This is a genomic window from Acinetobacter amyesii, assembly GCF_023499985.1.
Lineage (GTDB): Bacteria > Pseudomonadota > Gammaproteobacteria > Pseudomonadales > Moraxellaceae > Acinetobacter > Acinetobacter amyesii.
On record NZ_JAMCOU010000006.1, the window covers coordinates 173,015 to 230,685 of the forward strand.

The 57,671-nt window shown below is 40.4% G+C and carries 46 protein-coding genes (2 of these 46 running past the window's edge); 23 read left to right on the forward strand and 23 right to left on the reverse strand.

Annotation, left to right across the window (positions count from 1 at the left end; translation table 11 throughout):
• From M5F03_RS00845 to M5F03_RS00860, 4 genes are all read right to left on the reverse strand, one after another.
• Window positions 1–25, reverse strand: the beginning of a protein-coding gene (locus M5F03_RS00845) for a poly alpha-glucosyltransferase (RefSeq protein ID WP_249705941.1). The gene continues 1,640 nt to the left of window position 1, outside the view; 25 of the gene's 1,665 nt are visible here — the first part of the coding sequence; it begins with the start codon at window positions 23–25; its stop codon lies off the left edge, out of view.
• A gap of 141 nt (window positions 26–166) precedes the next feature.
• The gene (locus M5F03_RS00850; RefSeq protein WP_249705942.1) at window positions 167–4,033 is read right to left on the reverse strand and encodes a BapA/Bap/LapF family large adhesin; all 3,867 of its coding nucleotides are present in this window, start codon (window positions 4,031–4,033) and stop codon (window positions 167–169) included.
• Window positions 4,008–4,208 carry a BapA/Bap/LapF family prefix-like domain-containing protein gene (locus tag M5F03_RS00855; protein ID WP_249705944.1) on the reverse strand — a complete coding sequence of 67 codons (201 nt, stop codon included), beginning with the start codon at window positions 4,206–4,208 and terminating at the stop codon, window positions 4,008–4,010. The genes M5F03_RS00850 and M5F03_RS00855 overlap by 26 nt, the downstream gene beginning before the upstream one ends.
• A gap of 373 nt (window positions 4,209–4,581) precedes the next feature.
• A complete protein-coding gene (locus tag M5F03_RS00860) occupies window positions 4,582–6,081 on the reverse strand; it encodes a cation:proton antiporter (RefSeq protein WP_249705946.1) in 1,500 nt (499 codons plus the stop codon).
• A 219-nt stretch (window positions 6,082–6,300) separates the two neighbouring features.
• On the opposite strand from M5F03_RS00860, the gene M5F03_RS00865 reads away from it, so the two are divergent.
• Window positions 6,301–6,858, forward strand: coding sequence for a hypothetical protein (locus M5F03_RS00865; protein WP_249705948.1), 558 nt, complete (start codon window positions 6,301–6,303; stop codon window positions 6,856–6,858).
• Between the two features lie 57 nt (window positions 6,859–6,915).
• Here the strand turns inward: M5F03_RS00865 and ypfJ are convergent, their stop codons facing one another.
• Both ypfJ and M5F03_RS00875 read right to left on the reverse strand, forming a co-directional pair.
• Window positions 6,916–7,821, reverse strand: coding sequence for a KPN_02809 family neutral zinc metallopeptidase (gene ypfJ, locus M5F03_RS00870; protein ID WP_249705951.1), 906 nt, complete (start codon window positions 7,819–7,821; stop codon window positions 6,916–6,918).
• A 46-nt stretch (window positions 7,822–7,867) separates the two neighbouring features.
• Window positions 7,868–8,794, reverse strand: coding sequence for a DUF808 domain-containing protein (locus M5F03_RS00875; protein WP_180035351.1), 927 nt, complete (start codon window positions 8,792–8,794; stop codon window positions 7,868–7,870).
• Window positions 8,795–8,996: 202 nt separating this feature from the next.
• On the opposite strand from M5F03_RS00875, the gene trpS reads away from it, so the two are divergent.
• On the forward strand, window positions 8,997–10,010 hold the full coding sequence (trpS, locus tag M5F03_RS00880; protein ID WP_180003897.1) for a tryptophan--tRNA ligase: 1,014 nt from the start codon (window positions 8,997–8,999) through the stop codon (window positions 10,008–10,010).
• Between the two features lie 353 nt (window positions 10,011–10,363).
• Here the strand turns inward: trpS and M5F03_RS00885 are convergent, their stop codons facing one another.
• Both M5F03_RS00885 and lysS read right to left on the reverse strand, forming a co-directional pair.
• Window positions 10,364–11,815 (reverse strand): capsule assembly Wzi family protein, encoded by a 1,452-nt coding sequence (locus M5F03_RS00885; RefSeq protein ID WP_249705953.1) that lies wholly within the window; start codon window positions 11,813–11,815, stop codon window positions 10,364–10,366.
• Between the two features lie 169 nt (window positions 11,816–11,984).
• On the reverse strand, window positions 11,985–13,511 hold the full coding sequence (lysS, locus tag M5F03_RS00890) for a lysine--tRNA ligase (RefSeq protein WP_078193012.1): 1,527 nt from the start codon (window positions 13,509–13,511) through the stop codon (window positions 11,985–11,987).
• A 461-nt stretch (window positions 13,512–13,972) separates the two neighbouring features.
• Between lysS and M5F03_RS00895 the strand changes: the two genes are divergently transcribed.
• Window positions 13,973–14,479 carry a YqiA/YcfP family alpha/beta fold hydrolase gene (locus tag M5F03_RS00895; protein WP_111884430.1) on the forward strand — a complete coding sequence of 169 codons (507 nt, stop codon included), beginning with the start codon at window positions 13,973–13,975 and terminating at the stop codon, window positions 14,477–14,479.
• Window positions 14,480–14,560: 81 nt separating this feature from the next.
• On the opposite strand, the gene M5F03_RS00900 is transcribed toward M5F03_RS00895, so the two are convergent.
• Complete coding sequence (locus tag M5F03_RS00900) at window positions 14,561–15,106, reverse strand: adenine phosphoribosyltransferase (protein WP_078189930.1); 546 nt, start codon at window positions 15,104–15,106, stop codon at window positions 14,561–14,563.
• 528 nt (window positions 15,107–15,634) lie between these two features.
• On the opposite strand from M5F03_RS00900, the gene rubA reads away from it, so the two are divergent.
• The 5 genes from rubA (at window position 15,635) to M5F03_RS00925 (ending at window position 20,340) form a co-directional block, all read left to right on the forward strand.
• A complete protein-coding gene (rubA, locus tag M5F03_RS00905) occupies window positions 15,635–15,799 on the forward strand; it encodes a rubredoxin RubA (protein WP_005179369.1) in 165 nt (54 codons plus the stop codon).
• A gap of 78 nt (window positions 15,800–15,877) precedes the next feature.
• Window positions 15,878–17,056, forward strand: a complete 1,179-nt coding sequence (locus M5F03_RS00910; protein WP_249705955.1) for an NAD(P)/FAD-dependent oxidoreductase — start codon at window positions 15,878–15,880, stop codon at window positions 17,054–17,056.
• A gap of 58 nt (window positions 17,057–17,114) precedes the next feature.
• Entirely contained in the window at window positions 17,115–18,053 is a 939-nt protein-coding gene (estB, locus tag M5F03_RS00915) for an esterase EstB (protein WP_078189932.1), read from the forward strand.
• An 11-nt stretch (window positions 18,054–18,064) separates the two neighbouring features.
• Window positions 18,065–18,970: a LysR family transcriptional regulator OxyR gene (oxyR, locus tag M5F03_RS00920; RefSeq protein WP_180007453.1), complete on the forward strand. Its 906-nt coding sequence runs from the start codon at window positions 18,065–18,067 to the stop codon at window positions 18,968–18,970.
• Window positions 18,971–19,728: 758 nt separating this feature from the next.
• Window positions 19,729–20,340 carry a transcriptional regulator gene (locus tag M5F03_RS00925; RefSeq protein ID WP_249705958.1) on the forward strand — a complete coding sequence of 204 codons (612 nt, stop codon included), beginning with the start codon at window positions 19,729–19,731 and terminating at the stop codon, window positions 20,338–20,340.
• A gap of 84 nt (window positions 20,341–20,424) precedes the next feature.
• Here the strand turns inward: M5F03_RS00925 and ppk1 are convergent, their stop codons facing one another.
• Window positions 20,425–22,506 (reverse strand): polyphosphate kinase 1, encoded by a 2,082-nt coding sequence (ppk1, locus tag M5F03_RS00930; protein ID WP_180024094.1) that lies wholly within the window; start codon window positions 22,504–22,506, stop codon window positions 20,425–20,427.
• Between the two features lie 146 nt (window positions 22,507–22,652).
• Window positions 22,653–23,330, reverse strand: a complete 678-nt coding sequence (gene mtgA / locus M5F03_RS00935; RefSeq protein ID WP_078193019.1) for a monofunctional biosynthetic peptidoglycan transglycosylase — start codon at window positions 23,328–23,330, stop codon at window positions 22,653–22,655.
• Window positions 23,331–23,408: 78 nt separating this feature from the next.
• Between mtgA and M5F03_RS00940 the strand changes: the two genes are divergently transcribed.
• Window positions 23,409–24,233 (forward strand): rhomboid family intramembrane serine protease, encoded by an 825-nt coding sequence (locus tag M5F03_RS00940; protein WP_249705959.1) that lies wholly within the window; start codon window positions 23,409–23,411, stop codon window positions 24,231–24,233.
• Window positions 24,234–24,361: 128 nt separating this feature from the next.
• Here the strand turns inward: M5F03_RS00940 and M5F03_RS00945 are convergent, their stop codons facing one another.
• Window positions 24,362–26,863 (reverse strand): ABC transporter permease, encoded by a 2,502-nt coding sequence (locus tag M5F03_RS00945; protein WP_249705961.1) that lies wholly within the window; start codon window positions 26,861–26,863, stop codon window positions 24,362–24,364.
• Window positions 26,860–27,591: an ABC transporter ATP-binding protein gene (locus M5F03_RS00950; protein ID WP_111884437.1), complete on the reverse strand. Its 732-nt coding sequence runs from the start codon at window positions 27,589–27,591 to the stop codon at window positions 26,860–26,862. Before M5F03_RS00950 ends, M5F03_RS00945 begins: the two co-directional genes overlap by 4 nt.
• 11 nt (window positions 27,592–27,602) lie before the next feature.
• Here M5F03_RS00950 and M5F03_RS00955 point away from each other — a divergent pair, with 11 nt between their 5' ends.
• Window positions 27,603–28,232: an arylesterase gene (locus M5F03_RS00955; protein ID WP_180055371.1), complete on the forward strand. Its 630-nt coding sequence runs from the start codon at window positions 27,603–27,605 to the stop codon at window positions 28,230–28,232.
• Between the two features lie 84 nt (window positions 28,233–28,316).
• Here M5F03_RS00955 and M5F03_RS00960 read toward each other — a convergent pair whose 3' ends face one another.
• Window positions 28,317–28,931 carry a carbonic anhydrase gene (locus tag M5F03_RS00960; RefSeq protein WP_111884438.1) on the reverse strand — a complete coding sequence of 205 codons (615 nt, stop codon included), beginning with the start codon at window positions 28,929–28,931 and terminating at the stop codon, window positions 28,317–28,319.
• A 334-nt stretch (window positions 28,932–29,265) separates the two neighbouring features.
• Here M5F03_RS00960 and M5F03_RS00965 point away from each other — a divergent pair, with 334 nt between their 5' ends.
• Together M5F03_RS00965 and M5F03_RS00970 are read left to right on the forward strand one after the other, a co-directional pair.
• Window positions 29,266–30,306 carry an alpha/beta fold hydrolase gene (locus M5F03_RS00965; RefSeq protein WP_372491093.1) on the forward strand — a complete coding sequence of 347 codons (1,041 nt, stop codon included), beginning with the start codon at window positions 29,266–29,268 and terminating at the stop codon, window positions 30,304–30,306.
• Window positions 30,307–30,352: 46 nt separating this feature from the next.
• On the forward strand, window positions 30,353–31,360 hold the full coding sequence (locus M5F03_RS00970) for a hypothetical protein (protein WP_249705964.1): 1,008 nt from the start codon (window positions 30,353–30,355) through the stop codon (window positions 31,358–31,360).
• Window positions 31,361–31,397: 37 nt separating this feature from the next.
• Here M5F03_RS00970 and M5F03_RS00975 read toward each other — a convergent pair whose 3' ends face one another.
• Window positions 31,398–33,593 carry a FepA family TonB-dependent siderophore receptor gene (locus M5F03_RS00975; RefSeq protein ID WP_249705966.1) on the reverse strand — a complete coding sequence of 732 codons (2,196 nt, stop codon included), beginning with the start codon at window positions 33,591–33,593 and terminating at the stop codon, window positions 31,398–31,400.
• A 229-nt stretch (window positions 33,594–33,822) separates the two neighbouring features.
• Window positions 33,823–34,461: a Fe-S biogenesis protein NfuA gene (nfuA, locus tag M5F03_RS00980; protein ID WP_078189947.1), complete on the reverse strand. Its 639-nt coding sequence runs from the start codon at window positions 34,459–34,461 to the stop codon at window positions 33,823–33,825.
• 158 nt (window positions 34,462–34,619) lie between these two features.
• Between nfuA and M5F03_RS00985 the strand changes: the two genes are divergently transcribed.
• The 3 genes from M5F03_RS00985 (at window position 34,620) to M5F03_RS00995 (ending at window position 37,431) form a co-directional block, all read left to right on the forward strand.
• Window positions 34,620–35,237, forward strand: a complete 618-nt coding sequence (locus M5F03_RS00985; protein WP_111884441.1) for a rhomboid family intramembrane serine protease — start codon at window positions 34,620–34,622, stop codon at window positions 35,235–35,237.
• A 244-nt stretch (window positions 35,238–35,481) separates the two neighbouring features.
• Window positions 35,482–35,661: a hypothetical protein gene (locus M5F03_RS00990; protein WP_180005268.1), complete on the forward strand. Its 180-nt coding sequence runs from the start codon at window positions 35,482–35,484 to the stop codon at window positions 35,659–35,661.
• A gap of 219 nt (window positions 35,662–35,880) precedes the next feature.
• Window positions 35,881–37,431 (forward strand): hypothetical protein, encoded by a 1,551-nt coding sequence (locus tag M5F03_RS00995; protein WP_111884443.1) that lies wholly within the window; start codon window positions 35,881–35,883, stop codon window positions 37,429–37,431.
• A gap of 163 nt (window positions 37,432–37,594) precedes the next feature.
• Here M5F03_RS00995 and M5F03_RS01000 read toward each other — a convergent pair whose 3' ends face one another.
• The gene (locus M5F03_RS01000) at window positions 37,595–39,214 is read right to left on the reverse strand and encodes an inorganic phosphate transporter (RefSeq protein ID WP_180035527.1); all 1,620 of its coding nucleotides are present in this window, start codon (window positions 39,212–39,214) and stop codon (window positions 37,595–37,597) included.
• A 479-nt stretch (window positions 39,215–39,693) separates the two neighbouring features.
• On the opposite strand from M5F03_RS01000, the gene metH reads away from it, so the two are divergent.
• From metH to M5F03_RS01030, 6 genes are all read left to right on the forward strand, one after another.
• Window positions 39,694–43,383, forward strand: a complete 3,690-nt coding sequence (gene metH, locus M5F03_RS01005) for a methionine synthase (protein ID WP_249705976.1) — start codon at window positions 39,694–39,696, stop codon at window positions 43,381–43,383.
• An 85-nt stretch (window positions 43,384–43,468) separates the two neighbouring features.
• Window positions 43,469–43,738 (forward strand): lysozyme inhibitor LprI family protein, encoded by a 270-nt coding sequence (locus tag M5F03_RS01010; RefSeq protein WP_249705978.1) that lies wholly within the window; start codon window positions 43,469–43,471, stop codon window positions 43,736–43,738.
• Between the two features lie 155 nt (window positions 43,739–43,893).
• Window positions 43,894–44,349 (forward strand): hypothetical protein, encoded by a 456-nt coding sequence (locus M5F03_RS01015; protein ID WP_180007440.1) that lies wholly within the window; start codon window positions 43,894–43,896, stop codon window positions 44,347–44,349.
• 421 nt (window positions 44,350–44,770) lie between these two features.
• A complete protein-coding gene (dhaK, locus tag M5F03_RS01020; RefSeq protein ID WP_249705980.1) occupies window positions 44,771–46,501 on the forward strand; it encodes a dihydroxyacetone kinase subunit DhaK in 1,731 nt (576 codons plus the stop codon).
• 225 nt (window positions 46,502–46,726) lie between these two features.
• Entirely contained in the window at window positions 46,727–47,404 is a 678-nt protein-coding gene (locus tag M5F03_RS01025; protein WP_249705982.1) for a DUF421 domain-containing protein, read from the forward strand.
• A 602-nt stretch (window positions 47,405–48,006) separates the two neighbouring features.
• Window positions 48,007–49,194, forward strand: a complete 1,188-nt coding sequence (locus M5F03_RS01030; RefSeq protein WP_078193036.1) for an ammonium transporter — start codon at window positions 48,007–48,009, stop codon at window positions 49,192–49,194.
• Window positions 49,195–49,271: 77 nt separating this feature from the next.
• Here M5F03_RS01030 and M5F03_RS01035 read toward each other — a convergent pair whose 3' ends face one another.
• Window positions 49,272–49,970, reverse strand: coding sequence for an HAD family hydrolase (locus tag M5F03_RS01035; protein WP_180108919.1), 699 nt, complete (start codon window positions 49,968–49,970; stop codon window positions 49,272–49,274).
• 172 nt (window positions 49,971–50,142) lie between these two features.
• Here M5F03_RS01035 and M5F03_RS01040 point away from each other — a divergent pair, with 172 nt between their 5' ends.
• The gene (locus tag M5F03_RS01040) at window positions 50,143–50,850 is read left to right on the forward strand and encodes a phosphatase PAP2 family protein (RefSeq protein ID WP_249705984.1); all 708 of its coding nucleotides are present in this window, start codon (window positions 50,143–50,145) and stop codon (window positions 50,848–50,850) included.
• Window positions 50,851–50,880: 30 nt separating this feature from the next.
• Here the strand turns inward: M5F03_RS01040 and M5F03_RS01045 are convergent, their stop codons facing one another.
• The 5 genes from M5F03_RS01045 to M5F03_RS01065 form a co-directional block, all read right to left on the reverse strand.
• A complete protein-coding gene (locus M5F03_RS01045; RefSeq protein WP_249705993.1) occupies window positions 50,881–52,206 on the reverse strand; it encodes an ATP-binding protein in 1,326 nt (441 codons plus the stop codon).
• Window positions 52,207–52,225: 19 nt separating this feature from the next.
• Window positions 52,226–52,894, reverse strand: coding sequence for a response regulator transcription factor (locus tag M5F03_RS01050; protein WP_078189962.1), 669 nt, complete (start codon window positions 52,892–52,894; stop codon window positions 52,226–52,228).
• A 3-nt stretch (window positions 52,895–52,897) separates the two neighbouring features.
• The gene (locus M5F03_RS01055; protein ID WP_249705995.1) at window positions 52,898–54,568 is read right to left on the reverse strand and encodes a phosphoethanolamine transferase; all 1,671 of its coding nucleotides are present in this window, start codon (window positions 54,566–54,568) and stop codon (window positions 52,898–52,900) included.
• A gap of 140 nt (window positions 54,569–54,708) precedes the next feature.
• Window positions 54,709–55,815, reverse strand: coding sequence for a porin (locus M5F03_RS01060; RefSeq protein WP_249705997.1), 1,107 nt, complete (start codon window positions 55,813–55,815; stop codon window positions 54,709–54,711).
• A 127-nt stretch (window positions 55,816–55,942) separates the two neighbouring features.
• A complete protein-coding gene (locus M5F03_RS01065; protein WP_249705999.1) occupies window positions 55,943–57,229 on the reverse strand; it encodes an MFS transporter in 1,287 nt (428 codons plus the stop codon).
• A 169-nt stretch (window positions 57,230–57,398) separates the two neighbouring features.
• Here M5F03_RS01065 and M5F03_RS01070 point away from each other — a divergent pair, with 169 nt between their 5' ends.
• Window positions 57,399–57,671, forward strand: the 5' end (the start) of a protein-coding gene (locus M5F03_RS01070; protein WP_249706001.1) for a 1-acyl-sn-glycerol-3-phosphate acyltransferase. Its footprint extends 363 nt past the window's final position; only the first 273 of its 636 coding nucleotides appear in the window; the start codon lies at window positions 57,399–57,401; its stop codon lies off the right edge, out of view.

Genomic DNA, 57,671 nt, shown 5'->3' on the forward strand with positions numbered 1-57,671 from the left:
CATCTTTGAAAGTTGATAATTGCATCGTTTTCGTCACGTGTTTTTAAGTTTTTTCTAAAACTGAATATAGCATAAAACATTTTTTTCGCTATTACTTTGGCCTAAATTTTCACTTTTATAAAATAAAAAAGAGAGCCTGAAGGCTCTCTTTTTCTATCTTAGATTATTAGTACAATAAGTGATTATTATCTAGAAGATCCTGTAAAGTCACATCTGTATTTTTTAAAGTAATTAAATCTACTTTAGAACTATATGCTGCACCCTTACCATCACGATCAATGCTAATCACGACATCCGATCCTTTTTGAGTCACTGACACATAATCCGCAATATTTGCTTCAGTTACAGTTTGTCCCTCTAATAATTTCGAGATATCAACACTATCTTTTTCAGCTTTATTGAAATCTGTCCAAGTATCTTGACCATTTCCACCAAGTGCATCGTTTGCAAGGACATTAAAGATCACCTTATCTGCAGCTGTACCCAATGCGAATTGATTATTAGAGCCTGTAGAAACAAATGCTTGGCCAAAATCAATGGTTAATTTCGCTGTTTCTTCCACACCATTTGCAGCAACAAGCTTATAGTCAAACGTTACACTACCACTTCCTGATGTTGCATTTGGAGTGAATTCATACTCACCGCGTTGTTGTAACACCAACTTACCAGCAGAAACTGTGATGACATCACCTTTAGCAATTTCATATGCACCTGTCGTAGGGTTTTTAATCCACAACTTCGCATTTTCATTCGCCAAGTGATCTACACCAAAACCTGTATCATCAGTAATAATGTTACCTATAGCTTTCGTTACGCCACCTGTAGCACTAACATTCAAGTTTGTTACGGTTGCTTGCACAGATGTATTTACATTTGTGCTAGTTGTACCAAACCACGGTGTTGAAGCAGACTCTGTACTTGTAAACTGAACTCTCCACTCCGTGCTTACAGATGATTGCGCTGTATAAGACGTATTAATCAATGTTGCACCTGAGCTTTGATAACTCGTAGGCCCAGTTACCGTACCTGAAGCGTTGCTACCTGTTGCATTTACCCAATTACCTGAAGCATCTTTATACTGTACTTGATACTTAAACGTATCATTAGCAGTATCTGTACCAGATGAAGGTAATGTCACTTTGATTGCTAACTTCGCTACAGTATCTGCAGCTAATTTAGTAACAGCTAAAGTACTTGTTCCTCCGATGCGCGTACCATTTGTAGTCACGCTTGATGTCATTGCTCCTGTTACGGCAGTTTGAGTTGTTGAAGCTTGTTGAACATTGATTTGAGCTGTATTTACATCATCATTCGCTACCAAATTGGTTGTTGCATTTTGATATGGATCTGCTGCATTCCAACTCAAATCTAGACCAGACTTAGTTCCAATTTGGATAATTAAATCTGCTGTATCAGTTTTACCTGTTACTGGGTCCACAACTGTGTACGTGAACACTTCTGTTTTACCAATTACGGATAGAACTTTATTCGGTGTATGGGTATATGAACCGTCCGCCTTGATGACCAATGAACCATAATCACCAGTAATAGTTGTTGAACCACTTACAGTGACACCATCAACTGATTTCACCACCGCGCCTGCAACAATATTATCTTTACCGTATGTTGTATCAGTATCAGTTAATACATTACCTGTTGCAGGAGTAAGCGTTGTTGCCACTGGTTGTGTCGATGGATCATATTCTTTGATCACGATATCGGTTTCTACAAATCCTGGTAAAGCAACCGCGTTCCAACTCACCATATAAACTTTGTATTGACCAGGTTGTAAATCTTTGACCTGTACCTTAGCCACTTCACCGAAGATACCAATAAAATCAAGGAAACCAGTAGAGCTATTGTTTGCAATCACGTCCCATTGTTTGGTCACATCATTATATTTCGATAATGTGATCCCCACTTGATCTAGGAATGACCCCCAAGATCCAGATTTAATTTGTAGCTCAATATCTGCTGTTTTGCCATTTGCAATGGCAAATTGAGTCGAACCACTATCCTGACCAATAACAACACCAAAGGCACCAAGTAACCAACTATAGCTAATTGCATTATCAAGGACTTTCGTCGTCACTGGATATTCAAACTCTACTTCAGCTTGATCAACATTATTTTCTGCAAATACTGGAATATTTGGTGCTGTCAGATCTTTTGCTGCTGATTCACCACCCGCATCACTTGCAGTCACTTGTACATTTTGCCCATCATTTAAAGCTGGGTTCAATGTAACTTTATAGTTACCTGAAGCATCCGCAACAGCTGTACCAATTTCATTACCACTACTGTCTTTGACTTTAACAGTTGAACCTGGTTGAGCAGTACCCGACACTTCTGAACCAGTTGCGTTAAATGCCGCAGTTGGTGCATCTGGTGGCGTAATATCAGGTGCATTGGCCTTAGTCGCTAGTGATTCACCACCAGGATCTTTAGCCGTTACTTTAACTTCTTCACCGTTTACTAAAGCCGGATTAAGACTAACAACATAGTTACCATTTGAATCAGCGACAGCTGAACCTAATGGTGTAGTACCTTGGCTTCCACCATAAACAGTCACAATTGCATTCGGTTCAGTTTGACCTGTAACTTCAGCACCTGTTGTTTGATTTACAACTGCTGTTGGTTCTGCTGGTGCATATAAATCAGGAGCTTGAGCTGTAATAGCTGCCGACTCACCACCTGCATCTTTCGCAGTAACTTTTACAGTTTCACCATCTACCAATGGCTCAGTAAGGTTCACTGTATAGTCACCATTAGCATCCGCTTTAGCACTACCTAGTACAGACAGACCATCTGCTGCATATACCGTTACATCAGAATCAGGTTGTGCCTTACCTGTAACAATTGCTCCAGTTGTTTGATCAACTTCAGCAGTTGGTGCATCTGGTGGTGTTGTATCTGAATCCGCATCTGCATCAGCATCAGCATCCGCGTCGGCATCCGCATCTGCGTCCGCATCAGCATCGGCGTCGGCATCCGCATCAGCATCAGCATCAGCATCGGCATCGGCATCAGCGTCGGCATCGGCGTCGGCATCCGCATCAGCATCCGCATCGGCATCCGCGTCGGCATCTGCATCGGCATCTGCATCGGCATCCGCATCGGCATCGGCATCGGCATCCGCATCTGCATCCGCATCTGCATCCGCATCCGCATCGGCATCAGCATCTGAATCAGCATCGGCATCAGCATCCGCGTCAGCATCGGCATCTGCGTCGGCTTCTATTAAATCTGGAGCAACAACATTACTTGATGGCGATGTGTTATTTGAACTATCTGTAAGTGTTACAGAAACTGTTTCTCCATCAACCAATGGCTCTTCAAGTTCAACAACAAAATGACCCGTAGAATCTACAGTACCAGTACCAGTACCAATCACATTACCATCTGCATCTTTTACTTCTACAATTGTTCCAGCTTCACCTTTATCCGTAATTTGACTACCTGTATCGTTGAATGCTAGATCGGTTGGTGCTTGTGGTCCTGTTGTATCTGGCGCAGTTGCTTCAGTTGGTTCAGATTCATTGCCAGCTTTATCTGTTAGTGTGAAATCTACTTTTTCACCATTAGTTAATGGATCTTTCAATTCAACTTCAAAATTTCCTGCAGAATCAACAGTACCAGTACCAATCACGGTACCATCTTTATCTTTTATTTTAACTGTTGATCCAGGTTCACCCTTACCTGTAACCGTTGTACCGTCTTCCGATATCACTACATCGGTTGGTGCTGATGGTGCAGTTGTATCTTTATTATTAGAATTTGAATCATTATTATCTACTACAGCACCAATTACTCCAGCCCCACCGGCTGCAGCAATCCAAGGTAAAATGACTCCAGTAATAGAATCATTATACAATAGCGGTTCGATCTGTTCTAATGGTTGATATTGAATTACATCTGCAATTGCACCATTTGCATCCGTAAATTTTGCCCAAAATAAAGTACCATCGTCATCTTCAAACACTAGACTACTATCTGAATTTGAATCGCTAAAATAGTTTTGTACAGTAATCACTTCCCCATTTTTTTAAGGTGATTATTGCGTCAGCACCATTCTTTGTAATTGAAGCAACATCCTCTTTCCGGATTTTGAGTACGATGACAGAATTTTCGATAAGCCCAATTTGATTGGATTCAACTTGATCTAAGACTTTATGACTTTCTTTAGAAATGACAGAAATTTGCGGCATAGATAAAACCTCATTTATTTGTATTAGGGCCGTTTTTATGTTTTTTGGTTTTGTAATGAATTGTTGGTGATTAATAATTTCTTTAATTACAACTCATTAAAAACAATTTTTTAATTGTGTGCGTTATATCACGCTTTATTTCTTTTTTGCATAATTGCTTGAATATTGTAATATTTTTATTCGTTCGTACAGATTTTAGATACATCTTTATGCAAGTAATAACAAACACCTATTTATGTGATGTAAGTCACAATAATACCGATGAATGACCAGTCATAATTTCCCACATTTTGATGTGCCATGATGAAACATAACTAGAAATAAAAAATGGAAATGCCCAAGCATTTCCTTTTTTAAGTCAAACAAATCAGTTTTAGAAGTTTTCAGGGTTCTCCAAACGACGAACTTCTTGCACTTTTTCTGGGTTATGTACAGCAGCAACACCATCATCCGCTTTGGTATCTATTAACGCTTCTGGGTTATAAACCGTAATGGTTTCATTACCATGGATATCTTCACCCACAATATATTGGAAGCCCTTTTTATTCATTTTATGGCACATTCTTTGGTACCAACCTTTAAAGCCTTTGGTTTCTTCATTCGGATTGTAATAAAAAGCATTCATCACAGCAGGTAAACCTAGACCACACACGAGCCCCGACATTAATACCGCAATAAATGTATATCCAATCAAAATACTACTGTATTCACTAAGTTCAGGAATATTGGCAACAGCGAGGATCAAAGCCAATGAAATGCCTCCACGAACCCCTCCCCAGGATAAAATCGCAAGACTACCGTTATAGCTTTTTTTACGGAAACTCGGGAAAAATGCGAAAGATAAATAGTTTGCTGCAAAGCGCGATGCATGCAAAATAATAAACGCCACCATGCCGCCTAAAATCAAGCTAAGACTTAAATCTAAGATAAATAACTCAAGACCGATCAGGGTAAATAAAAAGGAATTGATGATTCCTTCCACGGTATGCCAGAAATGATTCACTTCCCTGATTTCTCGCTCTTGAAGAATTTCTTTCCATTTATTCCCAACGATCAAACCACCAATAACACATGCGATTGGTGCAGATGCATGTGCGAATAAAGCGACTAGATAAGAACCACTTGCCAACAACGCTGTGGTTAAAATCAAGGATTCCATTTCATGTTTACCACGGAGTAAACGTAATATTCCTAAACCAAATGCCCAACCAATAATGATTGCGACAACAATTTCATATAACAGTGTTTCAAGCGTACCAATGACGGTAAAATGTTCACCTTGCAAAACATTGAGTAAGGTCATAAACACGGCAATACACATGGCATCATTAAAGAGCGATTCGCCTTCTAATTTCACCATCAAATGATGTGGCGCACGTACAGAACTTAATACACCTTTAACCCCAATTGGGTCAGTTGCACCTAAAGCAGCGCCTAATAATAACAACACCAATAAATCAACATGATGACCAATTAAGAACTGATAACCATATAAAGCAACACCAAAAAACACCGCACAAAGCACTAAGGCAATACTGGCCAAAATACTGATCGGCTTCCAATGCAAACGTAAATCGGAAACTTTAAATTTCAAGGCAGATGAGGTCAAAATAAAACAAATCACGCCATTAATTAAAAAGTCATAAAAGTCGATATGACGAACGGCTTCTTCGATATTGTGCAAATTAATCGTCACAAATTGATTGCCATTGAGCAGGCTTGCGCCCCATTGCAAAATAAAGACAAAAATTGCAGAAACAATGGGAACACCTATGGCTTGTGGAAAGCCCAAGATACGTTTATTAAAAATGGTGGTTGCAATCGAAAGTGCAAAAATAACGGTAAAAACCTGTAGAAAAAAATAATTTCCCATTTTGTTCCCAATTTTGGTGCTGTGTCGCCTACAGAGTGAGATATAGGTATTTTAAAAATAAATACTAAATTATTTGGTATTTAAAAATAAAATATTTTAACGAATTTTATCTAAATACCGTGTATAAATTCAGTTTTTTTCACATCTTTTATCAAGATCATTTAACATAGCAAGCCTGCATAGATTTTATGCATTTTCATCATCTACATGATTTCTCCTATGCATCAGACTATTAAAACTGTTTTTCGACTCTTTTTTGCTGCGGTGATCTTTATCATTACGGCGGCCCTGCTCCTCACTTGCTATAGCAAGTCACAGGAAATTTTACGTGCTGAGCACTATTTTAGTCAGGCAAAAACCATCTCACTGGATTCAACACCCAAAGAACAATTGGTTTTGGTCTCCAATAATGAATCACCCGATCGTGCGATTTTTATCATGTTGGCGAATAATGGTTATCTTGCCAAACTGAATTGTGAAAACTATGCACAAGATATTTGTCTCGATGAATTTAATCAGCAACACACCCGACAAATTCAACACCTCGATTTATTAAAAATCGGACAATTTCAATATATCCAAAATGTGAGTTTCACCAATAGCCGCACTGGACAAAAACAACAATTACGCTATAGCGATGCCCAATTAAAACAGTTCTATCAAAACGATATTTCAGGCCTTAAATATACTGTTTTTGGCGTGGCTTTATTTGCATTTGCCGCCTTGTATGTCAGCTTTCGTATTGTTCGAAACTTTAAATCATTTCTTAATAAATAAAGCTTCGATCTATTTTTCAATGAAAAAAAGAGGATGTTTGCATCCTCTTTTTTTGTTTTAAATGGCTTGATTAAAGGTATCGCAGCTATTGATATTGCCGGATTTCAACCCTGTCTGGAACCATTTCATACGTTGTTCACTGGTGCCATGCGTGAAGCTGTCTGGTACCACTTGCCCAGTTGCACTTTTCTGTAAATAGTCATCACCAATCTTATGTGCAGCGTCCATCGCTTCTTCTACATCACCCTGCTCTAAAAATTGGGTACGCTGTTGATTATGATGCGCCCAAATACCCGCAAAGCAGTCTGCTTGTAGTTCTTGCATGACCGAATAACGATTACCTTCAGCTTTTGTTGCTTGCGCCCGAGCCTGCTGAACTTGCTCAGAAATGCCTAAAATCGTTTGGATATGATGTCCAACTTCATGGGCAACGACATAGGCTTGCGCAAAATCTCCCGCCTGATCTTGGCGACTCAATTCTGTTTGATTTTGTTCACCCGTGATGCCCATTTGCGTACGCATATCTTTAAAGAATGCAGTATCAATATAGACCTTCTGATCTGCTGGGCAATAAAACGGCCCCATTGCCGCTTGTGCTGTACCACAACCTGAATTGACCACACCATTAAACATAACCAATTTAGGCGCTTTATACTGAGCATTTAACTGTTCTTGGAAGACTTTAGTCCATGTATCTTCCGTATCGGCCAAAACCGTTCCAACAAAATCCATCGCTTCTTGTTGTTCAGGCGTTGGATTATCCAGACCTTTGACTTCAGCCGTTTGCCCCTGTGAAGTCACTTGTTTGGTCGCCTGATAAGCTTGCTGCGGATCTACACCAAAAAATTTCCACGCAACAAATGCCACAACCAAACCAAGAATACTGATCCCACCCGCTTTTGCACCGCCACCACCGCGACGGTCTTCTACGTTTGAACTAACTCTTCGACCTTTCCAGCGCATAGTGATCTTCCTTATATAAAATAGTTGATATCCGTGCGTTTACAGATTAATCCTTTTGCGACTTTGGCCATACTTTTTGAACTAAAAATACGACGCACAGCACGATTAAACCTGCAATAAAACCTGTCACTAAATTAATTAAAGTCGGTGTTAATGCACCTACAATACTGCCAACTGTAGGAATATGTTCTGCATAATCTACAGAGCCTTCAATAAAATGGTGTAGCAAAGGCACACCATGGGTAATGATGCCACCACCCACTAAAAACATGGCAATCGTACCGACAATGGTCAATGTCTTCATCAACTTAGGTGCAAATGCTAACAAACCTTGTCCAACGGTCTTTTTAAATTGTGATGCTTGTTGAGTGAGATAAAGTCCTAAGTCATCAATTTTGACAATCATCGCGACAAAACCATAAACACCAACAGTCATTAAAATTGCAATCACTGAAAGCACCATGACCTTGGTCCCAAATGCCGCAGTCGCAACCGTACCTAATGAAATCACCACAATTTCAGCAGATAAAATAAAATCGGTACGGATGGCTCCTTTAACTTTTTCTTTCTCAAAAGTCACCAAATCCGTTTCAATATGGGTCATCTCTTCACGAGCAACTTCTTCTGTTTTGGCTTTTTTATGATGCAAACTATGCAGGACTTTTTCCACACCCTCATAGCATAAGAACAAACCACCAATCATCAAAAGCGGTGTAATCAACCAAGGTGCAACAACACTAATCAATAAGGCAGCCGGAACTAAAATTAATTTGTTAACAAAAGAACCTTTGGCCACAGACCAAACAACTGGAAGTTCACGATCCGAACGGACACCACTGACTTGTTGTGCATTCAGTGCTAAATCATCTCCAAGGACACCCGCTGTTTTTTTGGCTGCCATCTTACTCATGACAGCAACGTCATCCAGCACAGTTGCAATATCATCAAGTAAGATTAATAAGCTACTCGCCATTATTTTTATCCTTTAGGCATTTTTTATTATTCTAATTCTATTTAACACTAAAATTGTATTTAGTTTTTTAATAATTAACAAAATATTCACCCATTTTTCAGTCAATTGTGCTGTGTCAGTAACAATCAAAAATAGAATGCCGTACAATGGGGACATTCTTTGAAAATCAGCCGTAGCTTTGACTACCACTTTGGAACAGATAATGAGTACTCAAGATAATCGTCCAGTGATTTTGACTGGCGACCGTCCGACTGGACAATTACATTTAGGTCATTTTGTAGGTTCTTTACGTTCACGTGTAGGTTTACAAGATTCGCATCATCAACATCTTCTTTTAGCTGATGCTCAAGCCTTAACTGATAATGCCGATAACTTCGAAAAAGTTCGTCGCAATATTATTGAAGTCGCAACCGATTATCTTGCTGTAGGAATTGATCCGACCAAAACCACGATTTGCGTTCAATCATGCTTACCAGCATTGAATGAATTGACCATGTTATATTTGAACTTTGTGACGGTTTCTCGCTTAGAGCGTAATCCAACCATCAAATCTGAGATTCAAATGCGCGGATTTGAGCGTGACATTCCTGCAGGTTTCTTATGCTATCCAGTGGCTCAAGCTGCCGATATTACAGCGTTTAAAGCATCTGTCGTTCCAGTGGGCGAAGATCAAATTCCAATGATTGAACAAACCAATGAAATTGTTCGTCGTTTAAACCGTCAAATTGGTCGTGACGTAATTCCTGAATGTAAAGCTTTACTATCTAATGTAGGACGTCTACCAGGTTTTGATGGTAAAGCAAAAATGTCTAAATCTTTAGGCAATACTATTGTGCTTGACGCGACTGATAAAGATATCAAGAAAGCTGTTAATGCAATGTATACCGACCCAAATCATTTACGTATTGAAGATCCGGGTCAAGTGGAAGGTAACGTCGTATTTACTTACCTTGATGCATTCGATCCAGATAAAGAAGCTGTTGCAGAATTAAAAGAACACTATCGTCGTGGTGGCTTAGGCGATGGTACTGTGAAAAAGCGTCTTGAAGGTGTACTAAAAGAGCTGATCGGCCCGATCCGTGAACGCCGTTTAGAATTGCAAAAAGATCCTGACTACATCATGGATATTTTAAAAACCGGTACCGATAAATGCCGTGATATTACCCAACAAACGTTAGACGAAATTAAATCTGGACTGGGTGTATTCCACTTCTAAATTTAAAAAATTCTATAAAATTAAGCCTTTCCAATGTGAAAGGCTTTTTTATAGGCACTTTTTGTGAAGGTATTCACAAAATCTCCTTAGTTTTAACGTTAGGTAACATCACTTAACGTGAACACCAATGAAATGACTGACCGTTCACTCTATTATCTATTTATGTTTTAGGAATACCTAAATTCATAACATTTCTCCTTTACCGAACCTGTGAAAACAGATTCGTTGTTATACGCAATGAACACCCCAATCATTGCGTATTTTTTTGTCTGAAAATTAGCAATAACCAATATCAAAAAGTCCGCTATAAGCGGACTTTTCAATTAATACATCATTTTAAAAATGAATATAAATTAGTAATGAAATAAACGTTTATCTAATGGTAGTTCAATTCCAATTGACGCTCCACCATCATTACCATTTAAATCCGAGTCACTCACCCAACCATTAATTTTTAAAGGCATATCTGGACGTAAATAATGTGTCCAAGTCAAGTCTAGAGCTTTCAATTCATCTTTTTCTGGAAATGCTGCATTTTTCAAAGCAGCACGTTCTGTTTCAGAAACTTTTGCAAAAAGTACACGACCATTTAGACGATTTAGTGGATCAATACGTATATTCCCACCCACTGAAACCATTTGAGCATCACCACCTAATGCATGACCAAGTGGATAGCCATGTTGATAGTATCCATCTGTGTAAATAGAGTGATTATATGAAATGCCTTTGGCATCACCATTAGTTCGAGTATCAACCCATTCAGTATACAGTTGATAAGGCATATTATTTACACTTGAAGAATAATCAACACCTGCAAGATACATGCTTTTTGCTGGTAAACCACCTGCTTCATCTTCACCAATATATTGGCCGTAAAGACTAACTGGAACTTGCACAAGTGGGTGTAAATTCAAACGCGCATCAAAACCCGCGACTTGATTTGATGGATCAGCCTTACCTGTTCCACCATTATCTTTATTACCAATAAAGGCATCCCAAAGTGAACTAAAACTTTCGGGACGACCTTCGCCACCCCATTGTATAGAACGTGATGCTCCCAATTCCAAATATGGAGTAGGTTGTGCAGTTAGTCGAAGTCCAATGAGTTTTGCATCTGGGATAGCAGAATAATCATCTAACTGTCCAGCAAAAGCTTGATACTGCCAAGGGCCGATCCATGATAGCCATGGTGTTTCAAAAGCATTCTGTTGTGCACGCTGTGCAGTAACACCGTACACAGGACGACTCGCATCACCACGGATTAAACTACCGTCATGACCAGGCCCCCAATAAGTCGGAATCTGACCTGCAATTAACCATTGGTTCCAAAGCTTCCCGGCAATGTATGAGCCTTCCACATTTACATCTTGATCATTATTAATTTGCTGTTTATCTTCAGCATTTACACGTAAACGACCATCCCAATTTTCACCACCAACGTTGAGTTCAAGTGCACCTTGATATTGCGCTTTTTGATGATCACCAAAATTTTGCGGTAAATTATTTTTATCTGACTCTGCAAACAATTCTGCTTTTAATAATGCATTTTCGGCAGTCAATTTATTTTGAATACTTTGTAATACTTTTTGTTGTGTAGGTGTCATCACTTTTGCAGAAGTTAACGCTCGCTGTATTTCATCACCACTCATTGGCCATGTTGAGGTACTAATTTGAATAACGCCTTGCTGATTCAACCAATTCAAATCTGCGCGTAACTCTTCATTATTTAATACAATCCCCTGAGCAAAAACAGGAACTGATAATCCAAACAGTACAGCAGCATAGAGTGACTTTCTTAAATACATGCTCTTTTTCTCAAGTTTAATTCACAGCCCACCTTAGATTTTTCAACTCATTTATTCAAGGGTGAAACTGTATCTCCTTTTATTTTTTTCATCATTTCGGTAAAGATGTTCAATAAAAATACAAAATAAAAAACCCGCATTAAGCGGGTTTTTTATTTCAAAAACTAAATTAGTTTTTATGACGCATATGTGGGAACAAGATCACTTCACGGATACTTGCAGCATTCGCAAACAACATCACCAAACGGTCAATACCGATACCCTCACCCGCTGTAGGAGGTAAGCCGTATTCCAATGCTTCAATGAAGTCTGCATCGTAATGCATTGCTTCATCATCACCTGCATCTTTTTCGGCAACTTGGGCTTGGAAACGTTCAGCTTGGTCAATCGGATCATTTAACTCTGAGAAACCATTTGCCAACTCACGACCACCGATGAAGAATTCAAAACGGTCCGTAATATGTGGATTTTCATCATTACGACGTGCCAATGGTGAAGTTTCCGCTGGGTATTCTGTGATGAATGTCGGTTGACGAAGTTCTGTTTCAACAGTTTCTTCAAATACGATGGTTTGAAGTTTACCTAAACCAAAACCAGGTTTTACTTGCTCTTTCAGTTCATTTTTAACAAAGTTTGCAAGGAACTCACGATCAGATACATTTTCAGCAGTGAACGTTGGGTTGTGTTCAAGAATCGCATCAAACATCGAAATTTTCTTGAATGGACCTTTGAAGCTATACACTTCATCACCATAAGGCACATCAGTCGAACCTAATATGTCAATGGCCAATTTTTCAAGCATATTTTCTGTCAAAGCCATCAAGTCTTTGTAGTCTGCATACGCTTGGTAAAATTCAATCATTGTGAATTCTGGGTTATGACGTGTTGATACACCTTCGTTACGGAAGTTACGGTTAATTTCGAACACGCGCTCAAAACCACCAACGACCAAACGTTTTAAGTAAAGCTCAGGCGCAATACGTAAAAATAAAGGCATATCTAATGCGTTGTGGTGAGTTTCGAATGGACGCGCAGATGCACCACCCGGAATCACATGCATCATTGGTGTTTCAACTTCCATGAAACGCTCATTGCTCAAATATGAACGAATACCTGACACCACTTTTGCACGAATTTCAAAAGTTTTACGTGTTTCTTCGTTCATGATGAGGTCTAAATAACGCTTACGGTATTTAACTTCAGTATCAGTCAAACCATGGAATTTGTCTGGAAGTGGACGGAGTGATTTGGTTAAAAGCTCAAAATGTTCAATATGAACATAAAGGTCACCTTTACCAGAACGACCAATATAACCTTCAATGGCAATAATATCGCCCAAATCGAGTGCTTTAATTGTTGCAAGAACATCAGCATCCAACTCTTTACGTGGTACATAAAGCTGGATACGACCAGTCATATCTTGGATTACGATGAATGAACCACGGTTCAACATCACACGACCAGCAACTTTTACATAAACCTTTTCGCCTGCTTCAATTTCTTCTTTTGATTTTTCAGCGAATTGATCTTGTAGGTCTTGTGCATAGTGTTCACGCTTAAATGTGTTAGGCCACGGGCTAACACCTGTTTCCTTGGCGTGCTCTTTGATGTGCTCTAACTTGGCATGACGCTGTGCAATTAAATCGTTTTCGGAAATGGCTTGTTCAGAAGTCGATTGAGCGTTATGTTGCGTCATCTCTGTCTCAAATAGTTAAAAAACGGAAGTTGCATAGCATAGCAGATTTCCTTTGAATTGAGCAGTAAGCAATGCGCGCATTTTTTTAATAAGTAGAAATTTATCGAAGTAAGATGTTTTAATCGTTATACCTTCAGGTAGACATAGAACATATCTTACAGATGTGCAGTAGATAAAAATAAAATACTCAAGCTCGAAAACCTACATTTTAATGATATCAGATGATAACTAAAAGCTTTAAAAATACTTATAATTATCAATACATTAAAATATATATCAATAACTTAATTCAACCTTTTAATCTATTTTCTTTAAGACTAAAGTCTTTTAAATGCCTATAAATTAGACCAAAAGCTAAATTCTCTTTTTGACAATTCTCTCTACAATGAAGTCATAAAATTGTTGAAAAATAAAATATTCAACACATCCAAAAATGTTTGAAAACAGTGTGTAGAAAAACAATGACTTCCTGCTTATCGAAAATTCTGTTTTTACATGGATTGGATTCTTCCCGTGAATCTACGAAGTTCCATGCCATCAATGCAAAACAAAAATTCTGCATTGAAGTGGACTATCGCAACTTAAATTTTCAAACTGTTGCGGACTTTTACCACGAGAGTATTGAAACCATTAAGCCCGATATCATCGTCGGTCATAGTCTCGGGGCATATTGGGCATTAAAAATGTCGCTGTTTCATCGCATTCCTTGTGTGATTGCTAACCCGAGTCTGCATCCAGACTTTCGTGACGACTACCCTGCAATTAATGAAATAGATTTGGATAACGATATTCCACAAATTGCATATATCGAACGTGGCGATGAAATCTTGGATATGTATGAGGCAGAAAAACAACTCGAAGACTATATGCAGGTTCAAGTCATGGATGGTGGACATCATCGTCTACAATGCCCTGAAAATATTAATGATTTAATCCAACATCTCGAATTAAATTACTTAAAAAAATAAATCATAAGCAGCAACGTCGTTTTTATCAGACATAAAAAAGCCTTGTCGTAGACAAGGCTTTTTACATTTTAAAACTGACGCTTAGGCAGCATCTGCTTCAGGACGTGTTTTATCATCTAAAACAGACCAAATATTTAGTCCTAAATCTTTATGCAAGTCAGGCAAATCTAAGAAAATGCTTGCGCCTAAAACTTGGTGTTTACATTTTTCAGCCAATTGTTTCACTGCACGAAGCGTACCGCCCGTCGCCAATACGTCATCCACAATAATTACTTTTTGTGATTCGATTTCAGCTGACATTTCAAGACGATCTAAACCGTATTCAAGGCTATAACCCACACCGACAACAGGTGGTGGTAATTTTCCGGCTTTACGTACCAACACCAAACCTTTGCCTGTACGCTGAGCAAGTAAGCTTGCCAAAACAAAACCACGCGCTTCAACTGCAATAAAGCTATCTACTTCTGCCAATTGCTCAGCTGGAATACTTGCAATTAGGGCATCAGTTAACGATTCGATGTTATTCATAAATAACGGCGTAAGGTCAAAGAAGCAAATTCCTGGTTTTGGGAAATCTTGGACAGTACGAATGTTAGACCACAATGCCGCAGCAGTAGAATTACTCATAATAGGAGAAAATAAATTAAGAAAGGAATGTGTGAATTTTAACGCGATTTGAGAGAAAAGAACAGCTAACCCCCGACCAAAATGCATATTTAAGATACAGTAAATTTACATAAGTTATTGATTATTAATATTGTATTTATTTAAAAAATATCAAATATATATTCTCCTAATCATAAAATAAAAGATTTTATAGATTTTTTCTGCAAGACTTTAGTCTATGAAGATAGAAAAAGCGGTATTTAGAACCCAATTCACAGAAATGAATTCCAATATAGCTTTCAATAGGCATAAATATTGTCAGACAATTTTTCCCAGATCTGGGGGTTTTGATGATATTTATTGTCCCTCACTGCCATTCTGCTTTTAATTTCACTCATTAAACTCTTAGCCACTTTACTTTATCGTTAGAACTGCGTAAAAATTTAACATAAGAGTCTACTGTATAAGGCTAATTAACCTTAAGGTATAAACTTATACAGTTATGAAGTATTTACTGACTTAATTTTGTGTCAGTTTTTGGAGAATGGAATGAAAAAGTATCAGTGCATCGTTTGTGGATGGATTTATGACGAAGCAGAAGGCTGGCCACAAGACGGTATCGTGGCAGGAACGAAATGGGAAGATATCCCAGATGATTGGACTTGCCCAGACTGTGGCGTCTCAAAAGTAGATTTTGAAATGGTTGAAATCTAATAAATAGAATCTAAGGCCATCATCGTTATGGTCTTTTTTTTGTCTTTAAAAAAATATGAAATGTGTTTGGAGTTGAGTATGCACCCTATTGTCATTATTGGTTCTGGTATGGCGGGATATGCCGTTGCACGTGAATTTCGAAAGTTAAATACTGAACTAGAACTTATTATGATCTGTGCGGATGATGCCATTAACTACGCTAAACCGACATTATCCAATGCCCTCGTTGGTAATAAAACTCCTGAGCAAATCCCTCTAGGGGATGCCGAAAAAATGTCGGCTCAACTCAATATGCAAATCATCAATAAGAGTTGGGTTAAATCCATTGATGCAGCAAAACATGAGCTTACTATTGAAAGCCAAAATGGAACTCAAACACAACTATATTCAAAACTCGTTTTAGCAGTCGGCGCAAATCCAATTCGCTTAGCTATTTCGGGTGATGGCAGTGAAGACATTCACGTCGTCAACAATTTAGATCACTACAAAGCTTTCCGTAAACAGCTTGCAGCACGTGAAGATAAACGTGTGGTGATTTTAGGGGCAGGCTTGATTGGCTGTGAATTTGCCAACGACCTCCAAAATACTGGGGCGAAAGTATCGGTGGTCGATTTAGCTCCGCAACCTTTGGGTCGCCTACTGCCGTCTCATGTTGCCGCTAAATTCCAAAGCAATTTAGAAGAAACGGGTATTCAATTCGTTTTAGGTACGACAGTCGACAAAGTGTCACGTATTGAAAATGGTGACTATCAAGTGAGCCTTGCAAATGGTCAAAGCTTAGTGGCAGATGTTGTGTTGTCTGCGATTGGTCTACAGCCTGAGATTAACTTAGCAAAACAAGCCGGCATTCAGACCAGTCGTGGCGTATTAACCAATAAAAGCTTAGAAACCAACTTGGCAGATATCTATGCTGTCGGTGACTGTGCTGAAGTCAATGGTACCCTTCTGCCATACGTGATGCCAATCATGCAACAAGCGCGTGCTTTGGCAAAAACCCTCAATGGCGAACATACCGCAGTGCATTATCCTGCCATGCCTGTAGCTGTTAAAACACCTGCTGCACCTTTAACTGTCCTTCCTGCGCCAATTGATGTAGAAACCCAATGGGAAACAGAAGAGCTTGAAGATGGCATGATTGCCCGTGCGATCGATCAAGATGGCGTATTACGTGGATTTGTACTGCTCGGTGCAACTGCTGGGAAGCAACGCTTAACTTTGACTAAGCAGGTTCCGGACTTGATTCCTGCTTCAGTTTAAGGTTTAAATACAAGGACGTCCTGATAATAATAGACGTCCTTTTTAAAGGAAAATAAAAATGAATAGTGCCCTTCAGTTTAATATTTCACCTTATGCCTCATTTATGCATGAAACTCGCGTAGAGTTAGGCAATGGCATTGAACTTCATGTCGAGGTGGGTGGTCATCCTGAAGATCCTGCAATCCTACTGATTATGGGACTCGGCGCACAAATGTTGTATTGGCCCGATTTCTTTTGTAAGTCCCTAATAGATCAAGGTTACCGAGTTATTCGCTTTGATAATCGTGATATTGGTCTGTCGAGTAAAATTCGTAACCCAGGCCCACGCCTTAACACCTTTAAACTGATGGGACGTTTTGCCTTAGGTCTAGAGAATCAAGGTGCGCCTTATGATCTATACGATATGGCAGACGATGTTGCACTATTAATTGATCGTATGGGACTTGATAAAGTCCATATTTTAGGCGCTTCGATGGGCGGCATGATTGCTCAAATCGTGGCGGCACGCTATCCAGATAAAGTGCACAACTTAAGCTTACTTTTTACAAGTAACATCCAACCCTTACTTCCACCGCCATTTCCAAAGCAATTATTTAGTCTAATTGAAAAACCTGAATCTAACGATGAAGATGGCATTATTAACCATAGCCTGAAAGTTTTTAATATTATAGGCTCTCCAGGCTATATTAATCAGCTTGAAGCGATACAAACTGCACGTAAACTCTATAAGCGGAGTTATTACCCAGCGGGTGTACTTCAACAGTTTTTAGCAATATTATGTACAGGTTCCCTGCTGCAGTTGGATAAACAAATTCAGCATAAAACCATTGTGGTTCATGGAGCTCGTGACCGTTTGCTGCCGCCAAGCCATGGTAAGGCCGTTGCAAAGGCTATTTCAGGTGCTAAATTTGAATTAATTGATGGAATGGGGCATGATATCCCACCGCATTTTATTCCATATCTTAGCGGTTTGTTTGCTGATCACTTTAAATCATAAATTAGGACACTATGGCTGCATTACCATCCTTAAGACAGCTGTCATATCTAGTAACACTGTCAGAAACGCTACACTTTACTGAAGCTGCGCGTCGTTCTTTTGTCACCCAGTCTACTTTGTCTGGCGGGATCATGGAACTTGAGCGTTTACTAGGTGGCGTATTGGTAGAACGCGACCGTCAAAACGTGCGTTTAACTCCTCTTGGCGAACAAGTTGTCGGACGAGCCCGAGTTCTATTGGCAGATGCGCAAGACCTAATGCGTTTAAGTCGTGAAATGAGCGAACCTCTAACGGGTGATTTACATCTAGGGGTCATTCCTACTATTGCGCCATTCTTACTTGCGCCATTATTAGAAGAAGTGCATAAGCAATTACCAAAAATTCAATTGCATTTACATGAAGCACAAAGTGAAAAAATTGTTGAGAAACTCGAGCACGGTAATCTAGATATTGTATTACTTGCTCTTCCTTTCGATACACGTAGCTTGAAAGTTGCAGAAGTAAACAAAGAAAAATTGTTCTTGGTGTACAACAAAGCTGATCAAAATGCAGCTCAAGCGAAATCTCTAGACGACTTAGATTTATCTCGTTTAATGTTGCTTGAAGAAGGCCATTGCTTACGTGATCATGCTTTGAGTGCTTGCCCGATTGGTGAACGTAAAAATGACCATCGATTAAAAGCAAGCTCATTGCCAACTTTGGTTGAAATGGTTTCCGCAGATTTAGGCTTTACCTTATTGCCTGAAATTGCAGTTCATACCAATATGATTAAAGCCAATGAAGATTTGGCTGTGAAAGAAATTGAAGCAAGTCCTACACGCACATTGGCATTGGTAACACGTAAGAGTACACCGCTTCAAAGTGAATTTGATGTATTGCTTCAAATCTTGCAGAAAATCACTAACAATCTACACTAATTAATCAGTGTAAAAATTAAAGAGAGCCCTGTGCTCTCTTTTTTTATTTGGCGGAAATGAATAATGCAGAAGTAATAATGTTGAGATGAATTAAAATTGAAAATGAAAAAATACAGTATCTAAAAAAAGAAAAGGCTAACCCAAATAGGTAGCCTGATAAGGTAATATATGACTTGATGTATATCTCAATTCATCGCCTCGACAATATCTTCACACTAGCCAGATAAGTAAGAAGATAAATACATCTTAGTAAAATATAACTTTCGTTAAAATCACTAGTTTCAGGTATTTTAGATAAAGTATGTCTGATTCATTTTCAAAGGGCTTTTTTTTATTATTGTGTTTTGTGCTATAAAATAACCATTGATGAGAAATAAAACACATTATTTTAAATAGTCACTAATATTTATGTTTAAAATAACTAAGCAATAGGTGAATATTAACTCACATCAGAAACAGTTCAATTTATTAATTGTCAAAATACTGCTTTCACATTTCATTTATTATTTTCAATTCGAATCTAAATCTGATTATTATTTAACCAATACTCTGAAAATAAAAACGAAAAACCTATAAATCTTTGCATTCAACACAATGAAAAACACAGAAAACCATACATTAATTAAATTCTATTATATCACAATAACTTAATTATACTTTGATATATAAATCACTACTTCTAGGTATATTTTTCTAATTCACTTTCATGCACATTATGGAAATGCAATTTGATTAAAAATAATAAATGAGCGAAATGTATGATGAGTGAATTTTTATTACCAGTGCCCGTTTTGATCATTGATCATCAAGCAATGACTTCAAAAACAGTGCTGTTTAACATCTTAGGAAACCTCGGTTATCCTGAAGATCTCATCACATTTTCAGAAAACTTAGCAGATGCAGAACAACAAATTTTCAATCAATTACCCAATTTAATTTTTTTAGTGATCACTCAGCAGTCCGATATCTCTTTCATCCATAAAATCAAAAAGATCTATCCTTCGAGTAATCTCATCATTTTAGTCAATGAACAATCTACAGATTTAACCTTACATGCCATTCAGTTAGGTGCAACCGCCTATATGTTGATTCAACAACCGTTGGAAGACACCTACAACCAACTGAAAACAATTTTAAGAGGTGGCGCTGCATTGCATCCAAGTTTTGCTAAATTTTTATTGAGTGAAACTTCTAGTCCGCAAAATGCAGCACCTAAACAGCTCAGTCTGAATCCAGCTGAATACCAAATTTTAGATATGGTCAGCCATAGCGCGACTCAAGAGCAGATGGTCCGTGAGTTAAAACTTTCAACTTATCAAATTGATGGTTTTGTTAAAAATATCTACCGAAAAATTAGTAGCTACAGCTAAATTTAGTTCAGATAAATGATTCAAAAAAACTTATAAATTAAAAAAATAAAGGGAGCATTGCTCCCTTTTACTTTTCTAACACATTTATTTAAATGCTTCTATAAGCACATGCTGTGAATTGTGTGCTTCCTCACCCTCTTGAACATGCGTACGAATCCAACGCCCATCACTTTGGAGCAACCAAGCTTGCTGATTATCTTTTAAGTAATTCACTAAACCTAATTGATAAATACGCTTTTTCAACGCTGGATCTTCAATTGGGAAACAGGCTTCCACGCGATTAAATAAATTACGATCCATCCAGTCTGCACTTGAACAGAAAATACGTGAATCACCATTATTACTGAAATAATACACTCGAGTATGCTCTAAAAAACGCCCGACAATAGAGCGCACGCGAATATTTTCAGACAGCCCCGGTAAACCTGGACGCAAACAACAAATAGAACGAATAATTAAATCAATCTGTACACCTGCTTGTGACGCTTCGTACAGTTTATTGATCAACTGAACTTCTGTTAATGCATTAACCTTGACTATAATTTGCGCAGACTTACCCGCTTTAGCATTAGTAATTTCATTATCAATATAATTGATGAGTTGAGTATGTAAGGTAAATGGCGCATGCAGCAGTTTTTTTAGCTTCGCCATTTTACCCATACCGGTCAATTCTTGGAAAATACGATGTACATCTTCACAGAGTTCTTTATCTGTAGTTAATAGACCGTAATCCGTGTAGATACGCGCATTTCCCGCATGATAGTTGCCCGTACCTAAATGCACATATCGCACCAATTTATTGTTTTCGCGGCGTACCACCAAAATCATTTTGGCATGAGTTTTATAGCCCACGATGCCATACACGACAACTGCGCCTGCTTCTTGTAATACATTGGCCACAGCAATGTTTGATTCTTCATCAAATCGTGCTCGAAGCTCAATTACAGCGGTGACTTCTTTACCATTACGTGCTGCTTCCGCTAAAACTTGCACAATCTCCGAATCTGCGCCACTTCGATAAAGCGTTTGTTTAATGGCCAAAACTTGTGGATCACGTGCAGCTTCACGCAGTAAATTAATTACCGGTGCGAATGATTCAAAGGGATGGTGCAGCAAAATATCTTGCTTTTGCATCGCACTAAAAATGTTTTCAGATTTTTTGAGTACTTTCGGTATAACAGGAATATGCGCGTCATAACGTAGATGTGGACGTTTAAAGTTTGACAGTAAACGTGCAAGGTTAACTGGTCCATCTACTTTATAGAGTTGCTCTTCTTCTAAATCGAACTCATCAAGCAAATATTCATAAATATGCTGCGGACAATTTTCTGTCACTTCCAAGCGAACGGCGCGACCAAAACGACGTGAATTCAACTCACCTTTGAGGGCTTTAGCCAAATCTTCAACATCTTCATTTAAAGCCAAATCGGCATTACGCGTCACGCGAAATTGGTAGCAACCCGTCGCCGTCATGCCGGGGAACAAATCAGAGACATGTTCATGAATAATTGCCGATAGCATCACATGATGCTCTTTGCCACCGGTTAATTCATCAGGAATCCGAACTACACGTGGCAGCGAACGCGGTGCAGGTACAACGGCTAAGTCAATCTGACGACCAAACGCATCCTTCCCTTCTAAAGTCACAATAAAGTTCAGCGACTTATTCACCAAGCGAGGGAATGGATGTGCAGGATCTAAACTAATTGGGGTTAAAACTGGTGCAACTTGTTCTTGGAAATACTTTTTTACCCAAGCCGATTGTGCAGGGGTTAACTCACCACGGCGTAAGAAGCAAATATCTTCCTCACGCAGTTTAGGTAAAATTTCTTGATTTAAAATACGATACTGGCGCTCAATTGCCGCATGCGCTGTCGCAGAAATTTCATCTAATACTTGTTTTGGTGTTAAGCCATCTGGACTACGGCTTTCATTGCCTAAGTCTAGCTGTTCCATCATTCCCGCAACACGAATTTCAAAAAATTCGTCTAAGTTACGTGAAAAGATCAGCAAGAAATTCATGCGTTCAAGTAATGGATGTATCGGATCAACCGCTTGTTCGAGCACACGCAGATGAAAGTCGAGAATCGATAACTCTCGATTAATATAACGATCATTATAAGTATATTCAGTAGGTACTTGCGCGACTTCAGCTGCGGTATTCATTTCAAACCCATATTAAAAAATGTGTACTGTACTCAGTTTAGTATGCTTCAAATTTGTGACAATTTCATAAAAAAAGCCCATTAATATGAGCTTTTTGTTGTAATTCAAATCACTGCCATGCCATTTGACGAGTGTTTAGATCGTTCTTAATCTGGGATATGGCTATAACGCATATATTTTTGGATCATGCGCTTACGATAATTTAGCTTACGATCTTGTCGATTTTCATCATAATATTTTGGATTAGGTAAAATCGCCGCAATAAATGCCGCTTGCTCTCGGCTCAAACTCCGTGAACTTTTACCAAAATAGTGCTGTGTTGCAGCTTCTACACCATAGATGTTGTCCCCAAACTCAACCGAGTTGAGATATACCTCTAAAATGCGCTGCTTCGTCCACATGCGTTCCATCATCCATGTTGCAACGGCTTCCTGCCCTTTGCGGATAAATGAACGCTTGTTATATAAAAATAAGTTTTTTGCCAATTGCTGAGAAATGGTCGATCCACCTGCAACCACTTTGCCTTTATCTTTATTGCGTTCTAAAGCATTTTGCATGCCTTCCCAATCAAAACCTTTATGTTGTAAAAACTTGCCATCTTCCGCGGCAACAACAGCATGTTTGACATAATCACTAATTTGGTCGTAATCACGCCATTCATGTTTAATCGGTTTGGATGGCTCAGACCAATAATCTAAACGCATCATCATCGTCGATTCCACAGGATGCGTACGCCACCACACTAGACTACCAAAGATCCAAAGCTGCACCAAAAGCACAAGACTGACAAGAATTAACAATGTACGAACAATAAAGGCTTTCATGTCAGTGTGTTACTCCAGAAATTCTGTTTTTTCATGTTAAGCTTATTTTTAAATATTTTGACACAGTACAAGAATAGCATGTCTGAACTCAGCCCTCCTGCTGTATCAACCCGTAAGCTGCAAATCCAAATGTGGTGGATCACGGCACTCTTAATTACCATCAATGTTGGACTCTTTGGCTGGCAAGTGTTGCATGGAATGAACGTAAGCCAACCCGACACACTGGATGCTTTGCGTTGGGGTGCTGATTATGCACCTTTAACCTTTTTAGAGGAACCCATCCGCTTATTCAGCAGTATGTTTTTTCATTTTGGCCTGATTCACCTGATGTTGAATATGTGGGCTTTGTATATTTTTGGCAGTGTTGCCGAGCAAATGTTAGGTCGTTTCTACTTCCTCGGTCTGTATGTTTTAGCAGGACTGATGGGAAGTTTATTGAGTGGGTATTTAACCATTCAGGACAGCTATGCATTATTGGCCGAAGGTGCAGCCAATCAGCAGCTTTTCCCGAGTATTGGTGCAGGTGCATCGGGTGCAGTGATGGGTCTCGGTGCCGCGCTGACGATTATTTCGCTGCTCCCTATGTTACCTAAACAGCAATTTTATCTGGATCAAAAAACCTTATTGATGGTGATGGGCATTAACCTCGCGATGGGCTTTATGATTAGTGGAATTAATAATGCCGCGCATATTGGCGGCATGTTGATGGGCGCTGCATTGGCTTTCATTTGGTATGTGGGACAAAAATTACATCAATCCCTAATCATTCAAATGATCGGTCTAATCGCCGCAGCTGTCGGATGCTACCTGTTTTATCTGCATTGCCAACAATTAATCCAACCGATTTTACCGCTTTGGGAACACTTTATCCTGCTGATGAAGCAATCTTTCGCAGCACGTTAAACAGTGGAATGAACCCTGTGGCTATAACACAGACATGTTGAAAACACGTCAAATTTTGTCTAAATCCAAACTACGCACTAGGTTCTTGCTCCACTTTTAATTAGCTCAACCGTTAACCTTCTCCACGCTTAACTATTTAGTTCACGCAAACTTTCTAAGGGTGGAATATCACAAAGATAACTTAAGCGATAACGTCCGATCAATGTACAGACTATGGTCATTACCAGTGGGAGGATCAACCAAATCTCTGCATGTAGCTGGATGGTCAGTTCCATTTTATAACTGACAATCGCACTGATCACTTCAGCAAAAATACATGCCACAACACCCGAAATTAGCCCCATCAAACCGACTTCCAAACTGAGCATCGACTTTAACTTTTGCTTGGAACTGCCGAAGGAACGCAGTAATGCCACTTCTTTTTTGCGTTCATCCATAAATAAGTTCAAACATGCAACCAAGACTAAAATGCCTGAAATACTGACCAACAGCGCCAAGATAGTAATAATCTGAACCAATACGCTGACGATGCGTTTGATCTCATCCAAAATCAGACTGACATCAATAAACACCGTATTCGAAAACTGCTGAATTAGACCAATTAACTGATTTTTATCTTGCGGTGGAACATAGAAACTCCCCAAATAGCTGCCGGCATTTTCATCCATGGTTTGGGGAGAGAAAATAAAGAAGAAATTTGGACTAAAGCTTTCCCACTCCACACTGCGAAGGTTGATCACCTTGGCTTGTAAAATCCCTTCAGGAAGGCTAAAACTCAGTCGGTCTCCAATTTGAATACCCAGTTCTTGTGCGGTTTTCACTTCTACCGATACTTCATTGACCTGTTGAAACTGCTGATTGCCCGCGATGATTTGATTATCTTTTGGAAAAGTTGCAGCCTGTGTGAGATTCAATTCACGGCGTAATGAATTATTGCTTTTAATTAAGGCATCCGAAAAAGGGAGATCATTTTTGGCAACTAATCGTCCACGAATATTCGGGTACATCGGCGTCCCTTGCCAACCATGCTGCTTGAGTTGTTGATTAAAATCCTGCAACTCAAATGGCGGTAATCCATAGACAAATTGGTTAGGTGTCCCTTGTGGTAATTGTTGTTGCCAACGTTCCAGCAAATCTGTACGTAATACCGCTAAAACCGTAATCAGACTTAGACCCAATGCTAATGCGGTAATTTGAAATGCCGTTTGATACGGTGTGCGTATATACGCTGAGATTTTCGTCCCCCAACTTTTCAAAGCCTTTAAACTGAGCCAGACCATCATATATAGGCCAACACACAGGAAGATGATGGCGCAAATCAGCCACATGGTGAGTTGTAAATTTTCAGTTAATACCACACAAAACACCACCAAACTGAGCGTGCCGAAACTGAGCATCCAAAGTATGGAACGTACAGAACGCTCTTGTTGTCGTATCACCCGTGCTGGCGGTGTCCCTAATAATTGCCAAAGACTCGGAAGAACAAATCCTAATAGCACAATCGCACTGGTGAATATTGCAATTGGAAGTGGGCCAAGCAGCATAGACAGGGCTGAAAACTCTAATTGTAAATTTGGAATCAGCTGTAGCATCAGTTGCAATAAGCCATAACCCAATCCCAGACCAATCAAACTTCCAAACAGGATTGAAAGCCCGAGTACTACCAACAGTAAAGCCAGATAAGCACTTAATATTTGCTGTTTGGTCGATCCAATACAGCGCATCAGTGCAATGGCATCCTGATTTTGTTGGACATAACGCTGGCTGGTTAATGCGATGGCGATGCCACAAAGTAAAATGGTTAAAATATTGGCCACCTGTAAAAACGTTTCTAGGTTGGCAATCGGCTTCATCAAGCGGGTATTGCCTTCACTGGCATTTCTCAGTTTTAAACTACTTTGAGCCGCATCTTGAACCTGCGCATGATCTGAATTAGCAGCACCACTTTCGCTTTGATCACCAAATTTCTGCTTATACAGTTTTTCAAAGCGCTGGGTATTTTGTGCATCTCCTGCCATTAACAGGCGATATTCAATCCGACTCCCGACTTGGATGGCATTGGTTCTCGCCACCTCAGACTGCGCAATCACAACTGTCGGTGAAAAACCACTGAAACCGAGTTCCTGATTGGTGTCATGGATGATTTTGGCACTGACTTGAAAAGCAGCATCAGCAATATTGATCTGATCTCCAACCTTAACACCCAACAAATCCATGGCACGCGGACTTAACCAGACCTCACCTGCTTGTATAGAACGGTTTAGTTTCGGTTCTGTTTCGAGTTCACCTCGTAATGGAAATGCAGCATCAACGGCTTTGACATTGACCATGACAAATTGCTGATCAGTGTGCGCCATGCTGCTAAATAGCGTGACATTCGATTGTTTTAATTGCTGTGCTTTGGCTTGTTGTCGCCACTCTTGTGGAATTGGTTCATTGGCTGTCAGCACCAAGTCTGCTGCCAACATTTCAGCAGCTTGTAGCGCTACTGCATTTTGAATTTGTACATTACTAAACTTTAAAGCCGTGGTGGCACTGATCGCCAAGGTCAGTGCGATCAATAATAAATACACACCCGTGGTTTTAAAACTCAGTTGTAAGAGTGGTCGAAACAGTGCCAAAAGATTCATGCAGCATCTCCTGTTCGATGCTCAATCAATTGACCATTGACCAATTCAAAATGGCGCTGACATTGACGGGCCAAATCGGCATCATGCGTCACCAATACCAAAGTGGTTCCCATTTCACGATTTAACTGAAATAACAGTTGTTCAATTTCCTGTGCCGTTGCACTGTCTAAATTACCTGTCGGTTCATCTGCAAAGATCAGATCGGGTTCACTCACCAAAGCACGGGCAATCGCAACCCGTTGCTGCTCACCACCCGATAAAACTTTAGGGGCTTGATGCGCTTGGCGTTCTAGTCCGACCTTTGCTAACAGTTTTAATGCTTTTTCTTCGGCAGCTTTGACCTGAAAATTTGCTTGTAACCGTAGCGGTAGCATGACATTTTCCAGTGCCGTTAAATGTGGCAACAACTGGAAAGACTGAAAGACAAAACCAATATGGGCCAAACGGACTTGAGCACGCTGTTCTTCATTTAATAGATGAATGTCCTGACCACAGACCCGTAATTGTCCCGAACTGGCCTGATCTAAGGTCGCCAAAATCCCCAACAAGGTGGATTTACCTGAACCCGAACGACCAGTGATCGCAACTTGTTCCCCTGCAAATATTTCAAGATCGAGTTGTTCAAAGATCGATAACTGTTTTTGTGGAAGTTGTATCTTTTGTGTCAATTGCTGTGCAGAAATAATCGCCTGTGGCATGATGTCAACATCTGTCGTGAGTTGGGTCATATCTTCCCTATATGCAAAATCGCATTCAAAATAATCGTCTATTGAGTTACTTGCTGGCTATTGCACTGATGTTCTGCCCGATGCTGCTCTCTGCCAAAACCATTATGATTTTGGGCGATAGCTTAAGTGCAGGTTATGGTGTTTCAGTGCAGCAAGGTTGGGTCCACTTATTACAAAAACGTCTAGACCAACAGTATCCGAAACAACATAAAGTGGTCAATGCAAGTGTCAGCGGTGAAACCACCAGTGGAGCTTTGGCACGACTGCCTAAACTGTTGCAAACTCATCGTCCAGACCTTGTGGTGATTGAATTAGGTGGGAATGATGGTTTACGCGGACAGCCCCCTGCACAAATTCAAAAAAATTTAGCGCAGCTGATTCAAAAAAGCCAACAGGCCAAATCGAAAGTGATTTTATTTGGAATGAAAATTCCACCGAATTATGGCAAGGCATATAGCCAAGCTTTTGAAAATAACTATCAAGTGTTGAGCCAACAGTACAAAGTCAAATTATTACCTTTCTTTATGCAAGGCGTGGCGGGGCATAAAAATTTGATGCAACAAGATCAAATTCACCCAAATGCCAAAGCGCAACCAATTTTGCTGAACAATGCTTATCCATTAATTAAAGCAAACTTATAAATTTAGTGGGTGAAAATGGATTCGTTAAAAAAGGCGCTTCATTTGAGCGCCTTTTTTTTAAATCTTGTATTTACTGTAGTTTGCTTAGAAATCGTAGAAGCTTACTTCACCCGTTTCGAGTGAATACTCAGCGCCCACCACTTTTAATTTGCCTTGCGCAATTAAGTTTTCAAGGACTGCTGAACCATGACGCAGTTGATTTACTGAGGCAAAAACGTTTGAACGTACTGCATGCATTGAAAGTTTTTCAAGGTCATCTTTCAATTCAGTTTGCATAAGTATTTCTACAGATGGACGAACGCGGTTCACAATCGACATCAAATTTGCTGATGGCGGTGTCGCAGGGTTAGTTAAAGCTTCAATAGTAGAATGAATCGCGCCACAGTGTGTATGACCCAATACAATGACCACAGGACATCCAAAACTTTCTGCTGCAAATTCCACGCTACCGACTTGAGACGGTGCCACAATATTACCTGCAACACGAATCACGAATAAATCGCCTAAGCCTTGGTCAAATACCATTTCAGCAGGAACACGTGAGTCTGAACACCCTAAAATAATCGCAAAAGGTTCTTGGCTTTCGGCCATTTCAGCACGTTGTTGATGCGTCAAAAGCTTTGGGTGATTCGTTTCACCGTCTACAAAACGTTGATTCCCTTTTTTTAAACGATCTAAAGCTTCTGCTGCTGTTAGCATGTTCTAATTACCCTTATCCGAAGTTGCAATATTTTAATCCCAGTCGAATCGATTGTCACTTGCAAAAACAATTGCTATGAATTTTTTATAAGACGATGCTACTTGATAGAAAATGCTACTCTACATTCATCAAAAAAAAATATTTTTTCTGTAATGGTTCACATTATTAAAACGCAAGTTTAACCACGTCAAAAAAGCAATGGATGACAAAGGTCATTTTTAATTTACAATATATTTCATAAATATACGCTTTTACTATTTCAGCGCATTCTGATAATAGTCATATAAATGATCTAAAAAATATATCGATTCGATTTAACTGGGGTAAACGTCAATGAAAGGACATCATTCACGCGTTTTTGTCTTTTTTAAGCTAGCAACAATTTGCTGTATGACGTTTATTGCCAACCATGCTTTGGCTGCAAATCCGTCTCCCATCAGCAAAAACCTGGCTGTACCCTCTATCGTGCAAAACTATTTGAGCCAAGAACGTAAAGCGGCTGGTTTAGTCACACATAGTGTTCAAGTCGGCAATGTGAATTGGAGTTATAGCGAAGGCGGTCAACGCTCTAAACCTACCATCTTGCTGATTCATGGTTTAGGCGGCACACGTGATAATTGGAATCGTGTTGCGCATTATTTAACACCGAACTATCACGTGATCATCCCTGACCTTCCGGCCAATGGCGATACCCATGTCCCTGTCGATTTTGATGTCTCTGTGCCGAATGTCACGGAACAACTACGCCAGTTTGTCCTTAAAATAGATATTGAAGATAAACTGAATGTTGCAGGTCACTCATTGGGTGGTTCCATTGCCACGGTATATGCCTCTCAATATCCTTTTGATACCCAAAGTTTATTTTTACTCAACAGCGCGGGCATTTATAAACAAGCCAATACCAGTTATACCCGTGACCCGTATAAACTTAAAAATTTAATCGTTTCAAAACCGGGGGATTTAGATGATGTTATGCATAAACTCATGCAGAATCCGCCTAATGTTCCGACAAAGCTTAAAGAAGCGCAGGAAAATATCTTAATTGCGCGTGCGCCCTTCACCAGTAAAATGATCGATCAAGTCGTCACGCTCAATCGAATCTACACCCCTGAAACTTTTGCTCGATTAACACGAACGGTGGAAGCCCCAACCCTGATCCTTTGGGGCAAACAAGATAAAATCTTTAATGTGGAAGTGGCAGGCGAACTCAAGTCTTTACTGAAACGTGCAGAAACCCCAGTGATTTTAAATAACGTCGGTCATATGCCAATCTTAGAAGCCGAACAACAAGTTGCAGACCATTACTTACCTTTCCTTGCGAAAAGTCAAAAGTTTAAAAACCCTTTGGTAGATAAACTGATTCAGTTAAACTGAGCATTCGCCATTTTTAGATACCCATCACTGGGACTTCAGGGAAAGTATGCAGAAAAACCCGATGATTGAGCAGTTGATTGACGCTCAACTGAACTTTTTAGATCAGAGCTTTTCACACAATGATACCGTAGCCACTGAATTCACCCATTTTTATCAATGGTTTCGTAAACAATCTTTGCAGCAGATTTGGAGCTTTGATCAAATCAATGCCTTGTTGCAGAAACAAATTTTAAATACCCCTGCAAGTCAATTTCTGATTGAGCAAATTGCTGAACATATCAAATTTGCACTGATTCATCCTGCAAATGACAGCACCACGATTGCCGAAATCATCCCAGTATTGACCATCGATAAAATTGCGCAGTATGTGGCAAGTAAACAAGGACATCGTCAGCGTTTAATTCATACCATGGTCAACAATCCTGCATTTTCAGCCATGATCAGTCAATTGATTCAACATGCGATACAAGATTATTTAGATAATTCGGTGATTGCAAAATCGGTACCCGGTGTTTCACGATTTATGAAAATGGGGAAATCGGTACTGGAAAATGTCACTGATACCAATTTAGATAATGCAGTCAGCAAATACTTACAAAAGAATATTTTAAAGCTCAGTCAAATGAGTGAAACCGTGTTAAATCAGCACTTTGATGATCATAAGCTGTACCATTTTCAAGCCAATTTGTGGCATAAAATTAAAGCGCTGCCAGTTTCAGTATTAAAGAACTATGTTGAAGTTCAGGACTTGCCGCAAACAGTTGCCATGGGTCATGAAATTTGGGATTTTATGCGACAGGCCGAGTACATGAAACAGCAAGTGCATGATGGCGTATATGCTTGGTACGTGCGTAATGCAGAACGCCCTTTTGATTTATTGCTACGTGATTTAAATATTGATGAAGCACTGATTCAGCATGAACTTCAAAACTTACTCTATCCTATCGTTCAACAAATGATTGAGTCGGGTTATTTGCGTGAGCGTTCACGTCTCTATTTAGAACAATTCTACTACTCAAGTGAAGCACTGAAAATTTTAAATATCCCAACATAAAAAAAGCCGCGTTAAGCGGCTTTTCTTTTGGACATACTTAGAACTGGTATTTCAAACTTGCATAATAAGCTCGACCCGGCTCGTTATATGTTTGGTTGACCGTTTTATCACGCAGTTTTTGCTCATCAAATAGGTTATTCACACCGATACGAGCACTTAAAGCCGCATTAAATTTATAACCAAAGTTAATGCCTGCAATGCCATAACTTTTCACGCTATCCATCGCCAAGCCATTTTTGCTTTCAAGACTGGTTTCTGCATATTGACGTGGTTTTTGACGACCATATTGGGTATAGACAAAGTTACTGTCTAATCGATCCGTGATGTTGTAGTTCAAAATAGAGTTTATGGTGTAATTTGGAATCACTGAAAGTGGATTGCCTGTACGTTTATCTTCAGAGTTGATCATATAGGTGACGTTATTGGTCCACGTGATATCACCCCAGTCCAAAGAAATACTTCCTTCAACACCTTCCACCAAGGCTTCTGGCGTATTCATCCAACGCAGTACATTATATGTTGTTCCATTTACTTCTAGTTCTTCTAGACGTGTATCCCCTGCAACGATCTTATTTTTATAATCATTACGGAACCATGCAAAGCTTGCATTTACGATGTCTTTTTCAAACTGTACACCTAATTCTTTATTCACTGAAGTTTCAGGTTTGAGATCGCCATTACCTTGTAATAGACATTGGCTCAGCCCAATCGGACAGCCATTACCGCGAGTGCTTAACAGATAACCTTCCGCATTTTGGTACATATTAGGTGCTTTATACGCCTTAGCCACACCACCTTTTAATGTCCAATAGTCGCCAAGCTTTTGCGTAATATTCAGACTTGGACTCCAGCTATCACCCGATTTACTATGATTATCATAGCGTAGTGCCAAAACGACATCGGTGCTCTCGCCCAAGTTCATATTGTTTTCAATATAAGCCGATGCAATCCGTGAATCCATGTGTGAACGGTCACCTGAAGTCAGCGCATCACCAAAACCGCCTGCGCCAGCTTGTGTATTAACCGTATCGGTAAAGTCATCTTCGACCCACTCAGTGCCTAAAGTTAATACCTGTGGAACATACCATTGGAACGGCAGATTGGCTTCTGCATTAAAGCGAATGGTTTCTAGATGTGACGTTTGTTTATTCTCGAGATTATTAATCTGTCCCTCAGTACTACCGCCTGTTCCTTCAGGTAGGCGTTTATTTTTGGTTTTGTCATATTGCGCAATGAGTTTACTATCGCCCCAACCCCACGTACCTTCATGGGTTAATGCAAAACTATCACGATAAATGGTATTGGTTTCTTCACCGATTAAAGCCGATAAGATTGGCGCTTTGTTTGGATCGGCTGGATCAAATACACTGTTTTGACTATCGCCTGCAAAACGGTTGCCTTGACGGCCAACACTTGCGTCAAACATCAAGACTTGTTGATCATTCAACTGCCAGGCCAATCGCCCAGCAATATCTTTATTCTCTACGCCTTCTCGACCCGCCATACGCGCGCCATTGTCCATTAATGCATTAATATCCGCAGCATCTGAATCGGTTTTGTTATAACTACCGTAGAAACGATATGAAAGGACATCTTTGAGAATTGGCCCGCTTAAGTTAAAGCTTTCACGGTGACTTGCACCCTCTTTAGCGTCTTCAGGCTGATTGGTAAAAACCTCGGCAGAACCATGCACGTCGTTGGTCACTTTCTTGGTTTTAATATTGACCACACCACCCATCGTACCTGAACCATAACGCGCTGCTGCTGGACCACGCAGCACTTCAATCGATTCAATGGCATCTGCAGGTACCCAGTTCGAATCGCCACGTGTATCACGCTCACCGCGCCAGCCATAACGTACTGAGTTTCTCGAATTTACAGGCTTGCCATCAATTAAGATCAACGTGTTTTCAGGCCCCATACCACGGATATCAATCTGACGGTTATTACCACGTTGGCCTGTGGCACTGTTACCAGTCAAATTCACACCCGGCATACGGCGCACATACTCTGAAATATCATTCACAACCGGCATTTTTTCTAAATCTTCTGCCGTAATTTTTGAAGCACCTAATGATTGTTTAACTTGTTCTGCTGCAGTAACAACAATGGTTTCCATCTTCGTTACGGATTCATCTGATGCTTCAGTGTGCACATTTTCTGCATGCGTCAAACTTACCAATGCACAGAGTATTGAAAGTGTAAGCGTTGATTTTAATAGTTGTTTGGTCATTGAGTGCTTCCAAATAAACGTATTTATGGAGAAATCTAGAATAATGTGTTGCACATTGTAACCAACACAAATGATATTGCAATTAATTTTAATAATCATTATCATTTGTATTTGTGATATCACTTATTATTTTGATGTAAAAACCCTAGAAATATCTGAAAATCTTCGTTTTTTTGATTTAGACAATAAAAAAGCCGCAAGGTTGCGGCTTTTTATAAAAATACTGAACTTATTTGAAATAAGCACCTTCAGTATTACTGTGATCCGTTTGGTCAACAACACGCATTAACTCAGGTACATGCTGCTTCAATGTTGTTTCAACACCTTGTTTCAAGGTTAAATCGATTGAAGAACAACCTTGACAACCACCACCGAATTTAAGCACTGCAGTTAAACCATGTTCTGCATCTTCAACCACCTCTACCAGTGCACAGTTACCACCATGACCTGCAAGGCCAGGGTTAATTTCTGACTGTAGAACATAAGTGATACGCTCTTCTACAGAGGCATCTGGACCCACACGTGGCACTTTTGAGTTTGGTGCACGGAATGTTAACTGACCACCAAAACGGTCTTTGTTATAGTCAATCACCGCATCCAAAAGATATGGAATAGACGGTGTGTCAATAAATGCAGGGAAATCTGGATAGTCTTGTTTATAGTCTGTAGGCACAACTTCTTCTGGTGCACTGTAAGCCATACAACATTCAGCACGTGGCGTACCCGGATTTTCCACAAAAACACGTACACCAATGCCCGGTGTATTTTGTTTATCCAAAAGATCTTTCAAATACTCTTGGGCATTTGGAGTGATCAATAGGTTTGGAATTTCTTCAGCAACTGCTGTGCTGTTGTTCTCAGTCGACATTACAATATTTCCTCAAGCTGAAGTCGCTATTTTAACTTAAGATGCGGGGCATTAGAAAAAAATCAACTAAAATTGTCGGATTTATTCTGAAAGTTCACGCTTTAGGCAGATTTAATGGCATTATTGAGCATAAATTTTAACAAGTAGAATAGTCATATATGTTGGGTCTACCCTTTAACCACACCGTGACCATTATCCTGATTACGGTGGTGATTTCACTGATTGCATTTTCAAATCAGAAAGTTATGAATCGATTGTTATTTTGGCCACCGGCCCTCAGTCGTGGCGAGTATGACCGATTTATTAGCCATGGCTTTATTCATGCAGATGGCGCGCACCTATTGTTCAACATGATTACCTTATTTTTCTTTGGTAGCGTGATTGAAAGTTTTTATCGCCAATATTTCTTCGACATGGGCTTTGTATTGTTTTACTTGGGTGGCTTGATCGCAGCGATTATTCCGAGTTATTTAAAACATAAGCATGATACCCATTGGGCAAGTTTAGGGGCTTCTGGGGCGGTATCTGCAGTACTCTTTGCGTATATCTTGTTTGAACCGTGGAAACTGATTTTTGTATTCTTTATTCCTGTTCCTGCGATTATTTTTGCCGTGCTGTATGTGGCTTATAGTATCTGGTCAGGTAAACGTGGCAACAGCAACATTAACCACAGCGCACACCTTTGGGGCGCAGCGTATGGTGTAATCATGACGATTATTCTTGAACCAAAACTCATTCCACATTTCTTAAGTCAGTTATTAAACGTTCCTTTCTAACGTTAAGTCTAAAAAATCAGCTGGATTTAACCTGAAAATGACAGCCTAAACCGTTTCAGTTTAGGCTTTTTTATTGTGCTGCGTTAAATCGAAATGTCCTTTAATTTTTTCTTTAGCCACTTTCCCACATTTACAGCACCGTACTTTGAATATCGAGCTATACAATTTCACAGCAGATTGAAACGCTATCTACCCTTGCCCTGATTTAAACTGAAATGACACAGAATAAAAAAGGGAAATTCCAATGAAAATAGTCCTGATGTTCTCAAGTTTGCTGTTGACCTGCGTGTTGAGTGCTTGTGCCGTTCACACTCGTGAAGGCAGTATCGTGGTCGACCCAGATCGTAATCACTATCCTTATAATTATCCAGATCGCCATGGCGACTTTTGCCCGCCCGGACAGGCTAAAAAAGGCCGTTGTTGATTTGCCATTGCTGATTTCATGCCCTCTTCTTTTAAGCCTTCAAACCGAAGGCTTTTTCAATTCCGGCAATAAAATTTGAAGCTGTATATTCTACGAAAGTTCACAAAAGCACATGACAAATCATATAAATCTGGCACTTTATGCCACCCTATTTTTTAATTTGGCATAGATAATGTATACATCTGTATATTAATGACAAAATTAGCTGAGATATTTTGCATGTCAAGTTCAACTGAAGGTCTTCAATTTCCCATTTCGGCTTCAAACCAAAAGCCGAGTACATCTAAAACTGGTCGTGAAATTATCGCTGAAGCCTTAGCTGCAGTTGACCATCACTCTTCTGTACGTGCAAAACAAGAAAAAAACTGGCGTAAAAAATATCCTGAATATTTTAAAGCCTTGGTTGAACAAGGAATTCAATCATCTGAAGCTGCGATCAACATTGCTGAGCAAGGTTTAAATAAAGCGCATCACGTCTTTGAGTTTTATCGTAATCAAGAAAAGTATACGCTCAAAGATGCAGTAGCTTTGACTGCACATCCGCTGCATACCGTGAAATTAAAAGGTGAAAGTGACGCAGCGCCTGAGTGGTATGTGCCCTATCATGGTCAAAAACTTCAAGGTGAGGCTTTACTGGCTCAGATTCAAAAATGGCAAGATGCTGGCATCATTGAAGCCAGTCATGCCGACGCATTACGTGAAGCCATTGCACACCCAGAATGGTTCGATTTGTCAGATCGGACTATGGTGCTTTTTGGTGCTGCCTCCGAAGCTGGCCCTCTGACGTGGTTAGCAAAATGGAAAGCCAATATTGTGGCAATCGACCTCAATAATGAACGTGTTTGGGATCGAATCTTAAGCACGGTTCAGGCCGGTAATGCCACTTTATATGCACCAAGTCTCGACGCTGTGCATGAAGACACACCCATTCAAGAACTAAAACACAAATTGGGCGCCAATTTACTGACACACATTCCTGAAATTGCACAATGGCTTGCACAAAGTGAACATCAACTAGATCTGGCTGCAATTGCCTATTTAGATGGTGAAAAGCATGTTCGTGTTGCAATGGCAATGGACAGCATCATGGCCTATGTCAGCCAACAAAAAGCCGACACCAGCTTGATGTTTATGTGTACTCCGACCGATGTCTATGCGGTTCCAGAAGAGATTGTTACGGCAGCGCAAGCCAAATTCCAAAACCGTGCTTCTGCACAAAAACTATTGACACAAAGTATTGCCAAAGTCACAGGTCAGCATTTCTTTAAGCAAAATAATGAGCAAACCACCACAGCAGACAATGGAAAATCCTATGGTATTGCTGACTGTCTAGTGGTGGAACAAGGTCCAAACTACGCACTCGCAAAACGTATCCAACAATGGCGCGCAACTGTCGCACGTCAAAATGGTCAGCGGGTTAGTATCAATATTGCGCCATCCACCACGACCCGCTCAGTGACGAAGAACCCATTATTAAAGGCAGCATTTAATGGTGCGAGTTTATTTGATGTGGAATCATTCCAACCTGAAACCACCAATGCACTCATGGCAGCTTTATGGATTCACGACTTGAGAAACCCTCAATCGGTTGCTAACCCTGAAACGGCGCTAGACCATCCATTAGAACTCATGATGCATGGTGCCAACCATGGTGGCTTATGGCGTGTGGCTTATTTGGCGCGTACTGCCTTACCTTTTGCAGCGCTGTATGGTTTTGCTGAAGAGAAATTACCCGTGAAAAAAGTATTGGGACTGTTTAAAAAAGCGTAACGGCATTGGTTCAAATAAGTGTTGAACTTTGCAAAGCTTCAACTCGCTAGTTTGATTGTTCTAATTCAGCTCTCAGTCATCCCATTAAAATCGGTGATGTCTGAGATAAAGCCAAAAAAAACGCTGCCGAAGCAGCGTTTTTTATATCTGGAATTTGAGTTACTTAGAACACTTTCAAGAATAACCAGTACAAGCAACCTGATAGACAGATCGTTGCAGGTAAAGTGAAGACCCAAGCCGATAGAATGGTCTTCACTGTTGCAAAGTTCAAACCTGACTTATTCGCAACCATGGTACCTGCAACCGCAGAGTTAAGTACGTGTGTAGTCGATACTGGCATACCAAAACCATCCGCAGCAGCAATCGTTGACATAGCAACAAGCTCGGCAGACATACCCTGACCATAGGTCATGTGGTTTTTACCAATACGCTCACCTACAGTCACGACAATACGTTTCCAACCCACCATGGTTCCAAGACCCAGTGCCAATGCAACAGCGACTTTTACCCATGTTGGAATGTACTGTAAGAAGGAGTCTAAGTGACTACGATATTCCTTCACAGTTTTTTGTTCAGCTTCTGCCATTGCTGGTAGTTGTTCAGCTTTATCTAGACGTTTAAAAGCAGTGGTACTGAGGTACATATCATTACGAATCGAAGATACTTCTTGTTCAGGAATATCTTTTAAGTCGCCATACTGTGCAACACGCTCACCTAAATGATCGGTCAAACTTGCCAAAGCTGGCACAACTTCTGGGCTGACTTCTTTGGTTTGAATGTATTTGGTGAGTACATCACGCGCTTGTGCATCAGGAATATCCTTATGCTCTGCGTAGATCGCAGTCGCAGTTTGAGCAGATAACTGATGGAAAGATTGAATATGTTGATTATCTAAGTTCTTATTCAATGAATAAGCCAATGGCACACAACCGATCAAAATCAGCATGATCAGACCCATACCTTTTTGACCATCATTTGAACCGTGCGCAAAACTTACACCTGTACAGGTAAAGATCAAAATTGCACGAATCAGTGGTGGTGGCGGCTTATTGCCTTCTGGTGGCTGAAACAATTCTAGCTGTTTGCGGAAAATACGCTTCACCAACAAGAAAACTAGGGCTGCAAATGCAAAACCAATCAGTGGAGAGAACAATAACGCCTTACCGACTTTAAGCACCTGCTCCATATCTACACCGCTCGCACCACCGCCTGCATTTAACAGGTAGTTCATGATGCCAACGCCAAGAATAGAACCAATCAAAGTATGCGAACTAGACGCCGGGATGCCTAAGAACCAAGTCCCTAAATTCCACAAAATCGCTGCGATCAGCATTGCGAAAACCATGGCAAAGCCAGCACCTGAACCGACATTCATAATCAATTCAACAGGTAATAAGGCAATAATGCCGTAAGCGACTGCACCACTGGCAACCATTACACCCAGAAAGTTACAGAAACCTGCCCACATTACCGCAACTGGTGCTGACAAGGCGTTGGTATAAATCACTGTTGCCACTGCGTTTGCAGTGTCATGGAAACCATTTACAAATTCAAAGCCAAGTGCGATGAATAAGGCTGTGCCCAATAAAATCATTGAATAAAGACTTAAAGGCGGAACATGCGCTAAATCGGCAGTCACCTGAAAACCAATATAAATCAACGTTGAAATAATCACCGTTAAAAATACCGGCATAAAGAATTTCGGTGTAGGCACATGAACATTCGTGGACTTTTGAGGAGTCGACGTGTGCGCTGAATCTACGGGAGTTTGTTTAGAATTCATGCAGGCAGGAATAGAGGATTTTAAAATCCCCATATTGTTCAATTTAATTATGACAATTATATGACAAAGCGGTGTCATATAAAGCAATTTTTCATGCTTTATTTGTTTTTTTTAAGTGTTAAAAACCGACTTCCCTACTCTACTTTCATAAAGTAAATCAGTTATTTAATCTGCGTATTTAAACTTTATTTTCTTTGAAACCCAATATTTCAACTTATATTTCATCTGTCATGTTTTTTTGTCATATTGCATAGCCCTGCTGGATGTTTTTTAATCTTGCCTGAGCAATATGACAAATTCATGAAGCTTTCCATACATTTATATGAAATTAGAATATGAAATTAGCAAGTTGCAATATTGCTCATTAATTCAACAAGCTAATAATTGCGCGCTGTGAAGATGATTGAATATCAATAAAACTGCAATGAATTCTGTTAATATATTTGCCGATTTTATATTCCATCGGATTGGGGTTATTTATGTCCACGCTTGCCACCCTAAAAGAGCTGCTCGCTCAACGGATTCTGATTATCGACGGTGCAATGGGTACCATGATTCAGCGTCATAAACTCGAAGAAGCTGACTACCGTGGTGAGCGTTTTGCAGATTGGGCATCTGACCTCAAAGGCAATAATGACCTATTGGTGTTGACTCAGCCGCAAATTATTCAAGGCATTCATGAAGCCTACCTCGATGCTGGCGCAGACATCATTGAAACCAACAGCTTTAACGGCACTAAAGTTTCAATGTCTGACTACCACATGGAAGATTTGGTATCAGAGATCAACCGTGAAGCAGCGCGTATTGCCAAAGCAGCTTGTGAAAAATACTCAACGCCTGAAAAACCGCGTTTTGTAGCAGGTGTGCTTGGCCCGACTTCACGTACTTGCTCGATCTCGCCAAATGTAAATGACCCAGCATTTCGTAACATTACTTTTGATGAACTGAAAGAAAACTATATTGAAGCTGCGCATGCCCTGATTGAAGGCGGTGCAGACATTCTTTTAATTGAAACAGTATTCGATACCTTAAACTGTAAAGCTGCCATTTTTGCAGTGAAAGAAGTCTTCAACCAAATTGGCTACGAATTGCCATTGATGATTTCAGGCACGATTACCGATGCCTCTGGCCGAACTTTAACTGGCCAAACTGCTGAAGCGTTCTGGAACTCTGTGCGTCATGGTGATTTATTGTCGATTGGCTTTAACTGTGCCCTAGGTGCAGATGCCATGCGTCCGCATGTAAAAACCATTGCTGACGTTGCCGATACTTTTGTTTCGGCGCATCCGAACGCTGGCTTACCAAATGCCTTCGGCGGTTATGATGAAACCCCTGAACAAACCGCTGCCTTTATTAAAGAATTTGCAGAAAGTGGCTTGATTAACATCACTGGCGGCTGCTGCGGTACAACGCCGGATCACATCCGTGCTATTGCCAATGCCGTAAAAGACATTGCGCCGCGCCAAGTGCCAGAAACCAAACCCGCTTGCCGTTTAAGCGGTTTAGAGCCGTTCAACATTACAGAAGATTCGCTGTTTGTAAACGTCGGTGAACGTACCAACGTGACAGGTTCTAAAAAATTCCTACGTTTAATCCGTGAAGAAAACTTTGCCGAAGCTTTAGAAGTTGCACAGCAGCAAGTTGAAGCCGGTGCTCAGATTATCGACATCAACATGGATGAAGGCATGCTGGATTCAGAAGGCGCAATGGTGCACTTCCTGAATCTTGTAGCCTCTGAACCTGAAATTTCACGTGTGCCGATCATGATTGACTCATCTAAATGGGAAATCATTGAAGCGGGCTTAAAATGTGTACAAGGTAAAGCGGTTGTTAACTCGATTTCCTTAAAAGAAGGCTATGACGAGTTCGTTGCAAAAGCACGTTTGTGCCGTCAGTATGGCGCTGCCGTAATTGTTATGGCCTTTGACGAAAATGGTCAGGCCGATACAGCTGCACGTAAAAAAGAAATCTGTAAGCGTTCTTATGATGTATTGGTCAATGAAGTGGGCTTCCCTGCTGAAGACATCATTTTTGACCCGAACGTATTTGCCGTGGCAACTGGTATTGAAGAACACAATAACTATGCTGTGGACTTTATTGAAGCGACAGGTTGGATCAAACAGAACTTACCGCATGCGATGATTTCCGGCGGTGTGTCTAACGTATCGTTCTCATTCCGCGGTAACGAGCCTGTACGTGAAGCGATTCACTCAGTGTTCTTATACCATGCCATTCAGCAAGGCATGACTATGGGTATCGTCAACGCAGGTCAAATGGCGATTTATGATGATATTGACGCTGAACTGAAAGCTGCGGTTGAAGATGTGATCTTGAACCAAAATCAAGGTGAAAGTCAGCACGATGCAACGGAAAAGCTACTTGAAGTGGCTGAAAAATACCGTGGTCAAGGTGCTGCGCAAAAACAAGTGGAAAACTTGGAATGGCGTGAGCTTCCAGTTGAAAAACGTCTTGAGCATGCGCTTGTAAAAGGTATCACCACCTTTATTGATGAAGATACTGAAGAAGCACGCCTGAAAGCTAAACGTCCACTCGATGTGATTGAAGGTCCGCTGATGGACGGCATGAATGTGGTAGGTGATTTGTTCGGTTCAGGCAAAATGTTCCTGCCGCAAGTCGTGAAATCTGCACGTGTCATGAAACAGGCTGTAGCTTGGCTGAATCCGTTCATTGAAGCGGAAAAAACAGCTGGCCAATCTAAGGGTAAAGTCCTGATGGCAACCGTGAAAGGTGACGTACATGACATCGGTAAAAATATCGTGGGCGTAGTACTTGGCTGTAATGGTTATGACATCATCGACCTTGGCGTGATGGTGCCTTGCGAGAAGATTCTGCAAACTGCCATTGATGAGAAAGTCGACATTATTGGTCTATCTGGCCTGATTACGCCGTCACTGGATGAAATGGTTTTTGTTGCGAAAGAAATGCAGCGCAAAGGCTTTAATGTTCCATTGATGATTGGCGGTGCAACCACTTCTAAAGCGCATACGGCAGTGAAAATTGATCCACAATATTCAAACGATGCAGTCATTTATGTTGCCGATGCATCTCGTGCGGTGGGTGTAGCAACAACTTTACTTTCTAAGGAAATGAAGCCAAAGTTTGTAGCAGAAACCCGTGCTGAATATGAAAAAGTCCGTGAGCGTATTGCTAACAAACAGCCGAAAGCAGCGAAACTGACGTATGCTGAATCGGTTGAAAATGGCTTAAAAATTGACTTTGCTGCCAATGCGCCTGCGAAGCCAAACTTTATTGGTACGCAAACGCTGACCAATTATCCATTGGAAACATTAGTTGAATACTTTGACTGGACACCGTTCTTCATTTCTTGGAGTTTGGCAGGTAAATTCCCTGCTATCTTAACTGATGAAGTTGTAGGTGAAGCAGCAACTGACTTGTATGAACAAGCACAGACCATGCTAAAAGACATCATCGACAACAAACGTTTTGATGCTCGTGCTGTGTTTGGTATTTACCCTGCAAATCGTTCAGCAGCGGATTCGGTTGAAGTGTATAGCGAAGATGGTCAATCGGTTACGCATACCTTCCATCACATTCGTCAACAGTCTGACAAAGTGACAGGTAAACCAAACTTGTCATTAGCGGACTTTATTGCGCCTAAAGGTGTCGCAGAAGACTACTTGGGCGGTTTCACTGTATCGATCTTTGGTGCAGAAGAAATGGCCAATGAGTACAAAGCTAAAGGCGATGACTACTCTGCAATTCTTGCACAATCTTTAGGTGACCGTTTTGCGGAAGCGTTTGCGGAGCATTTGCACGAGCGCATTCGTAAAGAGTTCTGGGGCAACCAAGCTTCTGAAACCTTAAGCAATGAAGAATTGATTAAAGAGAAGTATATAGGCATCCGTCCTGCGCCGGGCTACCCTGCTTGTCCTGAGCATTCTGAAAAAGCACCACTCTTTGACTGGCTCGGTTCGACGGATAAGATCGGTACGCAATTGACTTCTAGTTTTGCAATGTGGCCGCCTTCATCTGTCAGCGGTTTCTACTATGCAAACCCTGAAAGCCAATACTTTAACGTGGGTAAAATCGCAGGCGATCAGCTTGAGGATTATGCAAAGCGTAAAGGCTGGACGCTGGATGAAGCGAAACGCTGGTTAGCGCCGAATTTGGATGATTCAGTTCAATAATTAGTTTGAAAAAATCCCCTCGTGTGAGGGGATTTTTTTATTTATAATCAAAAATCTTAAAAAGACATAAACGAATTTTATAAAATTGAAAAAAATATTCTTACTTTTAGTTTTACCTTTTATTTCATCTTTTACTTTTGCAAAATGTAAAGCTAGTAATGTTTATGATGAAATTGCTTGTTATGAAAAAGAACTACAATTTAATAAAACCAAGCTCAACCAAACTTATCAAAAGCTATATAACACTATGAATGAGGAAGGTCAGAAAATTTTAGAAACCTCTCAAAAGAATTGGTTGTTATATAAAAATAGTCATTGTAATGAACTCGTATCTTATCTTTCTAGTGGCGTATAAGGTGCGGGATCTAAGTTAATCAATCTATCATGTAATGCTGATCTTATTGATCAGAGAATCAAGCAATTAAATCAGTTAGAATAATAGCCCCCTACCTTTAGCCTTTAAAAATAAAATGAACTTTTTTTAATTTTGTGAATAGTTGGTGGCTCGAAATGATTATGGAAATAAGCTTTGGTATTGTGTGTTTAATAGGATCCGTTTTTGTATGGAAATACACACATTCACTAATCTGGATTATCATTTTTATGTCATGCTTTGCACACATGGGATCACTTATTATTGATCATTTTCGTACACAAAAAATTAATGATGCCATGCAATCAAAACATAAAGTCAAAAAATGCGGCACATATACAGGTCATTCAACAATTCTGCGAGGAAGTCATCGCAACTCATGGCAACAAATTATTTTCCATTTCACAATGTTAGATGGTAAAAATCTTAGTTTCCCTGAATCAGATCAAATTTCTATGACTGGAAGCCATTTTGAATATTTGGAAAATCCACCACAATCAGTTTGTTTAACCTATGCAGAAAATTATTCAGATAGATTTGGTTATTATTTTTTGACTGATATCCATTTCAACAAAAACTTAATTAAAAAATAATCTATCCTAGTAAAACAATAGACATGTCTTAAAGAATGGGAATCTCACTAAATCAGATGTATTGGGATTCCTTTATAGGAAATTTCAAAAAACGCTAAAAGACCACTCATCAATCTGTCCTAGCACCTACCCATTCCTCCTCCCCCTTGCTAAGCAATGCGTCTCATCCCAGAGTGAGAGGGAGCTTTCATTGTGAATTAGAAACTTTATGAATTTATTAATGGATATTACCCCTATAATAACCTTTACGCATTGATTTAAAACAAAATGAAAGTAAGGGTTAGGGAGAGGTAAAGTTTCAAAAGCTCAATCTATACTTTCCAAACCATCCGTTTTTACATTATTTAATCAGCAAAAAACTTCAAATTCCTGAATAATTAAAACTTAGAACTCTCCCCTATAAATACAGATTGGTACATCCATGAAAAAACTCATGAACGGTGCAGAAAACATCGTAATTGAAATGTGCAAAGGCTTTGTTCTTGCCCATCCAGAACTCGCATTTAACGAGTCGCACAAAATCATTTCACGCAAAGAAAAGCACAATAACGTGGCATTGATCAGTGGTGGTGGTAGCGGTCACGAACCTGCCCATGCAGGCTTTGTAGGCACAGGCATGTTAGACGCTGCCGTATGTGGTGATGTATTTGCATCTCCATCGCAAATTCAGGTCTATAAAGCTTTACAGCAAGTCGCAACTGACAAAGGCGTGCTGATGATCATCAAAAACTATTCTGGCGATATGATGAATTTCCAGAATGGCGCAGACCTTGCAACTGAAGACGGCATTAAAGTTGACTATGTAAAAGTGGCAGATGACATTGCGGTTAAAGACAGCCTATATACAGTCGGTCGTCGTGGTGTTGCAGGCACAATATTTGTACATAAGATTGCAGGCGCAGCAGCATCAAAAGGCTTAGAACTTGCAGACGTAAAAGCGATTGCTCAAAAAGCTGCGGACAACGTCATTAGCCTTGGTTTTGCTTATAGCTCATGTACTGTTCCAGCCAAAGGCACGCCAACGTTTACTTTGGCTGATGACGAAATGGAATATGGCGTCGGCATTCACGGTGAACCCGGCATCCGTCGTGAAAAAATCTTGCCATCCAAAAAAATGGCACAGCGCATCGTGGATGACCTGTTCCTTGACCGCCCAGACATGAAAGAAGTTGCAGTCTTGGTCAATGGCTTTGGTAGCACACCGCTGCAAGAGTTGTATGTCTTTAACCATGATGTATGCGAACACCTTGCACGTAAAGGCATCAAAATTTACCGCACATTTGTCGGCAACTATATGACCAGTATCGACATGAATGGTGCATCTGTGTCCTTGCTTGCTGTCGATGATGAATTGAAAACTTACCTCGATGCAGCAGCCAACACCCCTGCATTTAAAATGGATGGTTCAGCAGCACAACCTTTAACTTTCGCAACTAAAGATGCTGCCACCGAAGCTGTGGTAAATACCCAAGTTGAAACACAGCCTGAACATGCGGTGATTAGCAATGAACAATTCACCATCGAAAACATGCGCTATGTGGTCGATGTCATGTCTGCCTGTATCATTAGAAATGAAGTGCCATTCTGTGAACTAGACGCGCATGCAGGTGACGGCGACTTCGGTATGAGCGTGGCGAAAGGCTTTAAGCAATTAAAACGTGAATGGCAAAGTCTGATTCAAGCGCAGCAGATGGATGAATTCATGCTGAACTGCTCAATGATCATTATGGAACACTGTGGCGGTGCATCTGGCCCAATCTGGGGTTCAGCATTCCGTGCAGCAGCGAAATCAATTCAAGGCAAAACTGCTTTGAGCGTTTCAGACTTTGCCGAGATGCTGCAAGCAGCGGTCAAAGGCATTCAAACTACAGGTGAGCGTTCATTTGGACGCGGCGCAGTGGTGGGTGATAAAACCCTGATTGATGCACTTGTGCCATGCGCAGATTCTTGGTCTGCCCATACAGATAAAACCTTTAAAGAAAACTTTGTACTTGGTGCAAAAGCGGCGGTTCAAGGCGCTGAAAATACCAAAGAGATTGTAGCGCGTATGGGACGTGCGGGAACTGTAGGCGACCGTAGTCTTGGCTATCCAGATGCTGGCGCACATGGTTTAGGTGTAATCTTTACGAATATTGCAGAACATATTAAATAACTGAACATCTTTAAAAATTGCCAGACCACATCAAAAGCATCGATTCGTCGGTGCTTTTTTTATGGCTATTTTAAAGCACTTTTTTTCATCAAATATCTCATTCATACAATACCTTTAGCATGAAATCCTTTTTCGAATAGTGCTTAAAAATTAACACAATTGAGCTGCTTTATCGCCCAGCGCTTTGCTAAGTTAAAAACACATAACGATAAAAAAGGATGAGACATGGATTTCACTCAAATTTTCATCCATGACACTACATGGACTTTTGCTGCCGAAGTGATTTTGCGTAGCGTCATTATGTTCGTTTTAATCATCGTATTCTTACGCCTAACAGGCAAACGCGGCGTGCGTCAGTTATCCATCTTTGAAGTTGCCATCCTCCTTGCTTTGGGTTCTATTGCAGGCGACCCAATGTTTGATGAGGAACTCCCCCTCTTACAAGCGCTCATTGTGATGACGGTGGTGATTGGTTTATACCGCGTAATCACTTGGCTCATGATGAAATACCAACCCTTTGAAGATTTAATTGAAGGCAAAGCCCTCTACATTGTGGAAGATGGTGAATTGGTTTTAGAAAAGATTAAACAAGGTAAAATGTCACATGATGAATTCTTCTCTGAAATGCGTCAGCAAAATGTTGAGCATCTTGGACAAGTTCGAGTTGGCTTATTAGAAAGTGATGGCAAGTTTAGTATTTTGTTTTATCCACCTGAACAAGTGCGTTATGGACTGCCTCTATTTCCGAAACCCTATAAAGCGGTTCGAGATATCAAAATGCATCAGCTGTATGCCTGTACGCACTGTGGCAAAACCATGTACATTCACGGTGCTCAGAATACCTGCCCGCGCTGCGGATGTTGTGACTGGGCTGAAGCGATTAATACACAGCGTTTAGCTTAAGCATTCAAGGCTAAAACTTTAAAATTCTGTGCCGCTTCAATTAAACACGTCATCAAAATACAGTCAGATCCAACGACCATCACCACAGACCCACCCTTGAATGTTTTATTCGCCATCTAAAAGTGCAGCAGCAGAGATTTCATTGGTTAATATCTGTGCATCATTTCAATTCAGGCAAGACATCAAGTTTTCATCTTTTGAAGACCACAAGATGCTCAGACAGACTCCCAAAAATGTATCATTCGTCAATTTTAAGTTTCATTCTCGCGCTAACATCTATCAATCAGATAAAAATACAAAATAATGAATTGCCCTGAATTAACTCAGAAATGGCGCAATTTGTTTTTCATTTTTTAAACAGATTCTAAAAACATAGTTTTTCACTTAATAATCATTCATTTAATTTTGTCATTGCAAATCACCATTGCACTATTTTAGTGCATTGTTGTCATACTCATGCAAGTCTTTGCTTTATATCGAGTCTTCTACATTTTTTAGTTTTTTTAATCAAAATTTCCCTCGCTCACTCCTCTTTTCGAAATTATTCCGCTCGATATACTGAACTTCTTTTCGTGAACTAGCGCACTAAACTGGAACACCTTATGCAAAATATAGATCTCCTCTTTCTCCTTCTTGGTGCAGTCTTGGTTCTTGCCATGCATGCTGGCTTTGCATTTTTAGAATTAGGTACAGTACGACATAAAAATCAGGTCAATGCGCTGAGTAAAATTTTGACTGACTTTTCTATTTCCGCAATTGCATACTTTTTTGTGGGTTATTACATCTCTTATGGTCAGCATTTTTTCCATATTGGGGACACTTTAGCCGCCGATCATGGCTACAACTTAATGCGTTGTTTCTTCCTGCTGACTTTTGCCGCAGCCATTCCAGCGATTATTTCTGGTGGTATTGCTGAACGTGCAAAAATGCGGACTCAAGCGATTGCCACATTATTATTGGTCGCTTTGGTCTATCCATTTTTTGAAGGCATGGCATGGAATGGTAATTTTGGATTACAAGCTTGGTTAGAACGTACATTTGGCGCAGCCTTTCATGACTTTGCAGGTTCGGTTGTGGTACATGCGATGGGTGGTTGGATCGCTTTAGCTGCAGTACTTTTACTCGGTGCGCGTCATGGTCGTTACAAAAAAGATGGCCGTATCAGTGCGCATCCACCTTCAAGTATTCCTTTTTTGGCACTCGGTTCTTGGATTCTCATTGTCGGTTGGTTTGGCTTCAACGTAATGAGTGCTCAACGCCTTGATGCGATTTCAGGACTGGTTGCAATTAACTCTCTCATGGCGATGGTCGGTGGCACATTGGCGGCAAACTTCATGGGTAAAAATGACCCCGGTTTCTTACATAACGGTCCCTTAGCAGGTTTGGTTGCAATCTGTGCAGGCTCAGATGTAGTTCATCCTGTCGGTGCGTTAATTATCGGCGCTATCGCAGGTCTGATCTTTGTCAAACTATTTACATACACTCAAAACAAACTCAAAGTCGATGATGTACTTGGCGTATGGCCACTACACGGTGTTTGTGGTGCTTTCGGTGGTATTGCAGTGGGTGTATTTGGACAAAAATGGTTGGGCGGTTTAGGCGGTATTTCAATGATCTCTCAATGTATCGGTACGCTGCTCGCGATCGTGATTGCATTGGCTGGTGGTTTTATCGTTTATGGTCTACTCAAAGTAACGATGGGTATTCGCCTAGATCAAGAAGAAGAATTCCGTGGTGCAGACTTAAGTATTCACCGTATTTCGGCAAACTCTGAAGAAAACATGTTCTAAACAACACAATCTAAAGCGGCTTTTAAGCCGCTTTTTTTAACCCTGAAATGCACTCAAAGCTCTATTATTAGAAATCCTTATTTCAGAAAATTTAAGACTTGATCCAAATGCTGAATTTTATTCGGAATGCTGTGCTGTTGTTCTGCACTTAAAGCATGAAAGCCTTCAAGCAATACGGCAAACATCCCTGCTTGGCTCGCACCATAAATATCATTGACAGGATGATCACCAATAAATAAACACTCGGTTTCCGTCACGCCCAACTCACGACAACTGTACTGAAATATTTCAACTTTGGGCTTACTGATGCCTGCACTTTCCGAGCTGATGATCTGATCAAAATACGATGCAAAACCCAGTCCATTTAAAATGTTCAGGCGTGTGGCATGTCCACCATTCGACACCACAGCCAATTTATACTGCTGTTGTTTTAGTTGCTGCAGCAAGCTCAATGCTCCTGGCATCGCCACGGCAAACTGACCAAAGTGCTGAAACCAAAATTGTGTCAGCTCATCAAAATCGGGTTGATGTATCCAACTTAGCTCTGTTTGTAGGGCATAAGCGACAGATGCCCCAATACTCGGATGAGTAAGGAGTTCTTTTTTCGGATATCCCCCATTATCTATACGATTAATAATACGTTTAATCTGTACAAGGTCTACCTCCGCCAGCGTCGACTGATAAGACTCGGCTAAATACTGCGTATAGGCCTGAACGCTGTGATCTCGATGAGTCAAAGTATTATCTAAATCAAAAAGGACTGCACGTATGCTCATAAATCTTTATTACTGAGTTTTCAAAAACTTTAACACAATGCCCGTTTTGCTTTATGCACCTTCTTCACTATCGATATCAATACAGTTCAAATAGCCGATTAAGTCTGATTTAAGTTTTGTGGTTTCAAATAGCAGCATTCAAACAAAATAATTTCGGCACATCACACGACTTATGCTCTCGAACCGTACCTTTTTATTGCGACAAACCCTGCTGCTCACACTCAGTTTGGTTGGCCTCCTTTATGTTTTTCCTGTCGGTGGTTCGCTCGACCAAGCTTTTATTCAGCCTTGGGTCGAGCTACATGGTAGTTTTCCTCATCGTAATGATTGGGCACTTGCTGTGCTGAACCATCGCTATATCAAGAATATCGTCATAGGCGTTTATGTTCTCTATATCGCAGCATGGATATGCAGTTTTAAATATCCTCATCTGAAAGCACGTAAGTTTGAATTCGGTTATTTTATCGTAGTGGCTCTACTCAGCACGGCAATGATTGGTTTGCTCAAATCACAATCTGCACATGCCTGCCCTTGGAATATGACCGTCGCCACAGCCCAAGGCTTTTCTTGGGATTTTTCAGCACGCCAAGGACACTGCTTCCCCGGTGGCCATGCTGCGACTGGTTTTGCCTTAATCACCGGATATTTTGTTTATCTAATACATCGACCTGCCCGTGCCTATTTCTTTTTATCAGCTGGGCTGATTTTAGGCTTTGCTTTTGGCTGGGCGCAAATGATGCGGGGTGCGCATTTTCTGAGCCATAACCTTTGGACAGCATGGTTTATTTGGGCCTTTAACACAGTCATTTATACATTTGGCTGTCGTTATCTACCCACAGAAAAAATCAAAACTGCCTATAAACACTTTGAATGGATATAGGCTTTATTCGCAAGGAGTAAATTAAAATAATTAGGAGTTTAAAGGTCTTAGCGGAATCTGAATCGTTACTTTCAACCCACCCAGCGTTTCACTTTTCGCAAAATCTAAACGTGCACCAATATGCGCAGCGGCCTTATCCACGATCGCCAAGCCTAAACCACTTCCAATTTCTTCATGATTATAAATTCGATAAAAGCGTTTTCGAATTTGCTCATATAAAGCTGGGTCGATGCCAGGCCCACTATCTTCAACCTGTACAACCGCCTGCCCCGCATGTTCAAAGACGGAGACATTAATCATGCCCTGTGCAGGGGTATATTTAATGGCATTATCAATCAAATTAAAAATGATTGAATGTACGGTTGGCTCAAGACTATATAAGGCAATGCTTTGTTGTTGCTCCATGCCAAGGTCAATATCTTTATGCATCGCCAAATGTACCAGTTGCTCGACACAATTGGTTGCGACTTGCTTAAGATCAAAATGTTGTTTGCGCTCAAGTTCAAAGACCGAGGCATCTTGTTTTGCCAAACTCAACAATTGACTGACCAAATGCTGAATACGAATTAAACCTTTACTCAAATTTTGTAGAGCGTCATCTTGTGGAAATTTTTGTAGCAAAATCTGCATTTGCAAATTCAGTGCGGTAATCGGGGTCCGTAACTCATGCGCTGCGTCAGCAATAAACTGGCGCTGTTCCTGCTGCGACAACGAAATCCGTTCAAACAACTGGTTCATTTCAATAATGGTCGGCGCAATTTCCTCTGGATACGGCATTTGAGAGATTGGAGAAAGTTCAAAGGCATCCCGTTTTGCCAGTTCTTTTTTAAATTTTTCCAGTGGATTTAAGCTGCGTTGAATCAACCATCCCAAAGCGATTAATGCAAAAGGTATAAAAACCAAATAGGGAATAAACATGCTACTGGCCAATTCTGCTGCAAGATGCTGTCGAACCGATTCTTGCTGACTGACCTGAATTTGCCGATCTGCGAGTGGCAAAATATAGGTATGCCACTCATCCTGTTGGGTACTGTGGGTATAAAAACCGGCTTTGGGCTGAGGCGCGACCAATAATTTTAATTGATGGGTTTGATGCGCATTGGATTGATAGGTCCACACATCGACAAATAAATCTTCTTCGTGATAACGCTTATGTTGATCAAATTCGCTGCGAATGGGCTGCGGATCATGCTCTGCAACACGTTCCGCCAAATTTTGCATTTGCGCATCTAAAATTTCATTAATTTCTTCAAGTGCAATTCGATAAGCTGAAAACACCAAAAGACAGCCCAAAAGCATACTGAAAACAGACACATAAATAATTAGTCTCTTTTTCAGAGAATAAGGCTGCTGCATGGTCGATAATTCCTTTGCCTTAACCGAGTCGATAACCTAAACCACGAATGGTGCGAATAAAATCTTTGTCTAATTTTGTTCTGAGATGATGCACATACACTTCAATAGTATTACTGCTGATATCACTATCAAAATCGTAAAGCTTATCTTCTAAATTGGCTTTCGAAAAAATCTTATTCGGATGCGTCACCAGTGGAATCAATATGGCCCATTCACGGTTAGATAAATCGACATATTGCCCCTTATAGCGCGCAAGATGCTGCTCAATATCTAAAATCAATTCACCATGTTTTAAAATTTTCTGTGGTGCTTCGACTGAACTCAGCCCTGTGCGTCGAAGGAGTGCATGAATCCGTGCAAGTAATTCATCAAACTCATATGGCTTAATCAGATAGTCATCTGCCCCATGGTTTAAACCATCTACACGATTTTGTAATTGATCACGTGCCGAGATGATTAACACTGGCAATTTAGGCTGCATTTGACGAATTTGTTTCAGGACTTGCATACCATCCATCATCGGCAAACCTAGATCTAGCAAGACGATATCAATCCCCCCTTGCATTATGAGCTTTAAGCCATCGATACCATTATTCACCCACTCGACTTCAAACTGTTGATAGTTCAACAAGGTTTTAGTCGATTCGGCAATCATGAAATCATCTTCAATAATAAGTATTTTGTGCATGGCTTAAGTCCTGCGCTGTACTGAAGTACATTGTTGCAACATATTGTTTTTTTCATCAATCACTTGAGTCTGCACATCGAGCAAACTTAATAGCGATGGAAATAGATTATCCTGACTTAATTTTTGGCTTTTTTGTGCCATTAAACAAGTATATTGCGCTGAATTATTTTTTTGCCACGCCGGTGAAAACCACATCAACATCGGTACATGGGTTTGCTGTGACGGTGCAATTGCGTATGGAGAACCGTGTAAATATAAGCCATGCTCACCTGTCGACTCGCCATGATCGGACAAATACCACAGTCCTGTTTGATAGTGGTCAGTCACTTTTAAAGTGTTAATCAATTCACTCAGCACATGGTCGGTATAGATAATACTGTTGTCATAACTATTTATTAATTCTGTAGAGCTACATCCCTGTATGGCATTGCTATTACAGGTTGGCTTAAATTTTTGAAACGCTGCGGTACTTCGTTTGAAATAAGCAGGGCCATGACTGCCCATTTGGTGTAATACAATTAAACGGGGAGTTGGATCTGCTTTGGGGATCGAAGCCAAATATGCCTTCAAACCATCCAATAAGATTTCATCATGACATTCGCCATCGGCATCACACCACTTTTTCTTCAGCGCTTCAGGAAATTCATATTTTTCAACACGTGTGCATGTGCCCTTACAGCCTGAATTATTATCTAGCCACGTCACCTTATAGCCTGCACGCTGTGCTATATCGAGTAAACCTTCGCGATGACTTGCAAGCTGTTCGTCATATTCGGTTCTCGGCATACCCGAGAACATACAAGGAACAGACACAGCGGTTGCCGTGCCACATGAACTGACTTGGCTAAAATTAATAATATTTTGCTGACTGAGTTCAGGATTGGTATTTTTAGCATAGCCATTGAGTGAAAAACTTTCCGCGCGCGCAGTTTCACCAACCACCAAGACCATCAATTTTGGTAAGCTTTTGGCGCTTACGTTTTCAACCATATGTGCATCTTCACCATAGTTCAGCAATGGCAAATTCTGTTTCGGCGCTTTTTTGTGATAATAGGAAAATGTCGAAGCGATACTGTTTTGTGGTGAGAGCATGCCTTTTAAGTCACGATGCTCACGAAAGATCGCAGCATAATCGACAAAATAAACAAACAGCAAAGCACCCAAAAGGATGAGCGATAGCACTATATGTAGACCCTTTTTGGCTACGACCGTGCTTAGGGCTTCTTTATGCAGTGGCAAAAGCCAGATCAATAGCACTGGCAAAATAACCAGTCCAAAGACCCAGATAAAAAATTGTGGCGAGATTAAATCCTGCACTTCCTTTACATCTGTTTGCATCATGTTCTGCACTTGGTCAGATGTAATGGTCACGCCTAAACTATTGACGAAATAAGCACTCAAGCCACCAATGATCAGCAAAACACTCGCCAAAAGTTTTGAATTCCATCGCCATTGCAGGAGTTGCATCAGCACATTATAAAGTGCCACCACCACCAGTACGGTTGCCGCTAAGAATAGTCCAGCCTTCAATCCCGTATAAGGTGTGAGCTGCTGGATTTGCTGATAAAACGCGAGGTTCAAAACCATCCCAAGCCATAAGGCAAGCACGAGGTTAAATTGACTTAAACTAAGTCTTGGAATTTTTTGCTGTATTTTAGCTATGACCTGAAGCATATTGGCATCAATTATTGATCTTTGATGCCCTAATCTAAAAATTCAAACTTAAAAATCACTTAAAACTGATCAAAACCAAGCAAGAAAAATCAAAAAAGGCGATGTAAAACATCGCCTTTTGAACAACTTAAATCAAGGTCTTAGAATTTAAATTCTAGACCTGTACCCAATAAGGGTTGTTCGCTTTCATCTGGACCTTGTTCAAGTGCCAAGTAACCCGCATAGCCATATGCTTTCACTTGTTTGCTAAATGCATAATCCGCACCTGCAATGAATTGCTGAGCTTCGTAATCATCACCCACTTTATAGGTCGTAGTATTTTGACTATATTGTGCTTTTACTGTCCAAGCTTTTGCAGAAGGTAGATTGTATTCTGCACCGACTAACCAACCTTGAGCATCATCAATATTTGCTGCTGCAACATCATTACCTTTAGCAGCCTCAACCTCTGATGTTTGATACAGTGCTTTGAGTGCCAAACCACCCTCAAGATTTACACGACCAATCGCACGAACGGTATTTGCAGCAGCAAATGCTTTTGTACCTGCAACTTCAGGACTTTCAGCATTTAAGATCCCTACACCACCAAAGTTCGATGGAATGGCTTTGTCATAGGCTAAACCTGCAACAATAACAGGGCTGTCATAGACAACAGACGCCGACCAAGCATCGCCAAGACCACGACCTGCAGTTTTTACTACACCTTTATCACTCTTGATTCCTGAAGACTCACCTGTTGCAAGCAATGCATTAACTTTAATTGCACCTTCAGCAATTTTAAAAGCTGGTGATTCATAGACAACAACGTTATTTACACGGTTTTCACCCGTCATGATGCCTGTAACATCAGCACGGTTACCCACGTAGTTGTTGAATGTATCAACCGGACTAGATAATTGTTTTAATGGTGTATCGTGTGCACCGACTTTCAATGTACCAAGTTTCGCATCTTTCAAACCAACGAAGCGGTTACGCTTAGACCAGTCATCGCCTTCGCCGTCTGAGTTAAATGCCCATTCAATTGCATAAACTGCGCTTAAACGGTCAGTCAGTTTTTCATCGCCCTTTAAACCCAAGAAAGAACTGTTTGAACTGATTTCAACGACATCTTTGTCTGAAACACCCGTTTTATTATCTTCAGGTAAATAATCAACAGACGCATCAATTTCACCGTAGAAGGTTGGTGCTGCAAAGGTTGAGCCAGCCAAAAGGCTCAATGCGATAGCCGCTGCTAACTTAGTTTTCATCAAAAATTTTCCTTAAATTATTTTGTAACAGATATTACACACGGGAAACATATTACAAAATTATTAAAATAATATTTGCATTGCTCTTTTAGTGCTTTAGCTGATAAAAAACAACCAAAATCATGATTTAGAAGTGATTTTGGTCATTTTTTGATGCTTTTCCCCAAAATAGAATCGGGACTAAGCTCAATGCAGCCAAACCTGTGATCCAAAATAAATAAGTGCTATAACCCAACTGATCGGCCACTATGCCACTGATGCTATACAGCCCCCCACTCACCGTAGCCATAATGGCAACCTGAAATGTAAAGTCCGTTGCTGCAAATGCTTTACGACTATATTGCATCACCAAAGTCAGCATGATCACAAGCAGCATGGCTGAAATCATGTCTTCGGCAGCATTGATCCCATAGATCAGCCATTCATGAACTTTCCGTTTTGCCTCGAACTGCAAAGCCAGCCATGCATAGGCTAATAAGCTGAATATTTTCAATACCGAATAGAAAACCAAGGCTTGCGCCCGAGAAATATACTTCAAGCTTAGACCAGCAAACCCCGCCCCAATTAAAGCAGCCACAGCACCCAGCATGGTGACATACAGACCAATTTGACTAAAACTCAATCCTAAATCGACCATCAGTGGCTTAAGTAAAGGACCTGCTAGACCATCTGCAAGCTTAAAACTCAATAAGATCATGAGCCACAGTGTAAGGATTTTGGTTTGAGTAAAATAAGCCAAATACTGGCGAATAGCATAGAACAAGCCTGAAGTATGCTTATGGTTGTTATCATTCTCTTGAGAGGAAATTATGTTGAGCTGTGGCTTTAAAGGTTCTCGATAGAGAAAAATAGGGATGGTATTGATGAACACCAATGCCGCTAAAAACAGAAATGTGGCTTGCCAATCCAACCAATCCAAGGCCCAAAGTACAGCACCACCGCCCACGATAAAGCCGAGTCTGGAACCAATCACCTGAAAAGTATTGCCCCAGTGCTGTTGGTCAGTTTTTAAAATATTGACAGCCAAGCCATCCGTTGCAACATCTTGAGTTGCACCGACCAAATTCATACTGAGTAAAGCCACAAAAAACAGCAGCAAATACATTGGTTCATTCAAGCTTTGGATCGGCAAAAAAGACAGGAAGACCAAGACCACCACGGACAACAACTGCATTGGAATAATCCAACTCCGATAGTGCCCTTTGGACCTTGAACCATGCCGATCAATCCACGGTGCCCAAAAAACTTTGATCGACCATGGCAGCATGAGTAATCCAAAGCCACCAATATGCGCCAAAGATACACCTTGCGCTCTTAAAATCACTGGTAAAGCATGCGTCATAAAACCGACAGGTAACCCTTGCGCCCAATATAAGGAAAACAGTAAAAGATAGAGCTGACGAAGCTGGATCATAAGTTCCTAAATGTTGAGTGCGCTGAAGTTACATTTAGAGTAGTCAAAATACGGCTATTTTGCCAATGATCTAAAAAAATCATCGACCTAAGATAAAGGTCAATACTGATGCCGTACTTTTAAATGTGCATCACGTCGAAAATGGATTTCACTTATATAAGAATATGCAATGAATCAAAAGACTCAATTATTTCCAGTTTTGCCCGATCAAGTTCCATCACGCGGCTCCCCCCTGAGCCGCGCTATTTTTAAAAAACTTTTTTTGGCACAAGGATGGAAATTTGACGGCGAATTTCCCAACCTTGCCAAAGCTGTAGCGATCATTTCTCCGCATACTTCTAATATAGATGCATGGTATGGTTTTCTCGCCTTACTTGGAATCGGGATAAAAATAACCATTTTTGGTAAAAACACCCTTTTTGATACCCCCTTAAAACCACTT

Coding starts and splice junctions, on each gene's coding strand:
- M5F03_RS00855 (WP_249705944.1), bottom strand. CDS start 4,208: ATGCCGCAAATTTCTGTCATTTCTAAAGAAAGTCATAAAGTCTTAGAT.
- M5F03_RS00860 (WP_249705946.1), bottom strand. CDS start 6,081: ATGGGAAATTATTTTTTTCTACAGGTTTTTACCGTTATTTTTGCACTT.
- M5F03_RS00865 (WP_249705948.1), top strand. CDS start 6,301: ATGCATCAGACTATTAAAACTGTTTTTCGACTCTTTTTTGCTGCGGTG.
- ypfJ (WP_249705951.1), bottom strand. CDS start 7,821: ATGCGCTGGAAAGGTCGAAGAGTTAGTTCAAACGTAGAAGACCGTCGC.
- M5F03_RS00875 (WP_180035351.1), bottom strand. CDS start 8,794: ATGGCGAGTAGCTTATTAATCTTACTTGATGATATTGCAACTGTGCTG.
- trpS (WP_180003897.1), top strand. CDS start 8,997: ATGAGTACTCAAGATAATCGTCCAGTGATTTTGACTGGCGACCGTCCG.
- M5F03_RS00885 (WP_249705953.1), bottom strand. CDS start 11,815: ATGTATTTAAGAAAGTCACTCTATGCTGCTGTACTGTTTGGATTATCA.
- lysS (WP_078193012.1), bottom strand. CDS start 13,511: ATGACGCAACATAACGCTCAATCGACTTCTGAACAAGCCATTTCCGAA.
- M5F03_RS00895 (WP_111884430.1), top strand. CDS start 13,973: ATGACTTCCTGCTTATCGAAAATTCTGTTTTTACATGGATTGGATTCT.
- M5F03_RS00900 (WP_078189930.1), bottom strand. CDS start 15,106: ATGAGTAATTCTACTGCTGCGGCATTGTGGTCTAACATTCGTACTGTC.
- rubA (WP_005179369.1), top strand. CDS start 15,635: ATGAAAAAGTATCAGTGCATCGTTTGTGGATGGATTTATGACGAAGCA.
- M5F03_RS00910 (WP_249705955.1), top strand. CDS start 15,878: ATGCACCCTATTGTCATTATTGGTTCTGGTATGGCGGGATATGCCGTT.
- estB (WP_078189932.1), top strand. CDS start 17,115: ATGAATAGTGCCCTTCAGTTTAATATTTCACCTTATGCCTCATTTATG.
- oxyR (WP_180007453.1), top strand. CDS start 18,065: ATGGCTGCATTACCATCCTTAAGACAGCTGTCATATCTAGTAACACTG.
- M5F03_RS00925 (WP_249705958.1), top strand. CDS start 19,729: ATGATGAGTGAATTTTTATTACCAGTGCCCGTTTTGATCATTGATCAT.
- ppk1 (WP_180024094.1), bottom strand. CDS start 22,506: ATGAATACCGCAGCTGAAGTCGCGCAAGTACCTACTGAATATACTTAT.
- mtgA (WP_078193019.1), bottom strand. CDS start 23,330: ATGAAAGCCTTTATTGTTCGTACATTGTTAATTCTTGTCAGTCTTGTG.
- M5F03_RS00940 (WP_249705959.1), top strand. CDS start 23,409: ATGTCTGAACTCAGCCCTCCTGCTGTATCAACCCGTAAGCTGCAAATC.
- M5F03_RS00945 (WP_249705961.1), bottom strand. CDS start 26,863: ATGAATCTTTTGGCACTGTTTCGACCACTCTTACAACTGAGTTTTAAA.
- M5F03_RS00950 (WP_111884437.1), bottom strand. CDS start 27,591: ATGACCCAACTCACGACAGATGTTGACATCATGCCACAGGCGATTATT.
- M5F03_RS00955 (WP_180055371.1), top strand. CDS start 27,603: ATGCAAAATCGCATTCAAAATAATCGTCTATTGAGTTACTTGCTGGCT.
- M5F03_RS00960 (WP_111884438.1), bottom strand. CDS start 28,931: ATGCTAACAGCAGCAGAAGCTTTAGATCGTTTAAAAAAAGGGAATCAA.
- M5F03_RS00965 (WP_372491093.1), top strand. CDS start 29,266: ATGAAAGGACATCATTCACGCGTTTTTGTCTTTTTTAAGCTAGCAACA.
- M5F03_RS00970 (WP_249705964.1), top strand. CDS start 30,353: ATGCAGAAAAACCCGATGATTGAGCAGTTGATTGACGCTCAACTGAAC.
- M5F03_RS00975 (WP_249705966.1), bottom strand. CDS start 33,593: ATGACCAAACAACTATTAAAATCAACGCTTACACTTTCAATACTCTGT.
- nfuA (WP_078189947.1), bottom strand. CDS start 34,461: ATGTCGACTGAGAACAACAGCACAGCAGTTGCTGAAGAAATTCCAAAC.
- M5F03_RS00985 (WP_111884441.1), top strand. CDS start 34,620: ATGTTGGGTCTACCCTTTAACCACACCGTGACCATTATCCTGATTACG.
- M5F03_RS00990 (WP_180005268.1), top strand. CDS start 35,482: ATGAAAATAGTCCTGATGTTCTCAAGTTTGCTGTTGACCTGCGTGTTG.
- M5F03_RS00995 (WP_111884443.1), top strand. CDS start 35,881: ATGTCAAGTTCAACTGAAGGTCTTCAATTTCCCATTTCGGCTTCAAAC.
- M5F03_RS01000 (WP_180035527.1), bottom strand. CDS start 39,214: ATGAATTCTAAACAAACTCCCGTAGATTCAGCGCACACGTCGACTCCT.
- metH (WP_249705976.1), top strand. CDS start 39,694: ATGTCCACGCTTGCCACCCTAAAAGAGCTGCTCGCTCAACGGATTCTG.
- M5F03_RS01015 (WP_180007440.1), top strand. CDS start 43,894: ATGATTATGGAAATAAGCTTTGGTATTGTGTGTTTAATAGGATCCGTT.
- dhaK (WP_249705980.1), top strand. CDS start 44,771: ATGAAAAAACTCATGAACGGTGCAGAAAACATCGTAATTGAAATGTGC.
- M5F03_RS01025 (WP_249705982.1), top strand. CDS start 46,727: ATGGATTTCACTCAAATTTTCATCCATGACACTACATGGACTTTTGCT.
- M5F03_RS01030 (WP_078193036.1), top strand. CDS start 48,007: ATGCAAAATATAGATCTCCTCTTTCTCCTTCTTGGTGCAGTCTTGGTT.
- M5F03_RS01035 (WP_180108919.1), bottom strand. CDS start 49,970: ATGAGCATACGTGCAGTCCTTTTTGATTTAGATAATACTTTGACTCAT.
- M5F03_RS01040 (WP_249705984.1), top strand. CDS start 50,143: ATGCTCTCGAACCGTACCTTTTTATTGCGACAAACCCTGCTGCTCACA.
- M5F03_RS01045 (WP_249705993.1), bottom strand. CDS start 52,206: ATGCAGCAGCCTTATTCTCTGAAAAAGAGACTAATTATTTATGTGTCT.
- M5F03_RS01050 (WP_078189962.1), bottom strand. CDS start 52,894: ATGCACAAAATACTTATTATTGAAGATGATTTCATGATTGCCGAATCG.
- M5F03_RS01055 (WP_249705995.1), bottom strand. CDS start 54,568: ATGCTTCAGGTCATAGCTAAAATACAGCAAAAAATTCCAAGACTTAGT.
- M5F03_RS01060 (WP_249705997.1), bottom strand. CDS start 55,815: ATGAAAACTAAGTTAGCAGCGGCTATCGCATTGAGCCTTTTGGCTGGC.
- M5F03_RS01065 (WP_249705999.1), bottom strand. CDS start 57,229: ATGATCCAGCTTCGTCAGCTCTATCTTTTACTGTTTTCCTTATATTGG.